This is a genomic window from Flavobacterium cauense R2A-7 (assembly GCF_000498475.1).
GTDB classification, from domain to species: Bacteria; Bacteroidota; Bacteroidia; order Flavobacteriales; family Flavobacteriaceae; genus Flavobacterium; species Flavobacterium cauense.
Genome location: NZ_AVBI01000012.1, coordinates 344,844 through 400,410, shown reverse-complemented (window position 1 = coordinate 400,410; position 55,567 = coordinate 344,844). Strand labels below are relative to the sequence as shown.

66 protein-coding genes (2 of these 66 only partly in view) are annotated in these 55,567 nt (G+C 38.6%); 61 read left to right on the top strand and 5 right to left on the bottom strand.

The features are described from left to right. The 28 genes from rplW to eno form a co-directional block, all read left to right on the top strand. A protein-coding gene (rplW, locus tag FCR2A7T_RS05745) for a 50S ribosomal protein L23 (protein ID WP_023570342.1) crosses the window boundary here: on the top strand, window positions 1–88 show its 3' end. The gene continues 203 nt to the left of window position 1, outside the view; 88 of the gene's 291 nt are visible here — the last part of the coding sequence; its start codon lies beyond the left edge, outside the window; the stop codon is at window positions 86–88. Window positions 89–93: 5 nt separating this feature from the next. Further along, window positions 94–918, top strand: coding sequence for a 50S ribosomal protein L2 (gene rplB, locus FCR2A7T_RS05740; RefSeq protein ID WP_023570341.1), 825 nt, complete (start codon window positions 94–96; stop codon window positions 916–918). A 9-nt stretch (window positions 919–927) separates the two neighbouring features. After that, the gene (rpsS, locus tag FCR2A7T_RS05735) at window positions 928–1,206 is read left to right on the top strand and encodes a 30S ribosomal protein S19 (protein ID WP_023570340.1); all 279 of its coding nucleotides are present in this window, start codon (window positions 928–930) and stop codon (window positions 1,204–1,206) included. Between the two features lie 6 nt (window positions 1,207–1,212). After that, window positions 1,213–1,623: a 50S ribosomal protein L22 gene (gene rplV / locus FCR2A7T_RS05730; RefSeq protein ID WP_023570339.1), complete on the top strand. Its 411-nt coding sequence runs from the start codon at window positions 1,213–1,215 to the stop codon at window positions 1,621–1,623. Window positions 1,624–1,628: 5 nt separating this feature from the next. Continuing rightward, complete coding sequence (gene rpsC / locus FCR2A7T_RS05725; RefSeq protein WP_023570338.1) at window positions 1,629–2,381, top strand: 30S ribosomal protein S3; 753 nt, start codon at window positions 1,629–1,631, stop codon at window positions 2,379–2,381. Between the two features lie 18 nt (window positions 2,382–2,399). Next, a complete protein-coding gene (rplP, locus tag FCR2A7T_RS05720; RefSeq protein WP_023570337.1) occupies window positions 2,400–2,819 on the top strand; it encodes a 50S ribosomal protein L16 in 420 nt (139 codons plus the stop codon). 11 nt (window positions 2,820–2,830) lie between these two features. Further along, window positions 2,831–3,022: a 50S ribosomal protein L29 gene (gene rpmC, locus FCR2A7T_RS05715; protein WP_035117425.1), complete on the top strand. Its 192-nt coding sequence runs from the start codon at window positions 2,831–2,833 to the stop codon at window positions 3,020–3,022. A 17-nt stretch (window positions 3,023–3,039) separates the two neighbouring features. Next, window positions 3,040–3,297: a 30S ribosomal protein S17 gene (gene rpsQ, locus FCR2A7T_RS05710; protein WP_023570336.1), complete on the top strand. Its 258-nt coding sequence runs from the start codon at window positions 3,040–3,042 to the stop codon at window positions 3,295–3,297. 2 nt (window positions 3,298–3,299) lie between these two features. After that, the gene (gene rplN / locus FCR2A7T_RS05705; RefSeq protein WP_007803649.1) at window positions 3,300–3,668 is read left to right on the top strand and encodes a 50S ribosomal protein L14; all 369 of its coding nucleotides are present in this window, start codon (window positions 3,300–3,302) and stop codon (window positions 3,666–3,668) included. 12 nt (window positions 3,669–3,680) lie between these two features. Then, window positions 3,681–3,995 (top strand): 50S ribosomal protein L24, encoded by a 315-nt coding sequence (rplX, locus tag FCR2A7T_RS05700; protein ID WP_035117422.1) that lies wholly within the window; start codon window positions 3,681–3,683, stop codon window positions 3,993–3,995. A gap of 2 nt (window positions 3,996–3,997) precedes the next feature. Then, window positions 3,998–4,549: a 50S ribosomal protein L5 gene (rplE, locus tag FCR2A7T_RS05695; protein ID WP_035117421.1), complete on the top strand. Its 552-nt coding sequence runs from the start codon at window positions 3,998–4,000 to the stop codon at window positions 4,547–4,549. A 3-nt stretch (window positions 4,550–4,552) separates the two neighbouring features. Further along, the gene (rpsN, locus tag FCR2A7T_RS05690) at window positions 4,553–4,822 is read left to right on the top strand and encodes a 30S ribosomal protein S14 (protein WP_023570333.1); all 270 of its coding nucleotides are present in this window, start codon (window positions 4,553–4,555) and stop codon (window positions 4,820–4,822) included. Between the two features lie 104 nt (window positions 4,823–4,926). After that, window positions 4,927–5,325: a 30S ribosomal protein S8 gene (gene rpsH / locus FCR2A7T_RS05685; protein WP_023570332.1), complete on the top strand. Its 399-nt coding sequence runs from the start codon at window positions 4,927–4,929 to the stop codon at window positions 5,323–5,325. A gap of 15 nt (window positions 5,326–5,340) precedes the next feature. After that, a complete protein-coding gene (gene rplF, locus FCR2A7T_RS05680; protein WP_023570331.1) occupies window positions 5,341–5,883 on the top strand; it encodes a 50S ribosomal protein L6 in 543 nt (180 codons plus the stop codon). Between the two features lie 11 nt (window positions 5,884–5,894). Continuing rightward, window positions 5,895–6,245 (top strand): 50S ribosomal protein L18, encoded by a 351-nt coding sequence (gene rplR / locus FCR2A7T_RS05675; RefSeq protein ID WP_023570330.1) that lies wholly within the window; start codon window positions 5,895–5,897, stop codon window positions 6,243–6,245. 5 nt (window positions 6,246–6,250) lie between these two features. Next, the gene (gene rpsE / locus FCR2A7T_RS05670; protein ID WP_023570329.1) at window positions 6,251–6,775 is read left to right on the top strand and encodes a 30S ribosomal protein S5; all 525 of its coding nucleotides are present in this window, start codon (window positions 6,251–6,253) and stop codon (window positions 6,773–6,775) included. A 12-nt stretch (window positions 6,776–6,787) separates the two neighbouring features. Continuing rightward, the gene (rpmD, locus tag FCR2A7T_RS05665; protein ID WP_035117419.1) at window positions 6,788–6,970 is read left to right on the top strand and encodes a 50S ribosomal protein L30; all 183 of its coding nucleotides are present in this window, start codon (window positions 6,788–6,790) and stop codon (window positions 6,968–6,970) included. A gap of 11 nt (window positions 6,971–6,981) precedes the next feature. Further along, complete coding sequence (rplO, locus tag FCR2A7T_RS05660) at window positions 6,982–7,434, top strand: 50S ribosomal protein L15 (protein WP_023570327.1); 453 nt, start codon at window positions 6,982–6,984, stop codon at window positions 7,432–7,434. A 14-nt stretch (window positions 7,435–7,448) separates the two neighbouring features. Then, the gene (gene secY / locus FCR2A7T_RS05655) at window positions 7,449–8,795 is read left to right on the top strand and encodes a preprotein translocase subunit SecY (RefSeq protein ID WP_023570326.1); all 1,347 of its coding nucleotides are present in this window, start codon (window positions 7,449–7,451) and stop codon (window positions 8,793–8,795) included. Window positions 8,796–8,800: 5 nt separating this feature from the next. Further along, window positions 8,801–9,016, top strand: a complete 216-nt coding sequence (infA, locus tag FCR2A7T_RS05650; protein ID WP_007136545.1) for a translation initiation factor IF-1 — start codon at window positions 8,801–8,803, stop codon at window positions 9,014–9,016. A gap of 11 nt (window positions 9,017–9,027) precedes the next feature. Next, on the top strand, window positions 9,028–9,144 hold the full coding sequence (ykgO, locus tag FCR2A7T_RS14975) for a type B 50S ribosomal protein L36 (protein ID WP_002987490.1): 117 nt from the start codon (window positions 9,028–9,030) through the stop codon (window positions 9,142–9,144). 2 nt (window positions 9,145–9,146) lie between these two features. Then, a complete protein-coding gene (gene rpsM, locus FCR2A7T_RS05645; protein WP_023570325.1) occupies window positions 9,147–9,521 on the top strand; it encodes a 30S ribosomal protein S13 in 375 nt (124 codons plus the stop codon). An 11-nt stretch (window positions 9,522–9,532) separates the two neighbouring features. Next, the gene (gene rpsK / locus FCR2A7T_RS05640; RefSeq protein ID WP_023570324.1) at window positions 9,533–9,916 is read left to right on the top strand and encodes a 30S ribosomal protein S11; all 384 of its coding nucleotides are present in this window, start codon (window positions 9,533–9,535) and stop codon (window positions 9,914–9,916) included. Between the two features lie 88 nt (window positions 9,917–10,004). Continuing rightward, window positions 10,005–10,610: a 30S ribosomal protein S4 gene (gene rpsD / locus FCR2A7T_RS05635; RefSeq protein WP_023570323.1), complete on the top strand. Its 606-nt coding sequence runs from the start codon at window positions 10,005–10,007 to the stop codon at window positions 10,608–10,610. A 25-nt stretch (window positions 10,611–10,635) separates the two neighbouring features. Further along, window positions 10,636–11,628 carry a DNA-directed RNA polymerase subunit alpha gene (locus FCR2A7T_RS05630; RefSeq protein ID WP_035117417.1) on the top strand — a complete coding sequence of 331 codons (993 nt, stop codon included), beginning with the start codon at window positions 10,636–10,638 and terminating at the stop codon, window positions 11,626–11,628. A 62-nt stretch (window positions 11,629–11,690) separates the two neighbouring features. After that, window positions 11,691–12,176 (top strand): 50S ribosomal protein L17, encoded by a 486-nt coding sequence (gene rplQ / locus FCR2A7T_RS05625; protein WP_023570321.1) that lies wholly within the window; start codon window positions 11,691–11,693, stop codon window positions 12,174–12,176. A gap of 239 nt (window positions 12,177–12,415) precedes the next feature. Continuing rightward, complete coding sequence (gene carA / locus FCR2A7T_RS05615) at window positions 12,416–13,525, top strand: glutamine-hydrolyzing carbamoyl-phosphate synthase small subunit (RefSeq protein WP_023570319.1); 1,110 nt, start codon at window positions 12,416–12,418, stop codon at window positions 13,523–13,525. Between the two features lie 34 nt (window positions 13,526–13,559). Then, window positions 13,560–14,852 (top strand): phosphopyruvate hydratase, encoded by a 1,293-nt coding sequence (gene eno, locus FCR2A7T_RS05610; protein ID WP_023570318.1) that lies wholly within the window; start codon window positions 13,560–13,562, stop codon window positions 14,850–14,852. A 296-nt stretch (window positions 14,853–15,148) separates the two neighbouring features. On the opposite strand, the gene FCR2A7T_RS15120 is transcribed toward eno, so the two are convergent. After that, a complete protein-coding gene (locus tag FCR2A7T_RS15120) occupies window positions 15,149–15,841 on the bottom strand; it encodes a hypothetical protein (protein WP_023570317.1) in 693 nt (230 codons plus the stop codon). Between the two features lie 387 nt (window positions 15,842–16,228). Here FCR2A7T_RS15120 and FCR2A7T_RS05600 point away from each other — a divergent pair, with 387 nt between their 5' ends. After that, on the top strand, window positions 16,229–17,512 hold the full coding sequence (locus FCR2A7T_RS05600; protein WP_023570315.1) for a citrate synthase: 1,284 nt from the start codon (window positions 16,229–16,231) through the stop codon (window positions 17,510–17,512). Between the two features lie 62 nt (window positions 17,513–17,574). Here the strand turns inward: FCR2A7T_RS05600 and FCR2A7T_RS05595 are convergent, their stop codons facing one another. Next, the gene (locus tag FCR2A7T_RS05595; protein ID WP_023570314.1) at window positions 17,575–18,060 is read right to left on the bottom strand and encodes a hypothetical protein; all 486 of its coding nucleotides are present in this window, start codon (window positions 18,058–18,060) and stop codon (window positions 17,575–17,577) included. A 188-nt stretch (window positions 18,061–18,248) separates the two neighbouring features. Between FCR2A7T_RS05595 and FCR2A7T_RS05590 the strand changes: the two genes are divergently transcribed. Both FCR2A7T_RS05590 and ctlX read left to right on the top strand, forming a co-directional pair. After that, a complete protein-coding gene (locus tag FCR2A7T_RS05590) occupies window positions 18,249–19,163 on the top strand; it encodes a dimethylarginine dimethylaminohydrolase family protein (RefSeq protein WP_023570313.1) in 915 nt (304 codons plus the stop codon). Window positions 19,164–19,166: 3 nt separating this feature from the next. Beyond that, window positions 19,167–20,108 carry a citrulline utilization hydrolase CtlX gene (ctlX, locus tag FCR2A7T_RS05585; RefSeq protein ID WP_023570312.1) on the top strand — a complete coding sequence of 314 codons (942 nt, stop codon included), beginning with the start codon at window positions 19,167–19,169 and terminating at the stop codon, window positions 20,106–20,108. 45 nt (window positions 20,109–20,153) lie between these two features. Here the strand turns inward: ctlX and FCR2A7T_RS05580 are convergent, their stop codons facing one another. Both FCR2A7T_RS05580 and FCR2A7T_RS05575 read right to left on the bottom strand, forming a co-directional pair. Then, the gene (locus FCR2A7T_RS05580) at window positions 20,154–21,584 is read right to left on the bottom strand and encodes an SDR family oxidoreductase (protein WP_023570311.1); all 1,431 of its coding nucleotides are present in this window, start codon (window positions 21,582–21,584) and stop codon (window positions 20,154–20,156) included. Window positions 21,585–21,631: 47 nt separating this feature from the next. Continuing rightward, window positions 21,632–22,255 (bottom strand): MarC family protein, encoded by a 624-nt coding sequence (locus tag FCR2A7T_RS05575; protein WP_023570310.1) that lies wholly within the window; start codon window positions 22,253–22,255, stop codon window positions 21,632–21,634. 146 nt (window positions 22,256–22,401) lie between these two features. Between FCR2A7T_RS05575 and FCR2A7T_RS05570 the strand changes: the two genes are divergently transcribed. Beyond that, window positions 22,402–22,767 (top strand): CoA-binding protein, encoded by a 366-nt coding sequence (locus FCR2A7T_RS05570; protein WP_023570309.1) that lies wholly within the window; start codon window positions 22,402–22,404, stop codon window positions 22,765–22,767. Here FCR2A7T_RS05570 and FCR2A7T_RS05565 read toward each other — a convergent pair. Continuing rightward, window positions 22,764–24,260 (bottom strand): sodium:solute symporter, encoded by a 1,497-nt coding sequence (locus FCR2A7T_RS05565; RefSeq protein ID WP_035117563.1) that lies wholly within the window; start codon window positions 24,258–24,260, stop codon window positions 22,764–22,766. The genes FCR2A7T_RS05570 and FCR2A7T_RS05565 overlap by 4 nt on opposite strands. Before the next feature lie 84 nt (window positions 24,261–24,344). Here FCR2A7T_RS05565 and recR point away from each other — a divergent pair, with 84 nt between their 5' ends. From recR to FCR2A7T_RS05420, 29 genes are all read left to right on the top strand, one after another. Then, entirely contained in the window at window positions 24,345–24,965 is a 621-nt protein-coding gene (gene recR / locus FCR2A7T_RS05560) for a recombination mediator RecR (RefSeq protein ID WP_023570307.1), read from the top strand. Between the two features lie 83 nt (window positions 24,966–25,048). Further along, the gene (locus FCR2A7T_RS05555) at window positions 25,049–25,843 is read left to right on the top strand and encodes a polysaccharide biosynthesis/export family protein (RefSeq protein ID WP_023570306.1); all 795 of its coding nucleotides are present in this window, start codon (window positions 25,049–25,051) and stop codon (window positions 25,841–25,843) included. Between the two features lie 9 nt (window positions 25,844–25,852). Further along, window positions 25,853–28,306: an exopolysaccharide transport family protein gene (locus FCR2A7T_RS05550; protein WP_023570305.1), complete on the top strand. Its 2,454-nt coding sequence runs from the start codon at window positions 25,853–25,855 to the stop codon at window positions 28,304–28,306. 80 nt (window positions 28,307–28,386) lie between these two features. Continuing rightward, entirely contained in the window at window positions 28,387–29,367 is a 981-nt protein-coding gene (locus tag FCR2A7T_RS05545) for an SDR family oxidoreductase (RefSeq protein WP_023570304.1), read from the top strand. Window positions 29,368–29,434: 67 nt separating this feature from the next. Next, window positions 29,435–30,826 (top strand): UDP-glucose 6-dehydrogenase, encoded by a 1,392-nt coding sequence (locus FCR2A7T_RS05540; RefSeq protein WP_023570303.1) that lies wholly within the window; start codon window positions 29,435–29,437, stop codon window positions 30,824–30,826. A 17-nt stretch (window positions 30,827–30,843) separates the two neighbouring features. Beyond that, complete coding sequence (locus tag FCR2A7T_RS05535) at window positions 30,844–32,121, top strand: nucleotide sugar dehydrogenase (RefSeq protein ID WP_023570302.1); 1,278 nt, start codon at window positions 30,844–30,846, stop codon at window positions 32,119–32,121. A 34-nt stretch (window positions 32,122–32,155) separates the two neighbouring features. Next, on the top strand, window positions 32,156–32,920 hold the full coding sequence (locus tag FCR2A7T_RS05530; protein ID WP_199758440.1) for a cytidylyltransferase domain-containing protein: 765 nt from the start codon (window positions 32,156–32,158) through the stop codon (window positions 32,918–32,920). 33 nt (window positions 32,921–32,953) lie between these two features. Further along, the gene (locus FCR2A7T_RS05525) at window positions 32,954–34,012 is read left to right on the top strand and encodes an N-acetylneuraminate synthase family protein (protein ID WP_023570300.1); all 1,059 of its coding nucleotides are present in this window, start codon (window positions 32,954–32,956) and stop codon (window positions 34,010–34,012) included. 8 nt (window positions 34,013–34,020) lie between these two features. Beyond that, a complete protein-coding gene (locus FCR2A7T_RS14735) occupies window positions 34,021–34,614 on the top strand; it encodes a serine O-acetyltransferase (RefSeq protein ID WP_158634620.1) in 594 nt (197 codons plus the stop codon). Between the two features lie 7 nt (window positions 34,615–34,621). Next, on the top strand, window positions 34,622–35,140 hold the full coding sequence (locus tag FCR2A7T_RS05515; RefSeq protein ID WP_023570298.1) for a KdsC family phosphatase: 519 nt from the start codon (window positions 34,622–34,624) through the stop codon (window positions 35,138–35,140). Then, window positions 35,124–36,401 carry a DUF4910 domain-containing protein gene (locus tag FCR2A7T_RS05510; RefSeq protein WP_035117414.1) on the top strand — a complete coding sequence of 426 codons (1,278 nt, stop codon included), beginning with the start codon at window positions 35,124–35,126 and terminating at the stop codon, window positions 36,399–36,401. Before FCR2A7T_RS05515 ends, FCR2A7T_RS05510 begins: the two co-directional genes overlap by 17 nt. Further along, window positions 36,394–37,671, top strand: a complete 1,278-nt coding sequence (locus FCR2A7T_RS05505) for a hypothetical protein (protein WP_035117413.1) — start codon at window positions 36,394–36,396, stop codon at window positions 37,669–37,671. Before FCR2A7T_RS05510 ends, FCR2A7T_RS05505 begins: the two co-directional genes overlap by 8 nt. After that, complete coding sequence (locus FCR2A7T_RS05500; protein WP_023570296.1) at window positions 37,668–38,174, top strand: acyltransferase; 507 nt, start codon at window positions 37,668–37,670, stop codon at window positions 38,172–38,174. Before FCR2A7T_RS05505 ends, FCR2A7T_RS05500 begins: the two co-directional genes overlap by 4 nt. Before the next feature lie 2 nt (window positions 38,175–38,176). Then, a complete protein-coding gene (locus tag FCR2A7T_RS05495) occupies window positions 38,177–39,598 on the top strand; it encodes a lipopolysaccharide biosynthesis protein (RefSeq protein WP_023570295.1) in 1,422 nt (473 codons plus the stop codon). A 60-nt stretch (window positions 39,599–39,658) separates the two neighbouring features. Further along, window positions 39,659–40,624 carry a polysaccharide pyruvyl transferase family protein gene (locus FCR2A7T_RS05490; protein WP_035117412.1) on the top strand — a complete coding sequence of 322 codons (966 nt, stop codon included), beginning with the start codon at window positions 39,659–39,661 and terminating at the stop codon, window positions 40,622–40,624. Next, window positions 40,621–41,700 (top strand): glycosyltransferase, encoded by a 1,080-nt coding sequence (locus FCR2A7T_RS05485; RefSeq protein ID WP_035117411.1) that lies wholly within the window; start codon window positions 40,621–40,623, stop codon window positions 41,698–41,700. The genes FCR2A7T_RS05490 and FCR2A7T_RS05485 overlap by 4 nt, the downstream gene beginning before the upstream one ends. After that, on the top strand, window positions 41,697–42,830 hold the full coding sequence (locus FCR2A7T_RS05480) for a glycosyltransferase (protein ID WP_035117410.1): 1,134 nt from the start codon (window positions 41,697–41,699) through the stop codon (window positions 42,828–42,830). Before FCR2A7T_RS05485 ends, FCR2A7T_RS05480 begins: the two co-directional genes overlap by 4 nt. Window positions 42,831–42,863: 33 nt before the next feature. Beyond that, window positions 42,864–44,066, top strand: a complete 1,203-nt coding sequence (locus FCR2A7T_RS05475) for a glycosyltransferase (RefSeq protein ID WP_023570291.1) — start codon at window positions 42,864–42,866, stop codon at window positions 44,064–44,066. Then, the gene (locus FCR2A7T_RS05470; protein ID WP_035117409.1) at window positions 44,063–45,115 is read left to right on the top strand and encodes a glycosyltransferase family 4 protein; all 1,053 of its coding nucleotides are present in this window, start codon (window positions 44,063–44,065) and stop codon (window positions 45,113–45,115) included. Before FCR2A7T_RS05475 ends, FCR2A7T_RS05470 begins: the two co-directional genes overlap by 4 nt. A 57-nt stretch (window positions 45,116–45,172) precedes the next feature. Then, window positions 45,173–46,321: a hypothetical protein gene (locus FCR2A7T_RS05465; RefSeq protein ID WP_023570289.1), complete on the top strand. Its 1,149-nt coding sequence runs from the start codon at window positions 45,173–45,175 to the stop codon at window positions 46,319–46,321. Continuing rightward, window positions 46,318–47,415, top strand: coding sequence for a hypothetical protein (locus FCR2A7T_RS05460; protein WP_131473112.1), 1,098 nt, complete (start codon window positions 46,318–46,320; stop codon window positions 47,413–47,415). Before FCR2A7T_RS05465 ends, FCR2A7T_RS05460 begins: the two co-directional genes overlap by 4 nt. Continuing rightward, window positions 47,412–48,566: a glycosyltransferase family 4 protein gene (locus FCR2A7T_RS05455; RefSeq protein ID WP_023570288.1), complete on the top strand. Its 1,155-nt coding sequence runs from the start codon at window positions 47,412–47,414 to the stop codon at window positions 48,564–48,566. The genes FCR2A7T_RS05460 and FCR2A7T_RS05455 overlap by 4 nt, the downstream gene beginning before the upstream one ends. Continuing rightward, window positions 48,559–49,161: a sugar transferase gene (locus tag FCR2A7T_RS05450; protein ID WP_035117407.1), complete on the top strand. Its 603-nt coding sequence runs from the start codon at window positions 48,559–48,561 to the stop codon at window positions 49,159–49,161. Before FCR2A7T_RS05455 ends, FCR2A7T_RS05450 begins: the two co-directional genes overlap by 8 nt. A 1-nt stretch (window position 49,162) precedes the next feature. Further along, a complete protein-coding gene (locus FCR2A7T_RS05445; RefSeq protein ID WP_023570286.1) occupies window positions 49,163–49,768 on the top strand; it encodes an acetyltransferase in 606 nt (201 codons plus the stop codon). Between the two features lie 2 nt (window positions 49,769–49,770). Continuing rightward, entirely contained in the window at window positions 49,771–50,334 is a 564-nt protein-coding gene (locus tag FCR2A7T_RS05440; RefSeq protein ID WP_023570285.1) for a sugar transferase, read from the top strand. Between the two features lie 85 nt (window positions 50,335–50,419). Continuing rightward, window positions 50,420–51,568, top strand: a complete 1,149-nt coding sequence (locus FCR2A7T_RS05435) for a DegT/DnrJ/EryC1/StrS family aminotransferase (RefSeq protein WP_023570284.1) — start codon at window positions 50,420–50,422, stop codon at window positions 51,566–51,568. A gap of 3 nt (window positions 51,569–51,571) precedes the next feature. Then, a complete protein-coding gene (locus FCR2A7T_RS05430; protein ID WP_023570283.1) occupies window positions 51,572–53,536 on the top strand; it encodes a polysaccharide biosynthesis protein in 1,965 nt (654 codons plus the stop codon). A 75-nt stretch (window positions 53,537–53,611) separates the two neighbouring features. Then, window positions 53,612–54,379, top strand: a complete 768-nt coding sequence (locus tag FCR2A7T_RS05425; protein ID WP_023570282.1) for a polysaccharide biosynthesis/export family protein — start codon at window positions 53,612–53,614, stop codon at window positions 54,377–54,379. 2 nt (window positions 54,380–54,381) lie between these two features. Continuing rightward, on the top strand, window positions 54,382–55,567 hold the beginning of the coding sequence (locus FCR2A7T_RS05420; RefSeq protein WP_023570281.1) for a GumC family protein. Its footprint extends 1,202 nt past the window's final position; the window shows 1,186 of its 2,388 coding nt (coding positions 1–1,186); its start codon is at window positions 54,382–54,384; its stop codon lies off the right edge, out of view.

Below are 55,567 nucleotides of genomic sequence, written 5' to 3'. Positions count from 1 at the left end.
TTTAATCAGTGGAAAGACTAATGCTTACAAAAAAGCGGTAGTACAAGTACAAGAAGGTGAAACAATAGATTTTTATAATAATATCTAATAAAAATGTCAGTTAGAAAATTAAAACCTATTACCCCGGGTCAGCGTTTTAGAGTTGTAAATAGCTTTGACACTATTACAACTGATAAGCCGGAGCGTTCATTGATCGCACCGAAAAAAAACTCTGGAGGTAGAAATAGTCAAGGAAAGATGACCATGCGTTATACGGGTGGTGGTCACAAGCAAAAGTATCGTTTAGTTGATTTTAAAAGAACTAAAGTGGGAGTTCCTGCTACGGTTAAAACTATCGAATACGATCCAAACCGTTCAGCGTTTATTTCGTTGTTGCACTATGCAGATGGTGCTAAAACGTATATCATCGCGCAAAATGGTTTACAAGTAGGACAAACTGTAGTTTCTGGTCCTGAATCAGCACCGGAAATTGGTAATACTTTACCGTTAAGTAAAATTCCTCTAGGTACTGTTATTTCTTGTATCGAATTAAGACCAGGTCAAGGTGCGGTTATCGCACGTTCAGCTGGAACTTTCGCTCAGTTAATGGCAAGAGACGGAAAATATGCTACAATCAAAATGCCTTCAGGCGAGACAAGATTAATCTTGTTGACCTGTTCAGCGACAATTGGAGCAGTTTCTAACTCAGATCACCAATTAGTTGTATCAGGTAAGGCTGGTAGATCTAGATGGTTAGGTAGAAGACCAAGAACTAGACCGGTAGCAATGAACCCTGTTGATCACCCAATGGGAGGTGGTGAAGGACGTTCTTCAGGAGGTCACCCACGTTCAAGAAAAGGTTTACCTGCTAAAGGCTATAGAACTCGTTCTAAAGTTAACCCGAGTAATAAGTATATCGTAGAACGTAGAAAGAAATAATAAGTAGATATGGCACGTTCATTAAAAAAAGGACCTTTTGTTCACTTTAAGTTAGAGAAAAAAGTTCAGGAAAATATCGAAAAAGGTAACAAAGGAGTGGTAAAGACTTGGTCTAGAGCTTCAATGATTACTCCGGATTTTGTTGGACAAACTATCGCAGTTCACAACGGTCGTCAATTTGTACCTGTTTACGTTACAGAAAACATGGTAGGTCATAAATTAGGAGAATTTTCACCAACAAGATCATTTAGAGGTCATGCCGGTGCAAAAAATAAAGGTAAAAAATAAGAAGCTATGGGAGTTCGTAAAAGAGAAACAGCTGATGCAAGAAAAGAGGCTAATAAGTCTATTGCTTTTGCAAAATTGAATAACTGCCCTACTTCACCTAGAAAAATGCGCTTAGTTGCAGATTTAGTAAGAGGTCAGAAAGTGGAAAAAGCACTTAACATCTTAAGATTCAGTTCTAAAGAAGCTTCTCGTAAATTAGAGAAATTGTTGTTATCAGCAATTGCTAACTGGCAAGCTAAGAACGCAGATTCTAATATGGAAGAAGCAGGATTATTTGTTAAAACGATTACAGTTGATGGTGGAATGATGTTGAAAAGACTTCGTCCAGCGCCACAAGGTCGTGCACACAGAATCAGAAAACGTTCTAACCACGTAACAATCGTGATTGGAGATAATAATAACACACAAAGCAATTAATAAAGATGGGACAAAAGACAAATCCAATCGGAAATCGCCTTGGTATCATCAGAGGATGGGATTCTAACTGGTATGGTGGAAATGACTACGGTGATAAACTTGCCGAAGACCACAAAATCAGAAAGTACATTCATGCTCGTTTATCAAAAGCTAGTGTATCTAAAGTAATCATCGAGAGAACTTTGAAACTTGTAACCGTTACTATCACTACTGCCAGACCAGGTATCATTATCGGGAAAGGTGGCCAAGAGGTAGACAAGTTAAAAGAAGAACTTAAGAAAATTACTGACAAAGAGGTTCAAATTAACATCTTTGAAATCAAAAGACCTGAACTTGATGCTTACTTAGTAGGTACAAGTATCGCTCGTCAGATTGAAAGTCGTATTTCTTACAGACGTGCAATTAAAATGGCTATTGCTGCTGCTATGCGTATGAACGCGGAAGGTATCAAAGTTATGATTTCTGGTCGTTTGAACGGCGCTGAAATGGCACGTTCAGAAATGTTCAAAGAAGGACGTATTCCTCTATCAACTTTCAGAGCTGACATCGATTATTCACTTGCAGAAGCACATACTACTTACGGTAGAATGGGTATCAAAGTGTGGATCATGAAAGGCGAAGTGTATGGTAAAAGAGATCTTTCTCCACTTGTTGGTATGGACAAAAAACAAGCCGGAGGTAAAGGTGGTGACTCTTCTAGAGGAGATCGCAAGCCTTTCAACAAAGGAGGAAAACCAGACGCTCGTAAAAGAAAGTAAATTTTAAACTAAAGAAAAATGTTACAGCCTAAAAGAACAAAATACCGTAAGGTACAAAAAGGTAGAATGAAAGGCATTTCTCAAAGAGGACATGAACTTTCTAATGGAATGTTTGGTATTAAATCTTTAGATTCATCTTTTATTACTTCTCGTCAAATCGAAGCTGCACGTATCGCGGCAACTCGTTATATGAAAAGAGAAGGTCAATTATGGATTAAAATATTTCCAGACAAGCCTATCACAAAGAAACCTCTTGAGGTACGTATGGGTAAAGGTAAAGGTGCAGTTGAATACTGGGCAGCCGTTGTTAAACCAGGTAGAATTATGTTTGAAGTAGGAGGAGTTCCTTTGTCCGTTGCAAAAGAGGCGTTACGTCTTGCAGCACAAAAGATGCCTGTTAAAACTAAGTTTATCGTTGCTAGAGATTTCGAAGCATAATCAATTTTATTATGAAACAATCAGAAATTAAAGATCTATCTGCAGCTGAGTTACAAGGACAACTTAGTCAGTTAAAGAAGACATATGCCGACCTAAAAAACGCTCACGCGATTTCTCCAATTGAGAACCCATTACAGTTAAGAGCTGTAAGAAGATCAATTGCTAGAGTTGCGACTGAGATAACTAAAAGAGAGTTACTATAATTGTATTCTTCTGAAAGATGGAAAAAAGAAATTTAAGAAAAGAAAGAATTGGTGTAGTTACTAGCAACAAAATGGAGAAATCTATTGTTGTTTCTGAAACTAGAAGAGTAAAACACCCATTATACGGTAAGTTCGTGTTAAAAACTAAGAAATATGTTGCGCACGACGAAACAAACGATTGCAATATTGGCGATACAGTAAAGATCATGGAAACACGACCTTTATCAAAATCAAAATGTTGGAGATTAGTTGAAATCATTGAAAGAGCGAAGTAATTATGGTACAACAGGAATCGAGATTAAAAGTAGCAGATAACACAGGAGCGAAAGAAGTTCTTACAATCCGTGTTTTAGGAGGAACGAAACGTCGTTATGCCTCTGTTGGAGATAAAATTGTAGTATCTATTAAAGATGCAACACCTAACGGAAACGTTAAAAAAGGTGCTGTTTCTACTGCAGTTGTTGTACGTACCAAAAAAGAAGTGAGAAGAGCCGATGGTTCATACATCAGATTTGACGATAACGCATGCGTATTGTTAAATGCTGCTGGTGAAATGAGAGGAACTCGTGTTTTTGGTCCTGTAGCAAGAGAACTTCGTGAAAAACAATTCATGAAAATTGTATCATTAGCACCAGAAGTGCTTTAATTCGTTTAGACAATGATAAAGCTAAAAGTAAAATCTGGAGACGTGGTAAAAGTTATCGCAGGTGACCATAAAGGTGCTGAAGGTAAAATTTTACGTGTTCTTCGCGAGAAAAACAAAGCGGTAGTTGAAGGGGTAAACATGGTTTCGAAACATACAAAACCAAGTGCTAAAAACCCTCAAGGTGGTATCGTTAAAAAAGAAGCTCCTATCCATATTTCTAACATCGCTTTAATTGATCCTAAAACTAAGTCAGCGACTAAGGTTGGGGTTAAAGTTGAAGGAGATAAGAAAGTGAGAGTTTCTAAAAAATCTAATCAAGTATTATAGTCATGACTTATATACCTAGACTAAAAGAAGAATATAAGAGCAGAGTAATTGCTGCTCTTACAGAAGAGTACGGTTACAAAAACGTGATGCAGGTTCCTAAACTTGAAAAGATCGTTATTAGCCGTGGTGTTGGTGCAGCTGTTTCTGATAAGAAATTAGTAGATCACGCTGTAGAAGAGTTAACAAAAATTACAGGTCAAAAAGCTGTAGCTACTATCTCTAAGAAAGACGTTGCGTCGTTCAAATTGAGAAAAGGGATGCCGATTGGAGCTAAAGTAACATTACGTGGAGAAAGAATGTATGAATTCTTAGATCGTTTGATTACTTCTGCCTTACCACGAGTAAGAGATTTCAGCGGTATTAAAGCTACTGGTTTTGACGGAAGAGGAAACTATAACTTAGGTGTACTGGAGCAAATCATTTTCCCTGAAATTGATATTGATAAAGTAAACAAAATTTCTGGTTTCGATATTACGTTTGTAACTTCTGCTGACACCGATAAAGAAGCGAAGTCATTATTAGCACAATTAGGTTTACCTTTTAAAAAGAATTAAGTTATGGCTAAAGAATCAATGAAAGCCCGCGAGGTAAAAAGACAAGCGATGGTTGACAAGTATGCTGAAAAAAGAAAAGCTTTATTAGAAGCTGGAGATTATGAAGGCCTACAAAAGTTACCAAAGAATGCTTCTCCAGTTCGTTTACACAACCGTTGTAAATTAACAGGAAGACCAAGAGGGTACATGCGTCAATTCGGTATTTCACGTGTAACTTTCCGTGAAATGGCTAATAATGGACTGATTCCAGGAGTTAAAAAAGCTTCTTGGTAATCTCGTAATAAGTTATTACTTTTGCGAACTAAAAAATAATTTTAATTGATTGAAGGTTCGATAGGCGAGTGCCTATCGAAAACCACAATCGCAATTTTATACATATGTATACAGATCCTATTGCAGATTTTTTGACAAGAATCAGAAATGCAGTGCGTGCTAACCACAAAGTGGTTGAGATTCCTGCTTCTAATTTAAAAAAAGAAATCACAAAGATTTTATTCGATCAAGGATATATCTTGAGTTACAAATTCGATGACAGTTCTGTTCAAGGAACTATCAAAATTGCTCTTAAGTACGACAAAGAAACTAAAGAGTCTGTAATCAAAGATATCCAAAGAATTAGTAAACCAGGTTTGCGTAAGTACGCTGGTGCTGCTAAACTACCTAGAATCTTAAATGGTTTAGGTATTGCTATTGTTTCTACATCAAAAGGATTGATGACCGGAAAACAAGCTAAGCAATTGAATGTTGGTGGTGAAGTTATTTGTTACGTATACTAATAAAAAGACTTAGTAATGTCAAGAATAGGTAAAAATCCAATTGCAATTCCAGCAGGCGTAACTGTAGAAGTTAAAGATGCTGTAGTTACAGTAAAAGGTAAATTAGGAGAACTAACTCAAGAGTTTTCAGATGTAACTGTTAAACTTGAAGAAGGTCAGGTAATCGTGGAAAGATCTTCAGATCAAAAAGATCACAGATCAAAACACGGTTTATACAGAGCTTTGATCAACAACATGATTGTTGGTGTTTCCGAAGGTTTCACTAAAGAATTAGAATTAGTGGGAGTAGGTTATAGAGCGGCTAACCAAGGTCAAAAATTGGATATCGCTTTAGGTTTCTCTCACAATATCGTTCTTGAAGTGGTTCCTGAAGTAAAAGTGGAAACAGTTTCTGAGAAAGGTAAGAACCCAATCATTAAACTAGCGTCACACGACAAACAACTTTTAGGACAAGTTGCAGCGAAAATCAGAGGTTTCCGTAAGCCAGAGCCGTACAAAGGAAAAGGAGTTAAGTTTGTGGGTGAAGTATTAAGAAGAAAAGCAGGTAAATCAGCTTAAAAACTAAGACTATGTCATTAACAAAATCTGATAGAAGACAGAGAATACAGTACAGAATTAGAAAAATCGTTAGCGGAACTGCTGCGAAACCTCGTTTGTCTGTATTCAGAAGTAACAAAGAAATCTATGCGCAAATCATAGATGACGTAAACGGTGTAACTTTAGCTGCTGCCTCTTCAAGAGAAGCTGGTATTACTAAAGGAACTAAAATAGAAACGGCTGCATCAGTTGGGAAACTAATCGCAGAGAAGGCTTTGAAAGCTGGTATCGAAACCATCACTTTTGACAGAGGTGGAAACTTATACCACGGACGTGTTAAATCATTAGCTGACGGCGCTAGAGAAGCTGGACTTAAATTCTAAGAATTATGTATCATAATTATAAAAACGTAGAACTGGTAAAACCGAGTGGTCTTGAATTGAAAGATCGTTTGGTTAGTGTGAATCGTGTTACTAAAGTTACAAAAGGTGGTAGAGCTTTCGGTTTTTCTGCAATTGTAGTGGTAGGTGATGAAAACGGTGTTGTAGGTCACGGTTTAGGAAAATCGAAAGACGTTTCTGAAGCAATTGCGAAAGCGGTAGAAGATGCTAAGAAAAACTTGGTGAGAATTCCTTTAAGTGGTCAGTCAGTACCTCACGAACAAAAAGGTAAATTTGGTGGAGCAAGAGTATTGTTGATGCCCGCTTCTCATGGTACAGGAGTAATTGCCGGTGGTGCAGTTCGTTCGGTATTGGAGTCTGTAGGTATTCACGACGTATTGTCGAAATCTCAAGGTTCATCTAACCCTCACAATGTTGTTAAAGCTACTTTCGATGCTTTATTACAAATGAGAAGTGCGCATTCTGTTGCAAAACAAAGAGGTATTTCTTTAGAAAAAGTATTCAAAGGTTAATTCAAGGAAATTATGGCAAAAATAATAGTAAAACAAGTTAAAAGTCAAATCAACTGCCCTCTTACTCAAAAGAGAACATTGGTGGCTTTGGGTCTTAAAAGATTAGGACAAACTGTAGAGCATGATGCAAATTCTGCTATCCTTGGAATGGTAAATAAAGTTAAACACTTGGTTTCTGTTGAAGAAACTAAATAACATTAATAGTTATGAATTTAAGTAACTTACAACCGGCTGAAGGGTCAACTCACAATCAAAACAAAAGATTAGGTAGAGGAGAAGGTTCTGGTAAAGGTGGTACTGCTGCACGTGGTCACAAAGGAGCAAAATCTCGTTCTGGTTATTCTAAAAAGATTGGATTTGAAGGAGGTCAGATGCCGCTTCAAAGACGTGTACCTAAGTTTGGTTTCAAAAACATCAACCGTGTAGCGTATCAAGGGGTAAACCTTTCTGCATTACAGTTGCTTGTGGATAACGGAATTGTTACCGATACTGTGGATTTCGCAGTATTAGTAGAAAACCGTTTGGCAACCAAAAATGAGCTTGTAAAGATATTAGGAGGAGGAGAGCTTAAAACAAAATTAAAAGTAACTGCTCACAAATTTACTGCGACTGCAAAAGCGGCTATCGAGGCTGCAGGTGGAGAAGCTGTAACTTTATAAACTAATATACCAAGATGAAGAAGTTTATAGAATCGTTTGTCAATGTTTGGAAAATAGAAGAATTAAAAAATAAAATTTTAATTACTTTAGGAATGTTGGTTGTGTACCGTTTCGGTGCTCAGGTAACTTTACCAGGGATTGACGCTACTAAATTGCAAAATTTATCGACTCAAACTGATCAAGGTATAGGATGGTTAATCAATGTATTTACAGGTGGTGCGTTTTCGCAAGCATCTGTATTTGCATTGGGTATCATGCCATATATTTCTGCGTCTATCGTAGTGCAATTAATGGGTATTGCTATCCCTTATTTGCAAAAATTGCAAAAAGACGGAGAAAGTGGTAGAAAGAAAATTAACCAAATCACAAGATGGTTAACAATCGGTATTACCTTATTGCAGGGTCCTGGTTATATCTATAACCTGTACAAGCAATTACCGGGTGATGCATTCTTATTAGGATTCAGTTCCTTCTCATTCTTATTCTCTTCTGTAATTATTTTAACTACAGGGACAATATTTGCAATGTGGTTGGGAGAAAAAATCACTGATAAAGGAATCGGAAACGGAATTTCGTTGTTGATTATGGTTGGAATCTTAGCGCGTTTGCCGCAGGCATTCATTCAGGAATTCTCTTCCCGTGTATCAGAAAACAACGGAGGACCTATGTTAATTGTTATAGAGGTAATCATTTGGTTGTTAATCATTATTGCTTGTATCTTATTGACTATGGCTGTTAGAAAAATACCGGTTCAGTACGCAAGACGTACTACAGCGGGTGATTTCGAACAGGATGCAATGGGAGGTAACAGACAGTGGATTCCGTTAAAGCTGAATGCTTCCGGAGTTATGCCGATTATCTTTGCACAGGCAATTATGTTTATTCCTGCTGCAGTAGCTGGTTTGTCTACTTCAGACGCCGCTCAGACTATTACTACCAGCTTCCAAAACATCTTTGGATGGCAGTATAATTTAGTTTTTGCTTTGTTAATCATAATTTTTACTTACTTTTACACCGCGATTACGGTACCTACCAATAAAATGGCCGACGATTTAAAGCGTAGCGGAGGTTTTATTCCAGGTGTAAAACCGGGTGTGGAAACAGGTGATTATCTTGATAAAATCATGTCATTACTAACCTTTCCGGGCTCTTTATTCCTTGCTTTGATTGCTGTGTTCCCAGCTATTGCGGTAAGTCTGATTGGAGTTCAACAAGGATGGGCAATGTTTTATGGCGGAACATCATTGTTAATTATGGTGGGAGTTGCAATTGATACTATTCAGCAAATCAATTCGTATTTACTGAATAAGCATTATGACGGATTGATGAAAAGCGGTAAGAACAGAAAAGCAGTAGCTTAATTTTTATGGCAAAACAATCAGCAATAGAACAAGACGGATCAATCATTGAAGCATTGTCAAATGCGATGTTCCGTGTAGAATTAGAAAATGGACATATAGTAATTGCTCATATTTCCGGTAAAATGCGAATGCATTACATCAAATTATTACCTGGTGATAAAGTGAAATTGGAAATGAGCCCTTACGATTTGTCAAAAGCAAGAATTACTTATAGATACTAAAGGCTATTAAAATGAAAGTAAGAGCATCAGTTAAAAAAAGAAGTGCCGAGTGCATTATCGTGCGTAGAAAAGGAAGATTATACGTTATAAACAAAAAGAATCCTAGATTTAAACAAAGACAAGGATAATTATGGCAAGAATAGCAGGGGTAGATATCCCAAAAAACAAAAGAGGAGTTATTGCTTTAACCTATATCTTCGGAATTGGTAGTAGCAGAGCGAAAGATATCTTAGCAAAAGCTAACGTTAGCGAAGATAAAAAAGTTCAAGACTGGAATGATGACGAGATCGGAGCAATCCGTGATGCTGTTTCTTATTTCAAAATTGAAGGTGAATTGCGTTCTGAAATTTCATTAAACATCAAACGTTTAATGGATATCGGATGTTACAGAGGAATCCGTCACAGATCTGGTCTTCCGTTAAGAGGACAAAGAACTAAGAACAATTCCAGAACAAGAAAAGGTAAAAGAAAAACTGTTGCTAACAAGAAAAAAGCAACTAAATAATAAGTAGTAGTATGGCTAAGGCAAGTACAAAAAAACGTAAAGTTATCGTTGAATCAACGGGCGAAGCACATATTAATGCGACTTTTAACAACATCATCATCTCGTTAACTAACAAGAAAGGTGAAGTTATTTCTTGGTCTTCAGCTGGTAAAATGGGCTTTAGAGGTTCTAAAAAGAACACTCCATATGCAGCTCAGATGGCCGCAGAAGATTGTAGCAAAGTAGCGTTAGAAGCTGGTCTTAAAAAAGTAAAAGTTTACGTTAAAGGTCCAGGAAATGGTAGAGAATCTGCCATCAGATCACTTCACAACGGAGGAATTGAAGTTACCGAAATTATCGATGTAACTCCAATGCCGCACAACGGATGTCGTCCTCCAAAAAGAAGAAGAGTTTAATATTTTATAGTATAACCAAGGTAGGAACAAAAGATTATCGGAGGATAAGACCTGAATTCATAATCCCTACCTTTTTTAATTTTTAGCAATGGCAAGATATACTGGTCCAAAAACAAAAATTGCTCGTAAATTTGGCGAAGCAATCTTCGGAGATGATAAAGCCTTCGAAAAAAGAAATTACCCTCCAGGGCAACATGGTTTGGCAAAAAAGAGAGGTAAAAAATCTGAATACGCTGTTCAGTTAATGGAAAAGCAAAAAGCTAAATATACGTACGGTATTTTAGAAAAACAATTCAGAAACTTATTCGAAAAAGCAGCTGCCTCTAAAGGTGTAACAGGTGAAATCCTTTTACAACTTTGTGAATCGCGTTTAGACAACGTAGTGTACAGAATGGGTATTGCTCCTTCTCGTCGTGCGGCTCGTCAAATCGTAGCTCACAGACACGTAACTGTAAACGGTGAAAATGTAAATATCCCGTCTTACCACCTTAAACCAGGTGACAAAGTTGCAGTTCGTGAAAAATCAAAATCTCTTGAGGCTATCGAACGTTCGTTATCTAATTCTAGCGCTGTTTACGAATGGATTACTTGGAATAATGATACTAAAGAAGGTACTTTTGTTTCTGTACCTCAAAGACTTCAGATTCCGGAAAACATTAAAGAGCAGTTAATCGTAGAGTTGTACAACAAATAATAATTAGACATCAGTCGAAATAAATATGGCAATATTTAATTTTCAAAAGCCCGATAAAGTTATCATGATCGATTCAACTGACTTCGAAGGTAAATTCGAATTCAGACCTCTTGAGCCCGGTTATGGATTGACTGTTGGTAACGCATTAAGACGCGTTTTGCTTTCTTCTTTGGAAGGTTATGCAATTACTTCAGTACGTATCGAAGGTGTTGAGCATGAGTTCTCTACCATCTCTGGAGTGGTTGAAGATGTTACGGAAATTATCCTTAACCTTAAGCAAGTACGTTTCAAACGTCAGATTGAGGATATCGATAACGAATCTGTTTCTATCTCTTTCTCAGGTAAAGACCAATTAACTGCAGGTGATTTTCAAAAATACATCTCCGGTTTCCAGGTTTTAAATCCAGATTTAGTAATCTGTAATCTTGATGGTAAAATTACCATTAATATGGAATTGACTATCGAGAAAGGTCGTGGTTATGTACCGGCTGAAGAAAACAAAAAGCAAAATGCCGCAATAGGAACTATTTTTACAGACTCTATCTATACTCCGGTAAAGAATGTAAAATATTCAATTGAAAACTTCCGTGTGGAACAAAAAACTGACTACGAAAAGTTAGTTTTCGAAATCATCACTGACGGTTCAATTCATCCTAAAGATGCCTTGACAGAAGCAGCTAAAACATTGATTCACCACTTTATGTTGTTTTCTGACGAAAGAATTACACTTGAGGCTGATGAAATTGCTCAAACTGAATCATATGATGAAGAGTCATTGCACATGAGACAATTGCTTAAAACTAAGCTTGTTGATATGGACTTGTCAGTAAGAGCATTAAATTGTTTGAAAGCGGCTGAAGTTGAAACACTTGGCGATTTAGTATCATTCAATAAAAATGATTTAATGAAGTTCCGTAACTTCGGTAAAAAGTCATTAACAGAGTTAGACGAATTAGTTGCTGTTAAAGGTTTGAATTTCGGAATGGATTTGGCTAAATACAAATTAGATAAAGAATAAATTACTTCATATTTTGCGCTCCCTAGAGGATTGAAGCAAGATGAAGGTTAAAAAACTAGGTCATGAGACACGGAAAAAAAGTAAATCATTTAAGCAGACAAACTGGTCACAGAAAGTCGATGCTTGCTAATATGGCTTGTTCGTTAATCGAACACAAGCGTATTAATACTACAGTTGCTAAAGCGAAAGCTTTAAAACAATTCGTAGAGCCGCTAATTACAAAATCAAAAGAAGATACTACTCACAACCGTCGTATCGTTTTCTCTTACTTGAGAAACAAATACGGTGTTACTGAGTTGTTCAGAGAAGTTGCTGCGAAAGTGGGAGACCGTCCAGGTGGATACACTCGTATCATCAAGTTAGGAAACCGTTTAGGGGATAACGCTGATATGGCAATGATTGAATTGGTAGACTTCAACGAATTGTACAACGGAGGTAAAAAAGAAGTGAAAAAAGCTACTACCCGTCGTGGTAAAGCTAAAAAAGCTGAGGCAACTCCGGAAGCTCCTGCAGCTGATGCTACAGAAACTACTGAAGCTACAGAATAATCATGAAACAATTGATTCTTCAATAAAAAATAAGGATAGACTTTTACAGTTTGTCCTTTTTTTTTGGTTTTTTGGGAGCAAAACATACGGAATCGGTTCGGCCATGTTCCCGCTGTCCGCTCTACAAGGTGCCGCTCCCATCGGGGCTGAAGAAAAACTTTTGGCTTCTTTTGAACGAAATTTTTTTAACGCAGGAATTTGAATTAAATTTGCACAACTTTTTACAACACAACTACAAAATGAAATATTCAAATCGAAATCAAGCTATTCTTTTATTGAATGACGGAACGGTTTTCTACGGCAAATCTATCGGGATTGAAGGAAAAACATTCGGCGAAGTATGCTTCAATACGGGAATGACAGGGTATCAGGAGATTTTTACCGATCCGTCTTACTACGGACAAATTATGGTGGCGACCAACGCACACATTGGAAATTACGGTGTTCATGCCGATGAAACCGATTCCGATGGAATCAAAATTGCCGGTTTGGTTTGTAAAAACTTTAGTTTTGACTATTCCAGACCTGATGCAGAAGGCAGTTTGTTAGAGTACTTTCAAAAAGTAAACCTCATTGCAATTTCCGATGTCGACACCAGAGCTTTGGTAGCGTATATCCGTGACAATGGTGCACAAAATGCGGTAATTTGTACCGACGGAACTTCTTTAGAAGAACTGAAAAAACAATTGGCAAATGTTCCCAATATGAAAGGTTTGGAATTGGCTTCGACTGTTTCCACTAAAGAACCTTATTTCTTCGGGGATGAAAACGCAACCTATAAAGTTGCTGCTTTAGATTTGGGAATCAAAACCAATATCCTTAGATGTTTGGCGGAAAGAAATTGTTACGTAAAAGTATTTCCGTACAATACCAGTTTCGAAGACTTAAAAGCATTCAATCCTGACGGGTATTTCTTGTCCAATGGTCCTGGTGATCCGGAGCCTTTGAAAGAAGTACAGGAAGTAGCCAGACAGATTATTGCAGAAAACAAACCGGTATTCGGAATTTGTTTAGGACATCAGATTATCGGGTTGGCAAACGGGATTTCTACCTATAAAATGTTCAACGGTCACCGTGGTATCAATCACCCGGTAATGAACGTACTAACCAATCGCGGTGAAATCACCTCTCAAAATCACGGTTTCGCCGTAGTGCGCGAAGAATTGGAAAAACATCCGGATTTCGAAATCACCCATTTGCATTTAAATGACGGAACGGTTGCAGGAATGCGCATGAAAAACAAATCGGTTTTTTCGGTACAATACCATCCGGAAGCAAGTCCGGGTCCACACGATGCCCGTTATTTATTCGATCAATTTGTTGACAATATCAAAGAAAGTAAAAAATAATTCGCCCAGGCGATAGCAAATAAAAGACAGTATTATGAGCATGATTATCAAAGTTCACGCAAGACAAATATTAGATTCAAGAGGAAACCCAACCGTAGAAGTAGATGTAGTTACGGAAAACGGTATTTTAGGAAGAGCTGCAGTTCCTTCAGGAGCTTCCACCGGCGAACACGAAGCAGTGGAATTACGCGACGGCGGAAAAGCATTCATGGGTAAAGGCGTTTTAAAAGCGGTTCAAAACGTAAATACGACTATTGCGGCCGAATTGGTGGGTATGTCGGTTTTTGAACAAAACGCGATTGACAAAATGATGATTGAATTGGACGGTACGCCAAACAAATCGAATTTAGGGGCGAATGCTATTCTTGGTGTTTCATTGGCAGTGGCAAAAGCGGCGGCTAACGAATTGGGAATGCCATTGTACCGTTATGTTGGCGGTGTTTCTGCTAATACCCTTCCGGTTCCGATGATGAACATTATCAATGGTGGTTCACATTCCGATGCGCCTATCGCGTTTCAGGAATTTATGATTATGCCGGTAAAAGCACAAAACTTCACGCACGCCATGCAAATGGGTACGGAAATTTTCCACAACCTGAAAAAAGTATTACACGACAGAAACCTTTCTACTGCTGTAGGGGATGAAGGAGGTTTTGCACCGAACTTAGCCGGAGGAACCGAAGATGCTTTGGATTCCATCAAATTGGCGGTTGAAAATGCCGGATATACTTTCGGTGGTGATGTAATGATTGCCTTAGACTGTGCCGCTTCTGAATTCTATGTAAACGGAAAATACGATTACACGAAATTTGAAGGCGAAACCGGAAAAATCAGAACCTCAGAAGAACAAGCGGATTATTTGGCAGAATTGGCAGCGAAATATCCGATTATTTCTATCGAAGACGGTATGTACGAAGATGACTGGGCGGGCTGGAAATACTTAACCGAGAAAATCGGTGATAAAGTTCAATTAGTAGGAGATGATTTGTTTGTAACCAACGTACAGCGTCTTTCTCAAGGAATCGAGCAAAATATCGCGAATTCCATCTTAATCAAAGTAAATCAAATCGGAACTTTAACCGAAACGATTGCAGCGGTGAACATGGCGCACAATGCAGGATACACTTCGGTAATGTCACACCGTTCGGGAGAAACTGAAGACAATACTATTGCTGACTTGGCAGTGGCATTAAACTGTGGTCAGATCAAAACAGGTTCGGCTTCCCGTTCGGACCGTATGGCAAAATACAATCAGTTGTTGCGAATTGAAGAAGAGTTGGCTGAAGTAGCGTACTTTCCAAAAGAAAGAGCATTTAAAGTGAAATAATTTTTTCAAGAGATATTCTGGCACCCGTTAGATTACTTAGGTTAACGGGTGTTTTTTATTTGCGATAACCGATATTGACATCAGAATGGTTTGTAGAGATAATGAATGCGCGTTCGAAAAAAGAAGTTGCACTATTGCGGAAACTAAGTGCGCCGATAAAAAAAGTAAGTGCGTAGATTCAGAAAATAAATGTGTCGATGCGGAAAATGAATGTGTCGATGTAAAGAGTAAATGCAACAATGCAAAAAGTAAATGCATCATGGCAAAAAGTAAATGCATCGAAGCAGAAAAATAAATTACTTAGCCACAGAGTTGTTGTTTTCTTTTAAAAAGTAATGGGCTAAGAGGTAAAATGAAATTATATAGCACAGAATGCTTGTAAATCTAAGGAGTGCTACCTGATAATAGTAGTGGTAAATGCCGTAAAAGAGTTCGCAAATAATGATGTCTAAAGCGTAAAGTATGAGAAAAGTGTTCTTGGGATTGGGTGCTGATAGGTAGGTTAGTGTAGCGGCCAGTACAAAAGAGCATAACGCAAAACCGTAAACCAGTATTACTTTGAACCATTCGAAAGAACGGTCGAAAACAATGAACGAGGAGATGTAAAGAACGCAGGTTAGAAAGAGGAGTATTATTAGGACGGATAAGAAATTTCCCTTTTCAATAGTGCTTGGTCTCTCTTGGATTAATTTTTTAATCAGTTGAAACAGCAACAAACAATAGGCTAGAAAATTAAAGAATACCACATACAGTAAATAATTGTATCCTTCCAGTAAATTGATTACGCCGGAGAAAAACAATAAAGTTAAAATGGAACAATTGTAATAATTTAGGGGCGATTTGCTCTCTTCGATGTAATAAAAAGAAATGGCGCCTATAAATAAAGGTTTTGCAGCATAAGACAAGTACGTCCAATTCATAAGAGTGGAAAGAAAGTACAGGATTCCAAAAATGAAGTACAAGGCAAGATGTGATTTCAGAACATTCATTTTGGATTGCTTTTCATTTAAAACAATACGAACCTGAAGTTTGTATGATGAGAAATATGTTACTGCAAAATTACTACAATTATGGTTATTGCTCTAATGTTTAAGGTCTTGAGTTTTGTTGATGTTTGTGATTTTGTTAAGAATTGTAAGAAAATAACAAATGTTTTTTTAAGTGCAAAACTAAAAGAGGAGTGGAATGGTTTCTGGAGTTTGCGGTTTTATTGATTAATTTTCAAACATTTATTTTATCTGTTTAGAAATCACTTAAAACCAATTTGAAATTTATCTAATTATTAACGATTTCATTGTGGTATTTTCTTTTTAATTCGAATGTAATTTCTTAAATTCGCCTTGAACAAAAATAATTACATTTAATTCCTAATACAAATGTCGAAAACTGCAATATTAGAAATTGATGGCAACAAATATGAATTTCCGGTTATTGTGGGAAGTGAGAATGAGGTTGCTATCGATATTGAGAAGCTACGTGCTGCTACCGGAGCAATTACATTAGACCCGGGTTATAAAAACTCAGGATCTTGTCAAAGTGAAATCACTTTTCTTGATGGTGAAGAAGGAATCCTTCGTTACAGAGGATATGCCATTGAAGACTTAGCAGAAAAAGCTAATTTTTTGGAGGTATCTTATTTAGTGATTTTTGGAGAATTGCCAACTGCAGCTCAGTTAGCGCAATTTGAAAAAGATATTCATAAATACACTTTGGTTAATGAGGAAATGAAAAACATCATTGATGGTTTTCCTAAAACGGCGCACCCAATGGGCGTGTTGTCTTCATTGACAAGTGCGTTAACAGCATTCAACCCTAAAGTGGTAAATGTTGAAAACGAAAAAGAAATGTATGAGGCGGTTTGTAAAACGATGGGTAAATTTCTTGTTTTAGCAACTTGGACGTACAGAAAAAGCTCTGGTTTCCCTTTAAATTATTACGATAATACCAAAGGATATGTAGAGAACTTCATGCGTTTGATGTTTGAATTGCCAACAGGGCCTTACAAAATCAATCCGGTTGTGGTGAATGCGTTGGATAAATTGTTTATCCTTCATGCGGATCACGAACAAAACTGTTCTACTTCAACAGTAAGAATGGTGGGTTCTTCTCATGCGGGTTTATTTGCTTCGATTTCAGCAGGAGTTTCTGCGCTTTGGGGGCCGCTTCACGGTGGTGCTAACCAAGCAGTGTTGGAAATGTTGGAAGAAATCCAAAAAGATGGTGGTGATGCGGATAAATTCTTAGCGAAAGCCAAAGATAAAAACGATCCTTTCCGTTTGATGGGCTTCGGTCACCGTGTGTACAAAAACTTCGATCCGAGAGCGAAAATCATCAAAAAAGCAGCGGATGAAGTATTGGCAGAGTTAGGTGTTAACGATCCAATCCTTAATATCGCTAAAAAATTAGAAGAGTCGGCTTTACAAGACGAATACTTCAAATCAAGAAACTTATATCCAAACGTAGATTTCTATTCCGGAATTATTTACCGTGCTTTAGGAATTCCAACGGATATGTTTACCGTATTGTTCGCTATCGGTCGTCTTCCGGGATGGATTGCTCAGTGGAAAGAAATGCGCGTGAACAAAGAACCAATCGGTCGCCCGCGTCAGGTTTATGTTGGGGCACCGTTGCGTCCTTTCAAACCGATGAATGAAAGATAATTATAAAATTATTGAATAAAAAAGTCCCGATTTTTTCGGGACTTTTTTATTGCTAAACCAAACTATTCCGCCGGTTTTTCTTCCTCTGCAGCGTCAGAAACATCTTCAGCAGCATTTTCAACCTTGTTTTCGACTTTGGCTGCTACATCCGATACCGTTTCTTTTACTTCTGCCGCTTTATTTTCAATAGCATTTTCCGCTTCAGAAGCTTTTCCGGTTAAATGGTCGATTTTGTCTTCCACTTTATCTACAACCTCAGAAAGTGCTTCTTTGGCATCGTGTGCTTTGTCTTCGGCCCAATCCGCTGCTTGTGACGCTTTCTCTTTTGCGGTTTCAATGAATTCGTTTACCTTGTCCGGAACGCCCATTTCTTCCAGTTTGTTTGCGGCGTTTTCTGCAACATCCGCCACTTTTTCTGAAGCTTCTTTGGCAAACGATTCTACTTTATCCACGGCTGTGTCGGCCATATTGGAGACATTTTCCCCTAAACCTTCGGCACTTTGTTTTGCTTTGCCGAAAAGTGAACTAAAAAAACTTGATAATCCCATAATGTTTTGATTTTTATCAAATTTAATCAAAAAACAATTAAGAATTAACTTATAGTATGTCAAATTGTGATTAAATTAATGTTTTAAAAATCTGAATCTCTGTGTGTTATTGTTTGGAAGGAGTTATTTTTGAGGAAGTTTTTCGTTTATCGGAGCCCTTTTTCTATATTTGTCAAAAGCCAAAAGCTATGTTACAGTTAAATGTAAAAAACGAAACTTCAAGATTAAGAGCAGTTGTTTTAGGGACTGCAGTCAGTAACGGTCCAACGCCAACAATAGAGGAAGCTTACGATCCGAAATCATTAGAACACATCAAGGCAGGAACCTATCCGATAGAGGCTGATATGGTAAAGGAGATGGAAGCCTTCAATCAGGTGTTTCAGAAATACGATGTAAAAGTATATCGTCCGGAAATCATCGAAAACTACAACCAGATTTTTTCCCGCGACATCGGATTTGTAATTGATGATGTTTTTATCAAAGCCAATATTTTACCCGATCGCGAGCGTGAACTGGATGCGATTCAATACGTAATCGATCAGATTGATCCCAAAAAAGTGGTACGCCCTCCGGATGAAGTACATGTGGAAGGTGGTGATGTGATGGTGTGGAATGAGTATGTTTTCATCGGAACCTATAAAGGAAGCGATTATAAAGATTATATCACCGCCCGTACAAACATGGAAGGTGTAAAGTATATCAAAGAGTTATTTCCGCATAAAATTGTAAAGGAATTCGATTTGGTAAAATCCAAAATTGAACCACGGGATAATGCTTTGCATCTGGATTGTTGTTTTCAGCCGGTGGGAACTGATAAAGGTATCATTTACAAAAGCGGTTTCCGCGAAGAAGCCGATTATATGTTTTTGGTAAACCTTTTCGGAATGGAAAATCTGTTTCATATCGAAAGAGAAGAAATGTACCATATGAATTCCAATGTGTTTTCGATTGCTCCCGATGTGGTGGTTTCCGAAAGAAATTTTACGCGATTAAACAACTGGTTGCGTAGCAAAGGAATCACTGTGGAAGAAATCCCGTATGCTGAAATTGCCAAACAGGAAGGACTTTTACGTTGTTCCACTTTACCTTTAATAAGAGATTAAATTATGAGACAAACGACCAATACCATATTGATGATTCGTCCGGTAGCGTTCCGAATGAACGAACAAACGGCTGTAAACAATTATTACCAGAAAGTTTTGGATAATTTATTGCCGGCAACCGTAAACGCAAAAGCACAGGAAGAATTCGATACATTCGTAACTAAATTGCGAAATGTAGGCGTAAACGTTATTGTGGTGGATGATACGGTGAATCCAGATACGCCCGACAGCATTTTTCCGAACAACTGGATTTCTTTCCATGAAAACGGGGATGTGGCTTTGTATCCGATGTTTGCTGAAAACCGTCGCTTGGAGCGAAGAGAAGATATTCTGGATATTCTGGAAGAACACGGGTTTCATATCGAGCAGATCGTAGATTATAGTTCTGCGGAAGAAGACGGTCTTTTCTTGGAAGGAACCGGAAGTTTGCTGTTAGATCGTGCTAATATAAAAGCGTATTGTGCGCTTTCACCAAGAGCGAATGAAGAACTGATGATTGAATTCTGTGAAGATTTCGAAATGAACCCTGTGATTTTTGAAGCGTTTCAAACCGTAAATGGCGAGCGTAAACATATTTATCATACCAATGTAATGATGTGTTTGGGAGAAACGTTCGCGGTAATCTGTGCGGATTGTATTGACGACAAAAAAGAACGAAAAATGGTTTTGGATTGCCTGAAATCCGACGGAAAAGAAATCGTTTTAATTACGGAAGATCAGGTAAATAATTTTGCAGGAAACATGTTGCAGGTGCGTGGTGCCAACGACAAACGTTATTTGGTAATGAGTTCATCGGCACATCAAAGCCTAACGCCGGCACAAATTGCAACCTTGGAAAAACATTGTGAAATTTTAAGCTCCAGTTTGGATACTATCGAGGCTTGCGGTGGCGGAAGTGCGCGTTGCATGATGGCGGAAGTGTTTTTACCAAAAGAAGAAGAATAAACCGATTCAAATACTTATGTAAAGACCTCAATTTGAGGTCTTTTTTTATACGTTGTTATTGGCGATGTTCTTCAGCATTCCTCCAAAAATAAAATAGTGAAAGGGGAGCATCGCGTACCAATACAATCTTCCCCACAATCCTTTCGGCCTGAAAGTCGCGGTTTGGTGTAAAACATTATTTTCGTCTATTCTGAATTCAAGCCAAGCTTCTCCGGGTAAACGCATTTCGGCGAATAAAAGCAATCGTTTTTTTTCTTTATCGGCCAAAAGGACTCTCCAAAAATCCAAAGCGTCACCATTGTCTAAATGATTTGGATCCGTACGCCCTCTTCGTAAACCTACGCCTCCAAAAATCTTATCGATAAAACCCCTTATTTCCCACATCCAACTGCCGTAGTACCATCCTTTTTTGCCACCAATACTCCAGATGTTATTTAAAGCGTTTTCCGTATTTCGTATTTTAATTTTCTGATAATCTCTCAGACAACCAAATGTGGGTACCTGAATGAATTCTGATAAATTGTGCTTGAACCGTCCGCTCACCAAGCTGTCTTTCCAGCTGGAAACAACCAGATTTTGTTCGATTTTTTTAAAAGCCAGTTTTATGGCTTCGGTATAGGGAATGGGAGTGATATTCAGCATTTTTTGCAAACGGTTGTCTTTGCTTATGACTTCAATTTTCATGCTGTCCACCAAATTTACGGCCAATTTATAGGAAGTCGAGGTTACAAAATAGAGCCAATACGAGGAAAGCTTAGGAGTCATGACCGGAACCGTAAAAATCCAGTTTTTAAACCCGCGGGTTTTGGCATACTGTTGGAGCATTTGTTTGTAAGTCAGTACATCGGGACCGCCTATGTCGAAGGATTGGTTGTAACAATCTTCGCGGAGTTGCACGCCGATTAGATATTTGATGACATCCCGAATGGCAATAGGTTGTGTTTTGGTGAGTACCCATTTTGGGGTAATCATTACCGGTAATTTTTCACATAAGTCCCGAATGATTTCAAAAGAAGCACTTCCGGAGCCTACCACAATCCCGGCTCTTAAAACCGTAAGATTGAATTTTCCGCCGTATAATATTTTTTCGACATTTCTTCGGGAAATAAGGTGTTTGGATAAGGTTTTGTTGTTGACTATGCCACTGAGGTAGACTACTTGTTTTGTTTTGATTTCATTCATGTAGGTGTTGAAATTCTCAGCGGTAGTAGCTTCCAGTTTGTCAAAGTTTTCGGTAGATGACGTCATGGAGTGGATCAGATAATACGCTACGTCAATAGTATTGGGAAGGTTTGTAAAATCGGGTTCTGACAAAAAATCGACTTCCCAAATCGTTATTTTTGAAAGTGATTCTTTGTCTAAACCCAAACGCGATTTGTCCCTTACGGCACAAGTTATTTCGTGACCCTGAGCCAGTAATTCGGGAAGCAGTCGTCTTCCAACATAACCATTGGCACCGGTAAGTAAGATTTTCATGGCTTCCTTTTTCTTTAAAGGTACAAAAAAGGGAAGTGCAACAATTGTTAAATCGTCTTGAAGATGTTTACTACGGAAACGCTAATGTATTGTACGCCAATAGCAATGACAATAAATCCTATAATTCTCGAAATGGCTACGATACCGGAAGCTCCTAAGATTCGGGATAAATAATGGGCGCTTCTTAAAATGATAAAAATGGCAAGTGCTACGGCTAAAATGGCGCCACATACAATTGCTTTATCGGATGCTTTTGGGAAATCCTGATAAAAAGCGATTAATAAGGATATGGAACCCGGCCCGGCAAGCATTGGAATGGCAAGCGGCGTCAGGGCGATGTCATTTCTCTTTTGGGCATCGCTGGCTACTTTTTTGTTCACGCCACGTGTTTTTCCGAATTTTCCGCTTAATAAGGCAAAACCGGAACTTACAATGACCATTCCTCCGGCAATACGCAAGGCATCAATACTGATTCCGAAGAATTTCAAGACATATTCCCCAATGAAAAAAGAGATGATTAATATGATAAAAACGTTGATAGCAGTCCAAAGTGAGGTTCTGGAACGTTCGGCATTGCTGTCGTGCTGTGTTAATCCAACAAATACCGGAACGGCTCCTAAAGGGTTTAATACTGAAAATACGGCGGCGAAAATGTAAACAAATAATTCCATTGGTTTTGTTGCAAAATTAATGTGACTGTAGGCTTGAAAGCGTAAAATAAAAATTAAGGAAAGGTTATTTAACCTTTGTTGAAAACTAATGTACGAAATTGAATTCGAATAAAAATGCGTAATTTTGAAAGAAATTTAAAAACAGGATGAGAACAAAGAAGACTTTAGTGCTTGGAGCCACTACAAAACCGGAACGTTATGCATTTATCGCTATAAACAAACTGGTTGAAAAAGAGCATCCTGTGGTTGCAATTGGCCAAAATGAAGGCGAAGTTGCCGGTGTAAAAATTCAAACCAAACAAATTCCGTTAAAAAATATCGATACGGTTACTTTATATCTGAATCCGATACGCCAGCGCGACTATTATAACTACATTATCGGATTGAAACCAAAACGTGTCATCTTCAATCCCGGAACTGAAAATCCCGAATTTTATCAGTTGTTAAAAGCAAATAACATTAAAAGTGAAGTAGCCTGTACCTTGGTTCTACTCAGTACCAATCAATTCTAAAAATGAGTCTGTCCTGTGGCCGGTTTGCTGATTAATAATAAACCAATCAGCGTTATTAGTCCGTTAAGAATGATGATTTCAAACGAGAACACATAACCGCCAAACCATTCTTTCGAATTGGTATTGATGAAATACGTGATCAGCGGTGACATGATACAAACAATCGGTACAAGTTTGTCGGTAACGGTTTTTGACTTTATGAAAAGGCCAAATCCGTACAATCCCAAAAGCGGTCCGTAGGTGTAACCGGCGACTGTGAAAATCATGGTTACTACCGATTTGTCATTCAGCGAATTGAAAACCAAAATTACCAAGAACATTAAAAATGAAAATGCAAGGTGTACAAAATGTCTTGTTTTAACTGTTTTTAGGTTATTTGCATTTTCGGCTTTGTCCATTCCCAGGAAATCCACACAAAAAGAGGTTGTCAATGCGGTTAAAGCCGAATCAGTTGTGGCGAAAGTAGCTGCTGTCAATCCTAGAAGAAAGATTACGGCCGGAATCATACTTAAATGTTTGAAAGCGATTTCCGGGAAAAGGTAATCGGTTCGGGCAATACCGTCCACCATTGGGATGGCTACGCCATTTTTCTCGGCATACATATACAGTAGCGCACCAACACTTAGGAAGAAAATGTTAATCAGTACGAAAATTGCCGTAAACGTGAACATATTTTTTTGTGCTTCACCGATGTTTTTGCAACTCAGGTTTTTTTGCATTAAATCCTGATCCAATCCCACCATGGCAATCGTTACAAAGATTCCGCCCAGAATTTGTTTGATGACATAGTTGCCTTTCAGATAATCTTCGTAGAAAAATATTTTGGAATAATTACTGTTTTTGACCGCTTCAAAAGCTTCAATGGCACTAAAATCAAGACTTCTGCAAACGAAAATAATTGTCAGGAAAACGGAGGAAACCAGAAAAAAGGTCTGCAGGGTGTCGGTTATAATAATGGTTTTCAGTCCGCCGCGATAGGTGTAGGCAAAAATCAGACCAAGTGAAATCAGGACAGTTGCCGCAAAAGGCACATTGAAATCGTCAAAAACATAGCGTTGCAGTACAATTACAACCAAATATAATCGAAAAGCCGAACCGATTGTTCTGCTGATTAAGAAAATAATTGCCGAAGTTTTATAACTGATGGTTCCCAGTCGTTGTTCGATATAACCGTAAATTGAGGTAAGATTCATTCTGTAGTACAAGGGCAGCAGCACTTTGGCGATGATAAGAAATCCGATGGCGTTTCCCAGAATAAATTGAAAGTATTTGAACTGCAAATCAGGATTTCCTACTTCACCCGGAACAGAAATGAAAGTCACCCCCGATAGCGCAGTGCCAATCATACCGAAAGCTACCAGATACCATTTTGAATTTTTGTTCGCTTTGAAAAAAGTATCGTTGCTGTGGTCTTTTTTGCTTACGATGTTGGAAATCAGGATCAGAACTCCGAAATAAATGATAATAATGGTGAGTATGGTTGCCGATGTCATTGTTTGAAATTTAATGTGCCAATTTACACAAATAATCTTCAAATTTTCAAATTGGTTCATTTTCAAATTAATTACTTTTGTATCATGGAATTTTCTTCAAAACTTTTAGAACGAGCCGTTAACGAAATGGCACAATTACCTGGAATCGGTAAACGTACGGCATTACGTTTGGTACTTCATCTGTTAAAGCAGCCAAAAGAACAAACCGAGTTGTTTGCCTCGGCTTTATTAAAAATGCGGGAGGAGATAAAATTTTGCCGGGAATGTCATAATATTTCCGATGTGGATGTCTGTGAAATTTGCGCCAATCCTTCCAGGGATACTTCAGTAGTTTGCGTCGTGGAAGATATTCGGGACGTAATGGCTTTGGAAAATACAGGGATTTTTAAAGGATTGTATCATGTTTTGGGAGGGAAAATTTCCCCGATTGATGGTGTTGGACCCAGCCAACTGAATATTAATTCTTTGGTGGATAAAGTAAAATCAGGACGTGTGAAAGAGGTAATTTTTGCCCTTAGCTCCACTATGGAAGGCGATACCACCAATTTTTATATTTACAAACAGATTAAAGAGTATGGTGTCACCACTTCTGCGATTGCGAGAGGTATTGCCATTGGCGACGAATTGGAATATGCGGATGAAGTTACCCTCGGTCGTAGTTTACTGCATCGTATTCCGTTTGAAAATTCGATAAAAAACATGTAAAGCTCAGTTTTTGGTTTAATATCGTCCAATAAGTTTAAAATTATCAATTGAAAAACTATATTTGTTTTTTTAAAATACGAATAATGAATAAAAGCCTTTTTCTTTTACTTATAATAATTGCATTTTCAGCCGTTTCCTGTATCCCGAACAAGGATTTGGTTTACCTTCAGAATACCAAACAGGACAGTTTGTCGGTAACGGTAAATCCTATAGTTAGTAAACCGTATCGTTTGCAGGTAAATGACATTCTCGATATAAAGATTAAAGCGTTGGATCAAAAATTGGTTGCGATGTTTAATCCTGTTGAAACGGAAGGAGCTCAAACGCAAACGGAACAAAGCATTTATTTTAACGGATTCACTGTTGATGATCATGGAAATATCCGTATCCCGGTTTTGGGAGAAGTTAATGTTTTGGGGTTTACATTGGATGAAATCAGGATAAAGATTGAAAAACAACTCTTAGACGATTATTTTAAAAAAGAAGCCAATATTTTTGTTACGGTTAAGTTAGCGGGACTACGATATACGGTTAATGGTGAGATTCAGAAACCCGGAACCAATGTTTTGTATCAGGACAAAGCAACCATAATGGAAGCCATTGCGAATTCCGGAGACATTACCATGACTGGTAACCGAAAGGAAGTGACTATTATACGTCAATATCCTCATGGCACGGAAATGCATACCATTGATTTGACTGACAGTAAAACCATGCAGTCGCCCTATTATTATATTCAGCCCAATGATTACATCTATGTTAAGCCTTTAAAGCAAAAATCTTGGGGAACCGGAACAACCGGAACTCAGTCGGTAGCAACAATCATCACGGCTTTGTCATTGGTTACCACTACTTTTTTACTGCTTAAAAATCTATAAACGAATGGTATGTTAGATATTAAAGACTTTTCCTTTTTAGAAAACCAGAACAGTTTTGATTTTAAAGGGTTTTTTGTAAAAATTCTGAGCTATTGGAAGTGGTTTCTACTTGCGTTAATCATAACATTTACAGTTGCTTATCAGGTCAACATCCGAAAAGAGAAAATATATGGGATGGATGCTTCAATTGTGGTTAAAGATGAAAATAATCCTTTTTTTACTTCCAATACCAGTTTGGTTTTCAATTGGGGTGGAACGTCTGATAAGGTACAAACTATAATTACAGCCTTAAAATCCAGGTCGCACAATGAGCTGGTTGTAGACAAACTGAATTATTATATTGATTATTTAAAACAAGGGAAGTACAACTTAACGGATGCATACGGAGAGGTGCCTTTCTATGTTCAGATTGATAAAACAAGGGAACAACTGGCAGGTATACCGATTCAGATTAAGTTTTTAAGCGATACCGAATATCAGATAAGTGTGAATTTTGAAAACACTTCTGTCGGAACTTATATCTATGCGGTTAACAGAGTGGATAATGCAAATGTCCAAAGCGGAACCTATACAAAGAAATTCAAGGTAGGGGACAAGGTTGATTTACCTTTTTTAAATTTCAAATTGTTTATTCTTCCTGATGCCGGAATGTATACCGGAAACGAATATTTCATCCGTTTTAATGATTTTGACGGAACGGTAGCCCGATATAAAAGTATTAATGTTGATGCCGATGCCAAAGCCGGGTCTATCATTCGTTTGGATTTACAGGGGACCAATAAAAAAAGACTGGTCGATTATCTCAATACCACCGTTGAGGTTCTTAAAAAGAAACAACTCGACAGTAAAAACCTTTTTGCCATCAACACAATTTCGTTTATCGACAGTACCTTGTTGGCAATGGAAGGTCAGATAAAAGATACTGAAAAAGAATTAAAAGACTTCCGAAAAGATAAAAATGTATTCGAATTGGAAGCCGGAGGTGAAAAATTAACGGAACGGCTGACTAGTTTTGATGTTGAAAGAGACGCTATTCTTAGAAAAATTGCCTATTATAATTCCTTAAGCAGTTACCTGCGAGGCAGTAATGATTATTCTAAACTGCCGGCGCCAACAGTTGCCGGTATTGAAGATCCGAATGTAATCAGTAATGTTTCCAAACTGATTTTGCTTTCCACGGAGCGTTCTCAAATGGCGTATTCTGTAAAAAGCGAAAAAATGTTTAAGGAGTTTGATAAGGAAATGGATGCGGTAAAACGCGTTCTTTTGGAAAATATCAATACCGCAAAAGGCGCTTTGCAATATGATTTGTCATTGGCAAACCGCAATATCGGAGAGATAGAAAGTACGGTAAAAAAATTACCGGAAGAACAACAGGAATTACTTAAAATCACACGGAAATACGATTTAAGCGACAACATTTACAATACCTTTCTTCAAAAAAGAAGTGAAGCGGATATTGTAAAAGCGGCCAACGTATCGGATATTGAATTTATCGATACCGCTAAGGATACCGGAGGAGGACTACTCGGTCCCAAAACCAGTGTGAATTATATTTTGGCATTGTTGCTGGGGATACTCATTCCTTTGGTTATTGCTTTTGTAATTACGATTCTGGACAACAGTATTCATACTACAGATGATATCGAAAAACTTACCAGGATTCCGATTATTGGAGTGGTTGGCAAGAAAAATACGACCAACAACCTTTCGGTATTTGAGAAACCAAAATCACCATTGGCCGAATCTTTCAGAGCCATCCGCTCTTCTTTGCAGTATTTGTATAAAAAACAAAAAGGAGACAGTACCAAAATATTGATGCTGACCTCTTCCGTGGGTGGTGAAGGAAAAACCTTTTGCTCTATCAATATGGCTACGGTTTTTGCTTTGAGCGAAAAGAAAACCGTTATCGTAGGTTTGGATTTGCGAAAACCTAGAATTTTTGGCGATTTCAGTATCGAAAACAATATTGGTGCGGTGAACTATCTGATTGGACAGAAAACATTGCGGGAAATCATTCAAAGCACTCATATTCCGCATCTTGATGTAATTACTTCGGGTCCTATTCCTCCCAATCCATCAGAATTGATTCTAGGGGATTCGATGCGCGAAATGATTGAAGAACTGAAAGGGCAATACGAATACATTATTCTGGATACGCCGCCGGTAGGTTTGGTTGCTGATGCTTTGGAATTGGCACAATATTGTGATGCCACTTTGTATGTAACCCGACAAAACTTCACGAAAAAAGGAATGTTGTCAATCGTAAATGAAAAACACAAACGCGGTGAGTTACATAATATCAGTATCGTACTTAATGATTTTGAGAGCAGAGCCAAATACGGTTATGGTTACGGCTATGGCTACGGTTACGGTTATGGAGCTTATGGCAGCGGTTATATGGAGGTGGAAAAACCCAAAACATTCATGGAAAAAGTGAAGTCGGTTTTGTTTAAAAAGTAACTTTTTTTAAGAATAATCGCGATTTTTGCAAGTGAAAGATGTTGTAAAATTAGCGTATCTTTGTACCCAAATTATAAAAAATGTCTAAGACCAATCCTACTGTTCTTATTACCGGTGGCGCCGGATTTATAGGCTCTAATTTATGCGAATATTTTCTGGATAGGAACTATAAAGTGGTGTGTCTGGATAATTTTTCCACTGGATTTCGTCATAACGTAGAGCATTTGCTTCCTAATCCTGATTTCCAACTTATTGAGGGAGATATAAGAGACTATGCTACCTGTCAAAAGGCCTTGGATGGTGTTGAATATGTTTTGCATCAGGCTGCTTTAGGGTCTGTTCCCCGTTCTATTCAAGACCCAATTACCTCCAATGACGTAAATGTTACCGGATTTCTTAACATGCTCCACGCCTCAAAAGAAGCGGGGGTCAAACGTTTCGTATATGCCGCAAGCTCATCTACTTATGGGGATTCTGAAAGTCTGCCGAAAGTAGAAGACAAAATCGGGAAGCCACTTTCACCTTATGCTATTACCAAATTAGTAAATGAATTGTATGCAGATGTATTCAGTAAAACGTATGGGATGGAAACCATCGGATTGCGTTATTTTAATGTTTTCGGACGCAAACAAAATCCTAACGGAGCCTACGCAGCTGTTATCCCGAAATTTGTGATGCAACTGATGCAGCATGAAAGTCCTGTCGTTAATGGAGATGGTAATTATTCCCGTGATTTTACTTATATTGATAATGTGCTTCAGATGAACGAGTTGGCTTTGACTACTCAAAATCCCGAAGCCGTTAATACGGTTTACAATACCGCTTTTGGTGACAGAACAACGTTAAATGATCTGATTCATTATCTTAAAGAATATTTGTCGGAATACGACCCAAAAATTGCATCGGTTGCAGTTGTACACGGTCCGAATCGAATGGGAGACATTCCGCATTCGTTGGCCAGTATTGATAAGGCAAAAGAACTTTTAGGATACCATCCGGAATTTTCAATCGGTCAGGGATTGAAAGAAGCGGTGAAATGGTATTGGGAACATTTGCGGTAAGCGTAAATAAAGAATAAATTGCAGTGGTTTTTGAAAAAGAAAGTATAACCATTTGGTAAAATATAAAATGGCAGTTAAAAGTATTTGTTGTATTGGAGCAGGTTATGTTGGAGGACCAACAATGGCCGTTATTGCTCAAAAGTGTCCGCATATAAAAGTCACGGTTGTCGATTTGAATGAAAAAAGAATCGCAGCCTGGAATGATGTAAATACCGATAATATACCGGTATACGAACCCGGTTTAAGCGAAATTGTTGCGGAGGCAAGAGGAAGAAACTTATTTTTTTCGACAGAAGTTGACAAGGCTATTGCCGAAGCAGATATGATTTTTATTTCGGTAAATACCCCAACCAAAACGTATGGAGTAGGGAAAGGAATGGCAGCCGATTTGAAATATATCGAATTGTGTGCCCGACAGATTGCCCGCGTTGCCAAAACCGATAAAATTGTTGTTGAGAAATCAACGTTACCGGTTAGAACAGCAAGTGCCATTAAAGATATTTTAGACCATACCGGAAACGGAGTTCAGTTTCAGATTCTTTCCAATCCGGAATTTTTGGCTGAAGGAACTGCTGTTGCTGATTTATTGGCACCGGATCGAGTACTGATCGGTGGCGATACCACTGCTGAAGGACAACAGGCGATTCAGGCTTTGGTAGATATTTATGCAAATTGGGTTCCTAAAGACCGTATTTTGACAACAAATGTATGGTCTTCAGAATTGTCAAAACTTACCGCAAATGCGTTTTTGGCACAACGTGTTTCTTCTATCAATGCGATGAGTGAATTGTGTGAGAAAACCGGAGCTGATGTCAATGAAGTGGCCAGAGCTATTGGTATGGACAGCCGAATCGGATCTAAATTTTTGAAATCATCCGTTGGTTTCGGAGGCTCTTGTTTCCAAAAAGATATTCTGAATTTGGTGTACATCGCAAAATCCTACGGTTTAAATGAGGTAGCAGATTATTGGGAACAGGTAATCATCATGAACGATCATCAGAAACGCCGTTTTGCCAAAAACATCATCAGTACGTTGTACAACACGGTTTCGGGTAAAAAAATTGCTTTCTTGGGTTGGGCTTTTAAAAAGGATACCAATGATACCCGAGAATCGGCTGCTATTTATGTAGCAGATGATTTATTAAGCGAGCAAGCAAATATTTCTGTTTACGACCCAAAAGTTGAGGAAGATCAGATTTTATTCGATTTGAATTATCTTGAAACACGAGCTGATGCTGAAAATAAAAAGGGGATTACTGTAGAGAAGGACCCTTACAAGGCTTGTGATGGCGCACATGCCATTGCCATTCTGACCGAATGGGACGAGTTTAAAGACTACGACTGGCAAAAAATTTACGATAATATGTTAAAACCTGCTTTTGTTTTCGACGGCAGAAATTTATTAGATAAAGCAACACTTGAAAAAATCGGATTTGTTTACCAATCAATCGGTTCATAAACAAGTAAATTAGAGTTATGAGTATAAAAATTGCCGTTATAGGTTTAGGATATGTTGGGTTGCCTTTAGCCCGTTTGTTTGCAACAAAATTTCCTGTCATAGGATTTGATATCAATAAAAACAGGATAGCAGAATTAAACAGTGGTAAAGATGTAACGCTGGAGGTTTCGGATGAGGTATTGCAATCCGTTTTGGTTACTGCACCAGGCAATTCGCCGGGACTTTACTGTTCGGATGCTCTTGAGGATATTGCAACATGTAATTATTATATCGTAACTGTTCCGACTCCGGTAGACAAACACAATCGTCCGGATTTAACGCCATTGTACAAATCGAGTGAAACCGTAGGGAAGGTATTGAAAAAAGGCGATATCGTTATCTATGAATCTACCGTTTATCCGGGAGTAACTGAGGAAGAATGTATTCCGGTACTGGAGAAAATATCGGGATTGAAATTTAATGTCGATTTTTTTGCAGGATATTCCCCCGAACGTATTAATCCGGGAGATAAAGAACATACGGTTGAAAAAATATTGAAAGTTACTTCAGGATCTACTCCGGAAATCGGACAAAAAGTAGATGCCTTATATAAAAGTGTAATTACGGCCGGTACCCATCTGGCACCAACCATTAAAGTAGCCGAAGCAGCCAAAGTAATTGAAAATTCACAGCGCGACATCAATATCGCTTTTGTGAATGAGTTGGCCAAGATTTTCAACATTTTGGATATCGATACGCATGCTGTTTTGGAAGCCGCAGGAACGAAATGGAATTTTCTTCCGTTCAAACCAGGATTGGTTGGCGGACACTGTATCGGAGTGGATCCGTATTATTTGGCTCAAAAAGCACAAGAGCATGGCTATCATCCCGAAATTATTCTAGCAGGCCGTCGTTTAAACGACAGTATGGGCGAATATGTAGCGGCGCAGGCGGTAAAATTAATGATCAAGAAAAGTATCAAAGTCAACGGTTCAAAAATTCTGATGTTGGGCTTTACCTTTAAGGAAAATTGTCCGGATGTCCGCAATACCAAAATTATCGATGTGGTAAATGCTCTTAAGGATTACGAAACCAATGTAACAGTTTACGATCCGTGGGCGAATCCTGCTGAGGTAATGCACGAATACGGATTGGTTACCACTACAGAAATTCCGAAGGAACAGTTTGACGCCATTGTTTTGGGAGTCGCGCACAAAGAATTTCTGAACATGGATTTCGGAATTTTGCGAAAAGAGAACAGCTTGGTGTTTGATGTAAAAGGAATTTTAGGCGATAAAGCCGATGCAAAACTATAATTGCAGCTAATTTTAGTTATTAGTAAGGAAACCTATGGATAAATCGTTTTGTTTTATGCTTCAGGCAAGAGTAGGTTCAACCCGATTACCTCAAAAAATGATACTCCCTTTTTTTGAAGGCAAGACCATTTTGGAACTAATCATCAGTAAGTTGCAGCAAAATTTCCCTGAGGTTCCGATTGTTTTGGCAACGTCAGCGCTTCCGGAAAACGATATTTTAGCCGATAGTGCCAAACAACAGCATTGCATGGTTTTTAGAGGAAGTGAAAATGATGTGTTGCAACGTTTTATCGATGCAGCCGAAACATTTCATTTTGATCGGATGATTCGTGTATGTGCCGATAACCCTTTTCTTGATGTGGCTGAATTGCAAAACCTTATCCGCATAGCCGAAAATAACACAACATTCGATTATATAAGTTTTACGGTAAACGGGAGTCCGAGCATCAAAACACATTTTGGTTTTTGGACAGAATACGTAACTTTACAGGCACTGAAAAAGGTAAATTCGGCTACTGAAGAACCCTTTTATCATGAGCATGTAACAAATTATATTTATGGGAACAGCGACGTGTTTCAAATAAAGTTCTTAACGGCCAACCCCGTTTTGGAGGGAAGAAACGATATTCGGATGACTTTGGATACCGCTGAAGATTTTAACACTTTATCAGCGATATATTCGAAATTGAGCGCGCGTCATGAAACCGCTTTCGGAATCAATGAAATAGTCTCTTTTCTGGATGAAAATGAGCAATACAAAACAATAATGAAGAATCAAATTGCCGAAAATTCCAAATAAAGGATTTACGGCAGTAGGATAAAAACAGAAACCATGAAAGATTTTATAAAAGAAGGCGTATACATCATTGGAGAAATTGGTCAAAACCATAATGGTTCTGTTGACATCGCCAAACTTATTGTAGAATTGGTTTCAAGACCAGTATTCGAAAGCGATTTCGGATTGAATTTAAAACCAATGAATGCGGTCAAACTGACCAAAAGGGATCTGAAAGAGGAATTGACCGATTCCCAAATGAACCGTCCTTATGATTCTCCGCATTCTTTCGGAAAAACCTATGGCGAACACCGTGAATTCCTAGAGCTGAACGATGAAGAGCATTTTGAAGTATATAAATATGCCAAAAGCAGAGGATTGGATTTTGTGGAAACCTTATGTTCCCCAGGCTGTCTTTCCTTGTTAAAATTGTTTCAGCCGGATTGTTTAAAAGTAGCCAGCCGTGATTTAACCAATTTGCCTTTATTGGCAGCCATGGCCGAAACCAAAATTCCGATAATACTTTCCACCGGTATGGCCGGAAAAAAAGAACTGGACGAGGCGATTACCACGATTACAAACTACCATTCCGAATTGTCAATTTTGCATTGTGTTTCGCAATATCCGACACATCCGGACAATCTGAATTTAAAAACCATCACTTATCTGCAAAAGCATTACGGTGAGTATATTATAGGATTTTCAGACCACACGATTGGGATTTCAGCTCCGGTTGTTGCCGTGGGTATGGGAGCAAAAATTATAGAAAAGCACATCACCATCGACCGAAACATGAAAGGAACCGATCAGGCAGGTTCGTTAGGACCTGACGGGGTTTTCCGTATGGTAAGGGATATTCGCGTAGCCGAAAAATGGATGGGCGTGGAAGATATTCACATCGAAGATGGCGTTCAGTCGGCTAAAATGAAACTGGAACGTTCCATTGCAACCAAAAGAGATTTGAAAGCCGGTGATATTATTAAAGAAGAAGATTTACATTTGTTAAGTCCCGGAGATGGTTACAAATGGAGTGAGCGTTATGAAATCATTGGGAAAACTTTGAAAGCCGACGTGCCTAAAAATGAATTGATTTATTCTGAAGCAATTCAAATGTAATTATGGAAATGAAAAGTGCAACATTAGGGGATGAATTGAAAGTGCTGTTTCAGAAGTATTATCTTCTAGAGGTTCCTGAAATTCAATTTAATGATGTTGAAATTTACAATGAAGCTCTTAATGTTTTTCATTTTGATTTTAAACGATATTTTCCGGATGCAGGCCTTTCCAAAGAAAAAGTTTATTCACGAATTGAACTTGTTGGAATCTTGTTGTATCGGATTTCGAGAGCGTATTATTTAAAAGGAGAAGAAAATACCGCTTCTCATTTTTGTAATTTATTGAGGATAATTTGCGGATTCGAAATCTATTATTCCGCTGAAATTGGTAAAGGGATCAAAATAAATCACGGCTTGGGAACTGTAATAGGTGCCCGATGTAAGATAGGTGAAAATGCACTGATTCATCAGAATGTTACTTTCGGCGACAGAAACGGAGGAAGACCTGTTTTGATGAATAATGTAACTGTTTATGCAGGTGCAAAGGTTTTGGGAGGAATAACTTGTGGGAATAATGCCGTAATAGCAGCCAATTGTGTCTGCATAATCGATGTTCCGGATAATGGTTTAATTGCCGGAGTTCCGGGGAAATTAAAAAAATAAGTATAGTATGCTTCCAAAATTAATAATCACGGATATTGACGGGGTCTGGACCGATGGCAGTATGTATTACGACCAAACCGGAAATGAGCTGAAACGCTTCAATACCTACGACAGTGCCGGGGTGCTTTTTGCGCATTTGCTGGACATTCCCGTGGTAATCATAACAGGTGAAGACACCGAAATTGTAGCAAGACGCGCCAAAAAAATTAAAGTGGATTATTTATTTCAGGGCGTGAAAAACAAAGTTAAGGTTATTGAAACCTTATTGGATACTTTGCAGATTACATTCGAAGACTGCGCTTTTATAGGGGATGATATCAATGATATTGCTTTACTGCAAAAAGTTGGTTTTAGCGGCTGTCCTTCCAATGCGCCGGAATATGTTAAGAATAAGGTTCATTACACAACCACTATAAAAGGCGGTGACGGTGCCTTTAGAGAATTTGTGGAGCATATTTTAAAGCAAAACAATGTTCTTGAAACCGTTTTAGAAAAAGCAATTCAAAATCATGAAAAATCAAATTGAGCAGTATTTCGACCGACTTTTTCCGCTAAACAGAAGTTTAACGGGTAATGGTGTTCGGGAAACGTTTTCGATACTCAAAGAATTGGTTGATTTTGAAATCACCGAAGTGCCTACTGGAACAAATGCTTTTGACTGGACGGTACCGAAAGAATGGAATGTCAACGAGGCTTATATTCTAACGCCGGACGGACGACGAATTGCCGATTTTAAAGTGAATAACCTGCATCTTATGGGGTATTCGGTTCCTTTTTCGGGAACCATGACTTTTGATGCACTGAAAGAACATATCACGACGCGCCCCGACATGCCGGAAGCGATTCCGTATGTAACGTCTTATTATGTGGAACGATGGGGATTCTGCTTGAGTCACAACGAATTTTTAACGCTGCCACAGGAAGGCGAATACTACGTTAAAATCGATACAACGCTTGAAGACGGTTTCATGACCGTTGGCGAAGCGGTACTTCCCGGGGAATCCGATGAAGAAGTTTTGTTTACGTCTTATTGTTGCCATCCCAGCATGGCCAATAACGAACTTTCCGGAATGTTAGCTCTGGCTTTTTTATATCAGCTACTGAAAAAAGAAAGCAAAAGAAAATACACGTACCGATTTTATCTCGCTCCCGAAACCATAGGCGCTATTTATTATTTGTCGCAAAACGGAATGCGTTTCAAAGAAAAACTCAAAGGCGGAGTGGTGATTACCTGCTGTGGTGACAAGGGAGATTATACATTGAAAAAATCAAGAAGCGACTCCTATTTCAATTCGGTTTTTAAAAATATATTGAGTGCCAAACCGTATAAAGAATTGGATTTTTTTCCGATGGGAAGCGACGAGCGTCAATACTGTTCTCCCGGATTTGATTTGCCGATGGTGTGTTTTACCCGAACCATGTACGGAGAATACAAAGAATACCACACCTCGGCAGACGATAAATCCGTAATCGATTTTACTGCTCTGGAAGACTATGTTTTCTTGTTGAAAGAATTGGTGGACAGCATTGAATTGGACGATTATTACGAAAACCAAAGTCCGTATGGCGAACCACAGTTAGGCAAACGAGGTTTGTATCCGACGCTGATGAAAATTGAAGACCGTGGCGAAAGTCTGAAACGCCTGCTTTATCTGCTGAATTATTCGGATGGAAAACATTCCGTGCTGGATATTGCGAATAAGATGAATACAACGGTTATGTCCTTCCAAAATGAAATTCAAAGTTTGATAGCGAAAGACTTGCTGAAAAAAAAGGACCATGTATAAGAATGCCAAAATAGTTTTTTACTTCAATCAATATTTTGGAATTCGCCTAGGTGAAAAAGTATATGCCTTTAATCCAAAGATTGAAAAATTTTCCCTGCTGAGAGCTTTTGGTTCTTTAGTACTTCATTTTTGGAAGAATTTTAAAAAGCCTTCCAAAGACGCCATAAAAAAGAACTACAGGCATTTGGTGTACATTGAAACATTGAATCAGAAAAATGCGATTATAGATGTTTTTACTAAAATGGAAGAAAAGGACCGGAAGAATGTTTTATTTGTGCTCAATAATAACGTAAGTCTGGAAGGTTTTGATACCATCGTATTCAATAATCGAAAACTCTTTTTATCCGCGCTTCTGTTTTTTCCTAAAGCGGTATGCCTTTCCGGGAAATACGCCCGTAAAAACAAAGGCATTATAAACACAGCACACATTTATGTGAATTTAGCGGTGTTTATGGCTTCGGTAAAACTTTTTGAAAGCTATATACAATCTTCTCAATGTGAAAAAATCGTTTTAACGAACGATCATAATATAAAACCGTTGGGGCTTTTGTTGGCTGCCAAAAATAAGCGGGTTCCCAGTTATTACATTCAGCACGCTTCCGTTTCCGAAGTTTTTCCGAAATTATTACCGGATGTCGCCTTGTTGGAAGGACAACAGGCAGTGGATACGTACCGAAAAATAGGAAGTCTGGCCAAAGTACAGCAACTCGTGGGGATTGCGCGGATGGATGGTTTGCTGGCCTATAAAAAACGATGCGATACGGAGCAAATTTCCGTGGGCATTTGTTTGAAACCATATTATTCGGAAGCCTTACTGAACGAACTCATTGCGGTGGTTAAAAAATCGAAAGCGGTTAGCCGAGTGGTGTTGCGACCTCACCCTGGGAATTCTGAGAAGTTTTATAAATTTCTGGAATCGTTCGATGTGGAAATTTCCAATGCGCGACAGGAACGACCGCATGAATTTATAAAGAACATCGATGTAATGATATCCGGCGAATCCTCTATCATATTGGAAGCAGCCCTGATGAAAGTAAAAACAATTTATATTGATGACGGTGTGGCGCAATTTGATCTGTATGGATTTGTAAAACATGGCATTACAACTCCGGTTGCGGCCATTCGGGATATTGAAAGGGAAATAAATTCATTATCGTACGAAGCCGTGGAACAACATTATCAAAAGTGTCAATATTACTGCAGTACCGTAAATACTGTAAATGAAAATAAATCTAAAGAACTGATTTTAAATTACCTGCTGGAAGCATGATAGGAGTACTTATAAATAAGATCAAACGTTGGAGAAAATCGCTTTACAAAAAGCAAATTCTCAAAACGGCAGAATATATCAAAGGCGAAATTACGGTTAACGGACTGTCTTACGTAAACCGAAAAACCCGTTTGGGACACAACGTTCATTTTAACGGTTTGCGAATTCTGGGCAACGGAAAAGTCGAAATCGGAGATAATTTTCACTCCGGAATGGATTGTGTTATTATTACGGATACCCATAATTATAAAGGGGATACAATTCCTTATGACAGCACGTATATCGTGAAAGAAGTTATTATTGAAGACAATGTCTGGCTGGGCCACGGTGTCCTGATTTTGGGCGGCGTTACCATTGGCGAAGGCGCAATCATTCAGGCGGGTGCGGTAATTGTGAAAGATATTCCGAAATTAGGAATAGCCGGCGGAAATCCGGCAACGGTTTTTAAATACCGCGACGAAGAACATTATTACAGACTGAAAAACGAAGGTAAATTCCATTAGTAATGTTAAAAAAACTTTTTTCACATACTTTTATTTACGGGTTTGCCAATCAGATTCCTAAAATTGCCGGAATTTTTTCGTTGCCCTTCATCACCAAATACCTGACGGAACAGGATTACGGTATTTTTGGTTTGATCACCTCCTATATGGCTGCCATTGAAGTCTTTGGTTCATTAGGCTTGAGGGTTATTTTGGTCAACAGTTATTACAAACATCCCAATTGGTTTTTGAAAGTCTGGAGAGAAATTTACGGGTTTTTAATGCTATGGAACATCGTCTTTTTACTGGTTAAAGTTGCTCTTTTGTGGCTGCTCATGCCGAAAGAAGTCTCAAATATCTGGCTGGTAATCTTTCTGAATATTGGTGCCGGATTGTTTTTTGGTCCGACCGGAGCCATCGGTTCAACCCTTTTTCAGATAAAACAAATGCCGTTTTCCATCGCCATGCGAACCGCTGTTTTCGGAACGCTGACGGTTTTGCTGAATATTTTTTTCATAGCCTATCTTAAATTGGGCTATTTGGGATGGTTTTATTCGTTATTCATCGTGTCGGTGTTAAATAATGCCTCCTACTTTTATCCGATGGTATACAAATTTAAACTGACTCCGGTATTTAAATTCTCGGTGAGAAGAATAAAGTCGTATCTGAAAATTACCTTGCCGACCATCCCGCACTATTATTCGTCTTTTTTACTGAATTCGTCCGATAAAATCGTCATGGAACGCCTTTCGGTACCCATTGGTGACATCGGAAAATACAACGCGGCTTATACGGTGGGAAATTTTTTCAATTCCATCGGAATGGTAAGTGGTTTTGCCATTACGCCCCTAATGAACGAATGTTATAAAAATAAGGATGAAAAAGGCGCCCGTGAACTTGTGTTTGTGCTTCAGGCAGTATTTTTTATCGCGTCTTTTCTGGTTTGTTTGTGGCTGAAAGAAATTTTTCAGTTGTTAATTAAGAACGACACTTTAGCGGCAACATATCCGTTGGGGATCATTATAGTGATGGCTTATAATTACAGAGCAATGTATTATGGGGCAATCAACAAACTGTTATACCTGGAAAAAACGCAAATCCTCTGGAAAATCACCTTTATTGCCGGAGTATCAAATGTTTTGATGAATTTATTTTTAATCCCTGTTTGTGGTTATAAAATTGCCGCAGTTACTACCTTTGTAAGTTTGATGTTCATGGGATATTCGGGTTATTTTATCAAAGATTTCAAAGAAAACTGCACGGTTAATTATTATCCTTTTCTTTGGGTTTCCGCTACGGGTGTTTTAGCCTTGGTTTCGTATTTGATGCGGGATATTTCCACAGTCAATAAAATTGTGGCATCGGTTATATCAATTGGTATTTCCGGTTATCTTGCTTTTTTTCTGTATAAAAAAATGACAGATTTTAAATCAAGAAAGAAATAAATGCAATAGGGTGTCAAACCTTTATTGTTAGTGAATTTAATGTAATTGTAAGTTTTTAAAATGAGTCAGCTGAGCAAAAATCAAGTAACATTGTTTGATACCTCTATCGCTACCAATAACGTTGGAGATGAGATTATTATGGATGCCGTCAACCGCGAAATATATAATGTTTTTGCAGCCAATAGAATTTGCAGAGTGGCTTCACACGATAAGATCGGAATTTCCGGTTTGTCCCTGATTCGGCATTCGGATTTCGGCATCGTGGGCGGATCGAACATACTTTCCTCCAAAATGAACAAGTACAAACAATGGAAACTGGATCTTTTTGATGTCTTTTTTATTCCGAAAAACGTTCTCCTGTTAGGTGTGGGCTGGCGACAGTACCAACAGCAAACGAATTTGTACACCAAGACCATACTGCAAAGAATTTTAACGACAGAAGCACTGCATTCTGTAAGGGATAAATACACACAACAAAAGCTGGCCGATATCGGAATCCATAACGTAATCAATACCGGTTGTCCCACGATGTGGACCTTAACCAAAACGCATTGTGATACCATTCCCAAAACGAAATCCGATAAAGTCGTTTTCACATTAACGGATTATGACTGTGATGAGAAGGCCGACAAACAACTGGTGGATATTTTGCTCCGGAATTACAAAGAAGTTTATTTCTGGCCGCAAGGGCGACTGGATGCAAGCTATCTGCAACGTTTAACCGATGCGAAAATTCATATCGTAAATCCGAATTTAAAATCCTACGATTTCTTTTTGGAAAATAACGACTGCGATTATATCGGAACCCGACTTCACGGTGGAATCCGTGCCTTACAGAAAGGAAGACGCACTGTAATTATCGGAATCGATAACCGGGCCATTGAAAAACAAAAAGATTTTAACTTGCCTGTGGTGCTTCGAAGTGAAATAGATACAATCGAAAATATAATAAATTCCGATTTAACATTGGATATCGCTATCCCTTTGGAAGATATTAACCGATGGAAAAACCAATTCAGTAAATGAAAATAATCCGGCTTTCAACATTTCTCGATTTTGGCGGAATTGAATCCAAGATGGTCAATTTGTCCACCACAACGAATGCCCAGGTCGAATGGATTTTCTGTGCTATCGGAAAAGGCGGCGTGGCTTCGGAGAAAATAAAAGCAAACGGAAAACGGGTGGTGTTGTTTGAATCGGCTTACCGTATTCCATCTTTATTGACGATTTACAGATTGTATCGTTTTTTTAAAGCGGAACAACCCGACGTAGTGCATACTTCTGGTGCAGAAGCCAATTTTCACGGCGTTCTCGCGGCACGATGGGCTGGCGTAAAAAATGTTGTTGCGGAAGAAATCGGGATTCCGAAACATGGTTTTTTGGCACAAAAAATATTTGGAGTCATTTTTAAATTATCGCATTATGTGTTGGGCGAATCGAAAATGGTTTGCGATAATCTGTACAAATTGTACGCAATTCCGAAGCAAAAATTAAAAATAGTGTCCAATTTTGTTGTTTTTTCATTCGAAAAAGGAAGTGCTCAGAAGGAAACATTGCAAAAGGATTTTTTCACAATCGTTTCGGTTTCCAGATTGGAACCGGTTAAAAATATCGAAAGTGTTCTCAAGGCTGCCGCTAAATTAACATCCGAAAAAATTCCGGTACACTACACCATTGTAGGCGAAGGCAATCACCGAAAAGTTTTGGAAGCGCTGGTGGCAGCACTCCAAATCGAAAATAATGTCACTTTTGTTGGTTTTCAAAGTGATCCGGTTCCGTTTTTACAAGCATCGGATTTATATGTGCTAACCTCTTTTACGGAAGGATTTTCAAATTCGTTGGCGGAAGCTTTGTACAACGGAACGCCTTCTCTAACCACAAAAGTGGGCGCAGCAGAAGAAATCATAACCGACAATCAGAATGGTTGGTTGGTTGAAGCCGCGGATGATGAAGCGTTGTTCCGGAAAATAAAAAGCATTATTGCTTTAGATTCGGAAACCCGAAAACAAATAGGTCAGGCCGGAAGAAATACAATTGTCGAAAATTATTCCATCGATAAACATCTGGAAACATTAACCGCTATTTATCTCAAAAAAGCATGATACGCGTCCTTAATATAGTCGAATCCATTACCTACGGAGGTGTTGAGCGAAGACGACTTTCTCTGGCAAAAATGCTGAATAAAGAGGAATTCGAGCTCAAAATTATCTGTACGCATTACCGTGGGGAAATTCCGGAACGCATTAAAGACTGTGGCGTGGAAGTAATTGCCGTTGGAAAATTGAAAAACATTTTCGATTGGGAAAAACACAAAAAAGTAATTTCGGTTATCCGTGAATTTCAGCCGCATATTGTTCATGGAGCTGTTTTTGAAGGGGTTACCATGGCTACAGTTTCGAGTGTGTTTTGCCGTGTTCCGGTTCTTATTATCGAAGAAACTTCCGATCCGCAAAACCGATCTTGGCGTGGGAATTTGTTAATGCGCCTTTTTTCTTTTTTTGCCGATGCTGTTGTGGGTGTTTCCCATGCGTCAACAAATTATCTTACCGAGACACTTAAAATCAGTCCGAAAAAGGTACATTTAATCAGCAATGGGGTTGCTATTCCAAGGGAAGTTTCCGAAAAGGAATCAGAGCAACTGAAAGCTACGCTTGGTATCGCTGCCGAAAAAATTATTATCGGTTCTGTCGGAAGAATGATAAATGACAATACCAAAAGGTTTTCCGACTTGATAAAAGCTTTTGAAATGCTCATTCGCAAAGGACTGAACGTTCATTTGGTTTTAGTGGGCGACGGACCTGAAAAAGGAAAGTACAAGCGTTTGGTGCAACAACTAAATATAGAAAAATCGGTTACTTTTGAAGGATATCAGGATGATACGGCTAAATATTATGCCATTTTTGATGTTTTTTCATTGGTGTCGGCACATGAGTCGTTCGGACTCGTACTGGCCGAAGCCATGCTAAGTAAAGTACCGATTGTAGCCACAAAAGTGGGAGGCATGCAATATATCGTGGATCATGAAAAAACCGGATATCTTGTTGAAAAACAGAATGTTGTCGAAATAGCCCAAAAACTGGAAATTTTATGCAATACGGAATCGCTACGGACCGAAATGGGAAAAGCGGGATACCAAAAAGCGATGGGAAATTATACGGAAGAACAATATGTAAAAAGGGTAAAAACCTTATATTCAGAACTCTTGAAAAAGAAAAAGATTGCCAATATCTGAAAATTTCAACCGATTTGAATAAAGCCGAATAAAATGACTAATAAGCCTCAAAATATTCTTTTCATTACTTGGGACGGACCGCAAACCAGTTACATGGAAGGATTGTTCCTGCCGATTTTTAACGAAATCAATAAACATACGACCAATTTTAATTTTCATGTGCTTCAGTTTACATGGAGCGATGCCGTAAAAATACAGCAGATTCAAAAAGCAGCGAATGACCTTGGAATCCACTACACGGCAGCACCGATTTACAGAAAACCTATTGCGGTATTGGGAAGTCTGTGGTCTGTTTTTAAAGGCGTTTCAATCCTCCGAAAGTACATCCGAAAACATAAAATCGATATCGTAATGCCGCGAAGTACCATGCCGGCGGTTATGGTAAATCGGTTAAAAACTGAAAAAGTAAAAGTGCTGTTCGATGCCGATGGTTTGCCGTTGGAAGAGCGTGTTGACTTTTCAGGACTATCGAAAACCAGCAAGCAATATCTTTGGCTGAAAAGTGAAGAAACAAAATTGCTTACAACTGCCAATGGCGTGATTACCCGCTCGCAGAAAGCTATTGACATTCATCTGAAAACCATCGGCGAAAACTATCGGGATAAATTCTTCGTGGTGTTTAATGGCCGAAATGTGAATTTTTTTCAGCCCAATTATGCTGTCAAATCTAAAAAACGAGAAGCTTTAGGTTTTACGGACGAAGATGTGGTTTTTGTGTATTGCGGTTCACTTGGACCTCAATACGGTTGGGAGGAAATGATGGCTGTTTTTAGTCAGTACCATTCGGAAAATAAACAATCAAAATTTTTGATACTTACGGGAAATATCCAATTCGCCAACGAACGAATTCCGGAACCGCTTAAGAATGACATAAAAGTGCTTTCCGTTCCTTTTGCAGAAGTACCCGATTATTTAAATGTAGCCGACGTTGCTTTTGCCATCCGAAAACCCACTTTCAGTATGCAGGGCGTTGCTCCGATAAAGCTCGGTGAATATTTGTTGATGGGATTGCCTACCATTGCGTCGGCAGGAATAGGCGATACCGAAGTTGTTTTTGAACAACTTGAAGAATGTTTTTTATACCAGCATCAGGATGAAAATGCCATAGCAAAAGCGGTTGCTTTTTTGTCGCGAATGAAAACGGGGGACAAGACTAAAATCCGTTCGGTCGGGTTGCACTATTTCTCACTCGAGAACAGTGCTTTGAGTTATATAAAAGCTTTGGAAAAATTATGAAAGTACTTTACTTGACAAAATACAGTCGGAAAGGAGCCAGCAGCCGTTTGCGTAGTTATCAGTATTTTCCGTTTCTCGAAGCCGAAGGAATTTCGGTAACTGTTAAGCCGTTGTTTGATGATGCTTATCTTGAAAAATTGTATTCCGGTAAAAAGCCGGTTGTGGAAATCCTGAAAGCCTATATCAAACGTTTTTTTGTGCTTTTTACAGTTTTCGGTTACGATAAAATCGTAATTGAAAAAGAGATTTTTCCGTATTTGCCTTCGTGGACAGAAAGAATTTTGGCGTTTTTAGGTGTAAAATACATTGTGGATTACGACGATGCCATTTTTCATAATTATGATTTAAATCCGAACAAATGGATCCGTTTTTTCTTGAAAGATAAAATCGATTTGGTCATGCGTTCGGCTAAGACAGTTATCGCCGGAAATGAGTATCTGGCGGAACGGGCCCAAAAAGCGGGAGCAAAAGAAGTGGTTGTGATTCCTACGGTTATTGATATTGAAAGATACCATCCCAAGCAAATATTTCGTCAGGATAAAACGGTAATCGGTTGGATTGGTTCGCCTTCGACCTTTAAATATGTGAAAACGATTTTTCCGGTTTTTGAAAAGCTTGCAAAACAATATCCCATCGAAGTTCAGATTGTTGGCGCTAAAGAAGCGGGTTCGGTTTCTTTTCCGATACAATTTATAGACTGGACAGAAGATTCCGAAGTCAGCGCTATTTCTGCCTTTGATATCGGCATTATGCCTTTGGAAGATTCTCCGTGGGAGAAAGGAAAATGTTCCTATAAACTTATTCAGTACATGGCGTGCGGGATTTCGGTTGTGGCTTCTCCGGTAGGAATGAATAGTGAAGTGGTTTCGGAAGGAGATAACGGTTTTCTTGCCAAAGACGCTGCGGATTGGTTCAATGCTTTGGAGGAATTGAGCAATGAGAAAGACAAATGTCGTACTTTTGGTTCGTCAGGAAGACAATTGATTGAACGCAGGTTTACGGTTCAGTCCCAACTGGAAAAATTAATGGCTTTGTTGCGGGAGCGATAAAAGAATTATAAGTTAGTAATTCGATAAGGCACATCACAGAATTTAAAGAGTATACATTTGGACATATTTTTTCTGCTTATCATCATAATTTTAGGACTTGGGTTTGTTTCATCATTCAAGAACGAACTCGGAGTTTTAGAATTACAACAACTGCGAAAACTGTGGTTTTATCACTTAATCTTTGGTGTGTACTACTGTTTTTTCGTTCAGGGTGATGCTGTCGGGTATTGGAGGGTTGCGCAGGAAATGTCAATCGAAGATTTTGATAAGTTTTTAGCCGGAGAAAAGGGAACCTATTTTCTGTTTGCACTAAATTATTATCCCGCCAAAGTGCTCGGATTGTCCTATTTTTCCGGAACAATGCTTTATACGTTTTTAGGTTTTATTGGGCTTTCCTTTTTTTATGTGGTAACTTATAAAACGATTCCCTATAATTCCAAGTTCAAGGAATATTATCTTTTCCCATTGGTTTTTTTTATGCCCAATTTGCATTTTTGGAGCTGTGGTGTCGGGAAAGATACACTTCTTTTTTTCTGTATCGGAATGTTTGCCTACGGAATTCTGAACATTGCAAAACGACTGCCCTTTTTGTTTATTGCCTTAGGATTGTCTTATTTTATTCGTCCTCACATAACACTTTTTCTTTTGGTTTCTTTCGGATTGGCCTACGTGATGAGCTCCAAAGTGTCTAAAGGCCAACGAATTATTTTTTCGATTGTTCTTATCGGAATCGGGATTGCCATATTGCCTTCAGTAATGGAATTTGCGAAAATCGAAGAAACAACCATCGACAGTTTTGAAGCGTTCTCCGATAAAAAAGCCGATTTGTTAAGCCGTTCCACTACCGGTTCCAGAATTGATATTTCATCCTATCCCTTCCCGTTAAAGGTGTTTACTTTTTTATACCGCCCTTTGTTTTTTGATATTAACGGAATTCCCGCTGCCATTGCTTCTTTCGAAAATTTATTGCTCTTAATCATTTCGTTCCGGATTTTTAAAAACAAACCATTGCAAACGTTTAAAGCAGCGCCTTTTCTGGTTAAAGGATTGGTGATTTTCTTGATTGTAGGAACGTTGGCATTTTCGCAATCGTTAGGGAATTTAGGAATTATGATTCGTATGCGTAACATGTTCCTGCCGGGATTCCTTATCTTTATACTTTGGTCGTATTCCTACCAGAAAGAACTTTTACGAAAAAGGAAATGATGCCATCGGAAATTAAAAACAGCAATTCAAAACTGATTGCCATTTTAGCGGGCTATCATTTGCTGTTTACTTTTTTCACTTACAATTTTTATATCAAAAATGGAGGGGATGCTGCTTTTTACTGGCTGCAACTCAAAACTTCGGCTGCTAAAGAATGGTTTGATTTTTTCACCTACGGTTCTGATTTTATGTTGTTTCTCAATTATCCTTTTGTTAGAATTTTTCATTGGAATATCGTTTTTGGTTTTTTGCTTTACAGCAGCATCGGATTTTTCGGAATACTTCAGTTTTATCGTTTGCTGCGGTTTCATATTGGCGATCGGCTTCGTTTTTTTGGATGGGATTTTTTGCCCCTAATTTTGTTTCTGCCCAATCTGCACTTCTGGACGGCAATGTTGGGAAAAGAAGCATTGTGTTTTCTTTTTATTGCAACGATTCTGTTAGCAGTGTCTAAAGCGAAATATTTCAGCATATCAACAATCATTTCAGCGCTTTTTCTGAGTGTCATCCGTCCGCATATCGCTTTAATGTTGCTGTTTAGTTTTTTTCTGTGTTTTCTGTTGTTTGGAAAGTGGCGGTGGAAAACAAAGCTAATTGCTTCGGCAATTGCAATTGCGGTATTTTCAGGATTGTTTTATATGTTTTTACAATTGTCGAAAATAAAACGATTCGATTTCAATCGATTGCAACGCTTTAATGAGTTTTCATTGCTTTCTTTCAAAAACTCGGACACCTATGTACCCATTATCGAATATTCGTATCCTTATAAATTGTTTACTTTTTATTTCCGACCATTGTTGAATGAAATACCCTCATTTTACGGATTGGCTTTAGGCTTGGAGAACGGTCTGATTTTAACCTTGCATCTTGTGGCATTGGTACTTTTTCTTCGACATTACAGAGAAGTCGTTTTTCCGCTGGTTTTCAAAGGAATACTTCTTTTTGCCGTAATTTCGGGGCTGCTTATAGTACAACGTTACTCGGGGTTTGGTATTTTTGCACGAACCAAAATAATGATACAACCCTTTTTTATGGTTGTACTGTTGTGGATCATCGCCCAAATTACCCATAAAACTACAGTTCAAAGCAAATGAAAAAGCTCATTCGTATTACAACCATTCCGCTTTCTCTTGAAAAATTACTCGAGAATCAGCTGCGTTTTATGAATGATTATTATGAAGTAACTGCCGTATCATCTGAAAAAGAACGTCTGAAAGCTTTTGGTGAAAACCAAGGGGTGAAAACCCATGAAATTGCAATGACACGTCAAATCACACCGTTACAGGATTTAAAATCGCTTTGGCAACTTTTCTGGTTTCTGAAAAGCGAAAAACCGTTCATTGTTCATTCGCACACGCCAAAAGCAGGAACTATTGGTATGATGGCTGCAAAATTAGCCGGAGTACCCAACCGATTGCATACCGTTGCCGGTTTACCGCTTTTGGAAACAACTGGAAGTAAGCGAAAGTTGCTGAGTTTTGTGGAGAAAATCACATACGCTTGTGCCACGAAAGTCTATCCCAATTCGAACGGATTGAAGGATATCATCATTAAAGAAAAATTCTGTAATTCGAACAAGTTAAAAGTTATCGGTAACGGAAGTTCAAACGGAATCAATACCGATTTTTTCAGCCCGCAATCCGTTTCGGAAGGACAAATAAGAACTCTGAAAACACAATTGGCAATTTCGGAAGATACCTTTGTGTTTGTTTTCGTTGGCAGAATTGTGGCTGATAAAGGAATCAACGAGTTAATAGCAGCCTTTACCAAATTATTGGCGGAACATAAAAAATGCAAGTTGTTGCTTGTTGGTCCGCTTGAGAAAGAATTGGATCCCTTGTTGCCCGAAACGGAAGCGACAATTTTAACTTCAGAAAATATCCTTTCTGTCGGTTATCAAAATGATGTCCGGCCTTATTTTGCGATAAGCGATTGTTTGGTTTTTCCGAGTTATCGCGAAGGGTTTCCGAACGTAGTGATGCAGGCAGGCGCTATGGAATTACCGGCGATAGTAAGCAATATCAACGGATGCAATGAAATTATTGTTTCGGGTGAAAATGGTATTCTTATTGAACCGAAATCAGCTGAAGCGGTTTATCAGGCAATGAAAAGCATTCTTGAGGATAATGAGTTAACGGACCGTTTGAAAAATAATGCCCGGCACAGAATCGTTTCCCGCTACCAGCAACAAGTTGTTTGGGAGGCTATTTTAAAAGAATATAAAAGTTTGGAAGGGAATGTATAGTAATTTTTTGAAACGTTTTTTCGACAGTATACTGTCTTTTTTTGGATTACTGTTGTTGAGTCCGGTTTTTTTGCTGGTTACTTTGGGATTGTTTTTTGCCAATAACGGAAAGCCTTTTTTCATTCAGGAGCGTCCCGGGAAAGATGGGGTGATTTTTAAGATTATCAAATTCAAAACCATGAATGACAGAAAAGACGCGGAGGGAAATTTACTTTCTGATGCCGAACGACTGACAGTCGTCGGAAAATTGGTACGCAAAACCTCTTTGGATGAGGTGCCCCAGCTGATTAATGTTTTGAAAGGCGATATGAGTCTGATTGGTCCGCGACCGTTATTGGTGCAGTATCTTCCACTGTATAATGAAGAGCAAAAAAAACGGCATGATGTCCGACCGGGAATCACGGGTTGGGCACAGGTAAACGGCAGAAATGCCATCAGTTGGCAACAGAAATTCGACTACGATGTTTGGTACGTAGCGAATATTTCATTAAAATTGGATGTTCTTATTCTTTTTAAAACCATTCAAAAGGTTTTCAAAGGAGAAGGAATATCCGGCGATGCAGTTGCCACGGCAGAACCATTTAAAGGGAATTAAAATGTATTTATACGGAGCAAGCGGTCACAGTAAAGTGATTATCGATATTTTAAAGCAACAGCATGTTGTGGTAGAAGCGGTTTTGGATGACACTCCTAAAAGCGATTTCATATGTGGCATTCCCGTGGTTAAGACTTCCGATATCATTTTGGATGCCGAAGCTGTTCTTGTGGTGTCGATAGGAAACAATACGTTTCGCAAAAGAATTGCCGAATCGCTTAACGTTCGGTTTTATACTGCCATTCATTCTTCGGCAGTAGTTTCACCTTCGACAATACTCGGAATGGGTACGGTTGTTATGCCCAACGCAGTCATTAACGCTTTTTCAACGCTTGGGAATCATTGTATTGTCAATTCGGGGGCTATTGTCGAACACGATTGTGTATTGGAAAATTATGTGCACATTTCTCCTAATGCTGCTTTGGCGGGTGGCGTATCCGTTGGTGAAGGGACACAGATTGGCATAGGAGCAAGTGTTATTCAGGGAATTAAAATCGGAAAATGGGTTACCGTTGGCGCCGGTGCCGTAATTATTGAAGATCTGCCCGATTATGCAATTGTTGTTGGAAACCCGGGCAGGATAATAAAATTCAACGAACCTTCGTAAGTATGCTGAAACGCCTTTTTGATATCGTGTTTTCTTTCACAGCTTTGATTTTTTTTAGCTGGATTATCCTTATCAGTTGGGTGTTTGCCGCATTTGATACGAAATCAAACGGGTTGTTTTTTCAGAAACGGGTAGGGCAATTTGGTAAACTGTTTATCATAGTCAAATTGCGTACCATTCGGAAAGACAAAGAAGGAGTTGCCACGATTTCGGGCGTTGGTGCTTTTTTACGAAATTCAAAATTGGATGAATTGCCACAGTTTATCAATGTTTTACTGGGCGATATGAGTGTGGTGGGGCCACGTCCTGATGTTGAAGGATACTACGATTGTCTGGAAGGAGAAGAGCGAAAAATATTGGAATTAAAACCCGGACTCACCAGTGAAGCTTCGCTGAAGTACTATAATGAAGAACAGATTTTGGCTTTACAGGAAAATGCGCTTGAATACAATGATTGCGTTTTGTTTCCGGACAAGGTAAGGTTAAATTTACAGTATTACTACAGTCAGACCTTCTTTGGGGATGTGAAAATCATTATAAAAACGCTATTTCACAAAATGTTTTAATTTTAAAGTTAAGTGATGATTACTTATAAAAGTTTCAGTACATTTGTGCGTTAGTTTCCCCAAAGCTACACTTAACTAGTTGATAATGAATAAAGAAAAAATTTGGCTTTCCTCGCCTCACATGGGCGGGAAGGAGCAAGTGTATATTCAGGAGGCCTTTGATACCAATTGGATTGCCCCTCTGGGACCAAATGTTTCCGGAATGGAATCTGATCTGGAAGACTATTTGGCTCAAGATGTTTTCGTTGGAGCATTAAGCTCCGGAACCGCGGCGATTCACTTGGGATTGATTCTTTTAGGTGTCAAATCCGGTGATGAAGTAATCTGTCAGAGCATGACTTTTTCTGCCTCTGCAAATCCAATTTTATATCAGGGCGCTACACCGGTTTTTATTGACAGTGAACCGGAAACCTGGAACATGTGTCCGGTTGCTTTGGAAGAAGCGATAACCGATCGTATTGCCAAGGGAAAGAAACCCAAAGCCATTATTGCCGTACATTTATATGGGATGCCTTTTAAAGTGGCTGAAATTGTTGCAATTGCTGAAAAATATCAAATTCCGCTTTTGGAAGACAGCGCAGAAGCATTAGGAAGTTCTTATAAAGGACAAAAATGCGGGACTTTTGGTGCTATTGGCGTGTTGTCGTTTAACGGAAATAAAATCATAACAACTTCTGGAGGTGGCGCTATTGTGGTTAAATCCAAAGAATTGAAAGAACGCGCAATATTTTTTGCCACACAGTCAAGAGATAACGCACCTCATTATCAGCATAGTGAAATAGGCTATAATTACAGAATGAGTAATATTTGTGCCGGCATCGGCAGAGGACAAATGGAAGTTTTGGATGCACACGTGGCACTTCGAAGAAAAGCGCATGTTTTTTATTCGGATTATTTTGCGGGCATAGACGGTGTCAGCGTGCTAAAAGAACCTGCTTCGGATTGGTTTTCAAATCATTGGTTGTCTGCCATTGTGATAGATGAGAAGAAAACAGGAAAATCAAGAGAAGAGTTGCGTCTGGCTTTTGAAGCTGAAAACATAGAAAGCAGACCGCTTTGGAAACCCATGCATTTGCAGCCGGTTTTTGAGCATTATCCATATTACGGAAGTGATGTCGCATCAAAGTTGTTCGAAGACGGGTTGTGCCTTCCTTCCGGATCAAATTTAACAGATGATGATTATTTACGACTTGAGAACGTTCTAGATGTTTTTTTTAAAAGTCAAAAAATATAAACGGTGAATACTAATTCGATGCTTAAGGTAAAAACGGTTTTTGAGCAGGCAATTAAAAAAGCCAGTTTTAGTTTTAATGTCAAAAATTTAAGCTATCTCCCAAGGTGGATTATATTGGCATTGGATGTTTTTATGGTTTTTTTATCGGGTTTTTTGAGTTATTTGCTGTTAAAAGGAATCGGACTCGATTTTTTGGTAAGTTCAAACGTGCCGATGATTTCGTTGCTGTATGTTTCGGTTACAGTTTTCTTCTTTTGGGTATTTAGAACCTATTCGGGAATTATTCGACATTCCACTTTTATCGATGCGGTAAAGTTGTTCATGGCGCAATCGTCTACGTTTTTGTTTTTACTGTTACTCAATACCTTTTGGAATATTTTTATTGGCGATAAATTATTCCTGAACACCCGACTTTTTATAACGGTTCTGCTTACTTTTTGCTTTTTGTTACTGTACCGGATTATCGTAAAAATGGTTTTTGAAAACTATATCAACGAGAGTAAAAACAATCAGATTACCAAAGTGTTATTATACGGAACGGGAGCGAATGCCATAGCGGTTGCCAGCGCCATACAAATGGAAAGCCCGGCCCGATTTAAAGTGGTTGGATTTATAGACAGAGCGAGCAAAAATACTTCTAAACGTATTCTGGATTTGCCTATTGTCGAACAGAATAAACCCGTGCCGGTGCTGTTACGTCATAAAGGAGCCGAAGCGCTTATCATTGCTGATGACTCTCTGACCAACGAAGAAAAATTCGATATTGTTGACGACTGTCTGGAATTCAACTTCAAAGTTTTTTCCACACCGAAAATCACCGATTTTGAAGACAAAGAAAGCATTTCCAGAAAAATTAAAAATGTCCAGATATCCGATTTGTTGGAACGCCAGCCTATTGAACTCGACAATAAAACCATATCCGGACAAATAAAAGGGAAAACGGTTCTGATAACCGGTGCCGCGGGTTCCATAGGTAGTGAAATAGCATGGCAGGTTCATGCTTTTGAGCCGGCTAAAATTATTTTGGTGGATCAGGCCGAAACGCCGTTACATCATTTAAGTATGGAGATTGACAAAACATATTCGAGTGTTTTGGTGCGTTCTGTTATCGCCGATATCCGCGATTATAAGGTTATGGAATCTGTTTTTAAAACGTATCGCCCTAATTTTGTGTATCATGCGGCGGCTTATAAACACGTTCCGTTAATGGAAGTCAATCCGGCCCAGGCAGTTTTTACAAATGTAATGGGGACTAAAAACCTTGCCGATCTTGCAGTTGCTTACAATGTGGAACGTTTCGTAATGGTTTCCACAGATAAAGCGGTTAACCCGAGCAATGTAATGGGCGCCAGTAAACGTATAGCCGAAAAATACGTTCAGTCGTTGTTTTTATATCTCAATCGATCCAGAGTGATTACCACAAAATTCATCACTACCCGTTTTGGAAATGTTTTGGGCTCGAATGGTTCTGTGGTTCCGTTGTTTACCCAACAAATTGCCAACGGTGGCCCGATAACCATAACCCATCCGGAAATCATTCGGTATTTTATGACCATTCCGGAAGCCTGTCAGTTGGTTTTGGAAGCCGGAGCCATGGGTAACGGAGGGGAAATTTTTATTTTCGATATGGGAAAACCGGTCAAAATTATTGATCTGGCAACCAAAATGATTCGTTTGGCCGGACTTCGACCGGAGAAAGATATTAAAATTCAGATTATTGGTTTGCGTCCCGGCGAGAAGTTGTATGAAGAATTGCTCAACGATTCAGCCAAGACACTGCCTACACACCATGAAAAAATCATGATTGCCCAGGATGCGTTTGATGATTATGAAATTGTAGAAGAAAAGGTAAGTCAGTTGATTTCAATCGCAAAAGGATTCCTGGTTGAGGATATCGTTCTTAAAATGAAAGAAATCGTTCCCGAATTCCGAAGCATGAATTCCACCTACGAAACATTGGATTCTTAATCAGAAACCCAACAGACTTCCCTTTTTTAAAGTCATTGCGAGAAAAAATAATTTATCTTTGCAAAAAAAGTATTTATGAGCAGTAAGCAAATAGCGGTACGATGTTTTATGATGACAGTGTTTTTAGCGGTACTATCTTGTGCCTCTCCTAAAAAAATTGTTTATCTGCAAAATGCTTCTGCGAACGCCGGTAAGAACTCCAATTCTTATGAATTATTGATTCAGCCGGACGATATGCTTCAAATAATTGTCTCTGCCGAAAATCCGGAAGTTGCTGTTCCGTACAATCTGAAATCGGCTCCTGTTGAAGGTGCTATGGGAGGACAAAGTCAGGGCGATGTTTATCTTGTTGATAAAAACGGCGAAATTGATTTTCCTCAAATCGGTAAAATAAAACTATCCGACCTTTCCTGTGCGGCGGCTAAAGAAAAAATCATAGGTCTGCTTAAAGAGCATATTACCAATCCTACCATTCAGCTTAAAATTACCAATTTTAAAATTTCTTTACTGGGAGAAGTTTCAAGTCCGGGAGTTCACAAGGTTCAGGGAGAGCGCATTACCCTTTTGGAAGCATTAAGTCTTTCCGGGGATTTAACAATCTATGGAAAAAGGAAAAATATTATGGTTATCCGGGAAAAAAACGGTGAAAAAACCATTGAAAAAGTCGATATCACCAAGGCTGATTTCATCTCTTCCCCGTATTATTATTTAGCTCAGAATGATGTGGTTTATGTGGAGCCTAATAAAACCAAAATCAACAATTCGGTCATTGGTTCGGATATCAGAACAACCTTGTCAGTCTTGTCCTTTGCTATCGGTATCATTTTAATTTTCACCAAGTAATCATGGAACAGGATTATACACCGCAAGACAGCAATACCTTTAATTCCGGGTTTAATATCAAGGAACAGCTTGACTATTATTTGAGTAACTGGAAATGGTTTCTGTTGGGGATTATAGTTTGCCTGTTAGGAGCGTATATTTATCTTCGGTATACCATTCCGCAATATAGCGCCGTTACGACATTAATGCTTCGTGATGAAAAAAAAGGAGGCGCTGATACACAAATGAATGCTTTTTCGGATTTAGCCATTTTGTCGAATATTAAAAGTAACCTCGATAATGAAATAGAAGTTCTTAAATCGAGAACCTTGATCAAAAATGCCGTAAAATCTCTAGGACTAAACGTTTCTTACATCAATGAAGGCCGAGTAAAATCGGAAGAATTATATAAAAAATCGCCTATTCAATTCAGTTTTTTAAAGTTTAACGATGGTTTTGAGCAAAGCAGTATTGTTTACAAAGTAATCAGTTCCGATAAAAACCATTATATTCTTTATGACAGGAATGAGAATAAATTGGGTGTTTATCAATATGGGCAAACGGTAACCTTAAGAGAAGGGAAAGCGATTGTTTTTGAAACCGATAAAAGGAAAAATTTCAAGGAAAATCCTTTTAAGGTAATGATTCAGATGCGTCCGGTTTCGGCTGTGGCGGGGAGTTATAAAGGACGTCTTTCGGTTAAGAAATCAGGAGACCGTACTACGATCGTGGAACTTTCAATTACGGATCCGGTAGGGGAAAGAGCGGAAGATTTTCTGAACGGACTTGTTGCGGTTTACAATCAGGACGTCGTAGCCGATAAAAACCTTGTTTTTGAAAGTACTTCAAAATTTATTAATGACCGTCTTAAGATAATTGCCGATGAACTTGACGGTGTTGAAAAAAGTACGGAAGCGTTTAAAATCAGGAATCATGTAACCGATATCAAGTCGGAAACCGATATCTTTCTTTCCAGTGCCAGTGATTTTGAGAAGAAAGAAATTGAAACCGAAACCAAGTTAAAAGTGGTTGGTGTTATGCAGGATTATCTTAGAAATGCCAATGCCAATGATTTGATTCCGGCCAATGTTCTTACCACTGATGCCAATGCGGCCGGATTGATAGACCGTTATAATCAACTGAAACTGGAACGCAACAGAATGTTGAAAAACGCCGGACCCCAAAATGCCGTGATTTTAACGTTAAATA

What these genes read in the sequence shown, in the direction of transcription:
- FCR2A7T_RS05480 (WP_035117410.1), top strand. Translation starts at nt 41,697, where the DNA reads ATGATACGCGTCCTTAATATAGTCGAATCCATTACCTACGGAGGTGTT.
- FCR2A7T_RS05530 (WP_199758440.1), top strand. Translation starts at nt 32,156, where the DNA reads ATGGATAAATCGTTTTGTTTTATGCTTCAGGCAAGAGTAGGTTCAACC.
- FCR2A7T_RS05570 (WP_023570309.1), top strand. Translation starts at nt 22,402, where the DNA reads ATGAGAACAAAGAAGACTTTAGTGCTTGGAGCCACTACAAAACCGGAA.
- rpsK (WP_023570324.1), top strand. Translation starts at nt 9,533, where the DNA reads ATGGCTAAGGCAAGTACAAAAAAACGTAAAGTTATCGTTGAATCAACG.
- FCR2A7T_RS05505 (WP_035117413.1), top strand. Translation starts at nt 36,394, where the DNA reads ATGTATAAGAATGCCAAAATAGTTTTTTACTTCAATCAATATTTTGGA.
- FCR2A7T_RS05485 (WP_035117411.1), top strand. Translation starts at nt 40,621, where the DNA reads ATGAAAATAATCCGGCTTTCAACATTTCTCGATTTTGGCGGAATTGAA.
- rpsC (WP_023570338.1), top strand. Translation starts at nt 1,629, where the DNA reads ATGGGACAAAAGACAAATCCAATCGGAAATCGCCTTGGTATCATCAGA.
- FCR2A7T_RS05575 (WP_023570310.1), bottom strand. Translation starts at nt 22,255, where the DNA reads ATGGAATTATTTGTTTACATTTTCGCCGCCGTATTTTCAGTATTAAAC.
- infA (WP_007136545.1), top strand. Translation starts at nt 8,801, where the DNA reads ATGGCAAAACAATCAGCAATAGAACAAGACGGATCAATCATTGAAGCA.
- rplB (WP_023570341.1), top strand. Translation starts at nt 94, where the DNA reads ATGTCAGTTAGAAAATTAAAACCTATTACCCCGGGTCAGCGTTTTAGA.
- rpsM (WP_023570325.1), top strand. Translation starts at nt 9,147, where the DNA reads ATGGCAAGAATAGCAGGGGTAGATATCCCAAAAAACAAAAGAGGAGTT.
- rpsH (WP_023570332.1), top strand. Translation starts at nt 4,927, where the DNA reads ATGTATACAGATCCTATTGCAGATTTTTTGACAAGAATCAGAAATGCA.
- FCR2A7T_RS05445 (WP_023570286.1), top strand. Translation starts at nt 49,163, where the DNA reads ATGTATTTATACGGAGCAAGCGGTCACAGTAAAGTGATTATCGATATT.
- FCR2A7T_RS05425 (WP_023570282.1), top strand. Translation starts at nt 53,612, where the DNA reads ATGAGCAGTAAGCAAATAGCGGTACGATGTTTTATGATGACAGTGTTT.
- rpmD (WP_035117419.1), top strand. Translation starts at nt 6,788, where the DNA reads ATGGCAAAAATAATAGTAAAACAAGTTAAAAGTCAAATCAACTGCCCT.
- FCR2A7T_RS05450 (WP_035117407.1), top strand. Translation starts at nt 48,559, where the DNA reads ATGTATAGTAATTTTTTGAAACGTTTTTTCGACAGTATACTGTCTTTT.
- FCR2A7T_RS05435 (WP_023570284.1), top strand. Translation starts at nt 50,420, where the DNA reads ATGAATAAAGAAAAAATTTGGCTTTCCTCGCCTCACATGGGCGGGAAG.
- FCR2A7T_RS05460 (WP_131473112.1), top strand. Translation starts at nt 46,318, where the DNA reads ATGATGCCATCGGAAATTAAAAACAGCAATTCAAAACTGATTGCCATT.
- FCR2A7T_RS05440 (WP_023570285.1), top strand. Translation starts at nt 49,771, where the DNA reads ATGCTGAAACGCCTTTTTGATATCGTGTTTTCTTTCACAGCTTTGATT.
- rplX (WP_035117422.1), top strand. Translation starts at nt 3,681, where the DNA reads ATGATAAAGCTAAAAGTAAAATCTGGAGACGTGGTAAAAGTTATCGCA.
- FCR2A7T_RS05535 (WP_023570302.1), top strand. Translation starts at nt 30,844, where the DNA reads ATGAGTATAAAAATTGCCGTTATAGGTTTAGGATATGTTGGGTTGCCT.
- FCR2A7T_RS05490 (WP_035117412.1), top strand. Translation starts at nt 39,659, where the DNA reads ATGAGTCAGCTGAGCAAAAATCAAGTAACATTGTTTGATACCTCTATC.
- rpsN (WP_023570333.1), top strand. Translation starts at nt 4,553, where the DNA reads ATGGCTAAAGAATCAATGAAAGCCCGCGAGGTAAAAAGACAAGCGATG.
- rplQ (WP_023570321.1), top strand. Translation starts at nt 11,691, where the DNA reads ATGAGACACGGAAAAAAAGTAAATCATTTAAGCAGACAAACTGGTCAC.
- rplR (WP_023570330.1), top strand. Translation starts at nt 5,895, where the DNA reads ATGTCATTAACAAAATCTGATAGAAGACAGAGAATACAGTACAGAATT.
- FCR2A7T_RS05545 (WP_023570304.1), top strand. Translation starts at nt 28,387, where the DNA reads ATGTCTAAGACCAATCCTACTGTTCTTATTACCGGTGGCGCCGGATTT.
- eno (WP_023570318.1), top strand. Translation starts at nt 13,560, where the DNA reads ATGAGCATGATTATCAAAGTTCACGCAAGACAAATATTAGATTCAAGA.
- rpmC (WP_035117425.1), top strand. Translation starts at nt 2,831, where the DNA reads ATGAAACAATCAGAAATTAAAGATCTATCTGCAGCTGAGTTACAAGGA.
- ykgO (WP_002987490.1), top strand. Translation starts at nt 9,028, where the DNA reads ATGAAAGTAAGAGCATCAGTTAAAAAAAGAAGTGCCGAGTGCATTATC.
- rplE (WP_035117421.1), top strand. Translation starts at nt 3,998, where the DNA reads ATGACTTATATACCTAGACTAAAAGAAGAATATAAGAGCAGAGTAATT.
- rplV (WP_023570339.1), top strand. Translation starts at nt 1,213, where the DNA reads ATGGGAGTTCGTAAAAGAGAAACAGCTGATGCAAGAAAAGAGGCTAAT.
- FCR2A7T_RS15120 (WP_023570317.1), bottom strand. Translation starts at nt 15,841, where the DNA reads ATGAATGTTCTGAAATCACATCTTGCCTTGTACTTCATTTTTGGAATC.
- FCR2A7T_RS05600 (WP_023570315.1), top strand. Translation starts at nt 16,229, where the DNA reads ATGTCGAAAACTGCAATATTAGAAATTGATGGCAACAAATATGAATTT.
- rpsQ (WP_023570336.1), top strand. Translation starts at nt 3,040, where the DNA reads ATGGAAAAAAGAAATTTAAGAAAAGAAAGAATTGGTGTAGTTACTAGC.
- FCR2A7T_RS05630 (WP_035117417.1), top strand. Translation starts at nt 10,636, where the DNA reads ATGGCAATATTTAATTTTCAAAAGCCCGATAAAGTTATCATGATCGAT.
- rpsD (WP_023570323.1), top strand. Translation starts at nt 10,005, where the DNA reads ATGGCAAGATATACTGGTCCAAAAACAAAAATTGCTCGTAAATTTGGC.
- recR (WP_023570307.1), top strand. Translation starts at nt 24,345, where the DNA reads ATGGAATTTTCTTCAAAACTTTTAGAACGAGCCGTTAACGAAATGGCA.
- FCR2A7T_RS05565 (WP_035117563.1), bottom strand. Translation starts at nt 24,260, where the DNA reads ATGACATCGGCAACCATACTCACCATTATTATCATTTATTTCGGAGTT.
- FCR2A7T_RS05455 (WP_023570288.1), top strand. Translation starts at nt 47,412, where the DNA reads ATGAAAAAGCTCATTCGTATTACAACCATTCCGCTTTCTCTTGAAAAA.
- rpsE (WP_023570329.1), top strand. Translation starts at nt 6,251, where the DNA reads ATGTATCATAATTATAAAAACGTAGAACTGGTAAAACCGAGTGGTCTT.
- FCR2A7T_RS05500 (WP_023570296.1), top strand. Translation starts at nt 37,668, where the DNA reads ATGATAGGAGTACTTATAAATAAGATCAAACGTTGGAGAAAATCGCTT.
- FCR2A7T_RS05515 (WP_023570298.1), top strand. Translation starts at nt 34,622, where the DNA reads ATGCTTCCAAAATTAATAATCACGGATATTGACGGGGTCTGGACCGAT.
- FCR2A7T_RS05475 (WP_023570291.1), top strand. Translation starts at nt 42,864, where the DNA reads ATGACTAATAAGCCTCAAAATATTCTTTTCATTACTTGGGACGGACCG.
- FCR2A7T_RS05550 (WP_023570305.1), top strand. Translation starts at nt 25,853, where the DNA reads ATGTTAGATATTAAAGACTTTTCCTTTTTAGAAAACCAGAACAGTTTT.
- ctlX (WP_023570312.1), top strand. Translation starts at nt 19,167, where the DNA reads ATGAGACAAACGACCAATACCATATTGATGATTCGTCCGGTAGCGTTC.
- rplO (WP_023570327.1), top strand. Translation starts at nt 6,982, where the DNA reads ATGAATTTAAGTAACTTACAACCGGCTGAAGGGTCAACTCACAATCAA.
- rplF (WP_023570331.1), top strand. Translation starts at nt 5,341, where the DNA reads ATGTCAAGAATAGGTAAAAATCCAATTGCAATTCCAGCAGGCGTAACT.
- FCR2A7T_RS05580 (WP_023570311.1), bottom strand. Translation starts at nt 21,584, where the DNA reads ATGAAAATCTTACTTACCGGTGCCAATGGTTATGTTGGAAGACGACTG.
- FCR2A7T_RS14735 (WP_158634620.1), top strand. Translation starts at nt 34,021, where the DNA reads ATGAAAAGTGCAACATTAGGGGATGAATTGAAAGTGCTGTTTCAGAAG.
- FCR2A7T_RS05590 (WP_023570313.1), top strand. Translation starts at nt 18,249, where the DNA reads ATGTTACAGTTAAATGTAAAAAACGAAACTTCAAGATTAAGAGCAGTT.
- FCR2A7T_RS05510 (WP_035117414.1), top strand. Translation starts at nt 35,124, where the DNA reads ATGAAAAATCAAATTGAGCAGTATTTCGACCGACTTTTTCCGCTAAAC.
- FCR2A7T_RS05595 (WP_023570314.1), bottom strand. Translation starts at nt 18,060, where the DNA reads ATGGGATTATCAAGTTTTTTTAGTTCACTTTTCGGCAAAGCAAAACAA.
- FCR2A7T_RS05470 (WP_035117409.1), top strand. Translation starts at nt 44,063, where the DNA reads ATGAAAGTACTTTACTTGACAAAATACAGTCGGAAAGGAGCCAGCAGC.
- carA (WP_023570319.1), top strand. Translation starts at nt 12,416, where the DNA reads ATGAAATATTCAAATCGAAATCAAGCTATTCTTTTATTGAATGACGGA.
- rplP (WP_023570337.1), top strand. Translation starts at nt 2,400, where the DNA reads ATGTTACAGCCTAAAAGAACAAAATACCGTAAGGTACAAAAAGGTAGA.
- FCR2A7T_RS05495 (WP_023570295.1), top strand. Translation starts at nt 38,177, where the DNA reads ATGTTAAAAAAACTTTTTTCACATACTTTTATTTACGGGTTTGCCAAT.
- FCR2A7T_RS05525 (WP_023570300.1), top strand. Translation starts at nt 32,954, where the DNA reads ATGAAAGATTTTATAAAAGAAGGCGTATACATCATTGGAGAAATTGGT.
- rplN (WP_007803649.1), top strand. Translation starts at nt 3,300, where the DNA reads ATGGTACAACAGGAATCGAGATTAAAAGTAGCAGATAACACAGGAGCG.
- rpsS (WP_023570340.1), top strand. Translation starts at nt 928, where the DNA reads ATGGCACGTTCATTAAAAAAAGGACCTTTTGTTCACTTTAAGTTAGAG.
- FCR2A7T_RS05540 (WP_023570303.1), top strand. Translation starts at nt 29,435, where the DNA reads ATGGCAGTTAAAAGTATTTGTTGTATTGGAGCAGGTTATGTTGGAGGA.
- secY (WP_023570326.1), top strand. Translation starts at nt 7,449, where the DNA reads ATGAAGAAGTTTATAGAATCGTTTGTCAATGTTTGGAAAATAGAAGAA.
- FCR2A7T_RS05555 (WP_023570306.1), top strand. Translation starts at nt 25,049, where the DNA reads ATGAATAAAAGCCTTTTTCTTTTACTTATAATAATTGCATTTTCAGCC.